39 protein-coding genes and 1 tRNA gene are annotated in these 51,020 nt (G+C 52.6%); 25 read left to right on the forward strand and 15 right to left on the reverse strand.

Features of this window, described 5'->3' with window-relative positions:
• Nucleotides 1-180: 180 nt before the first annotated feature.
• Nucleotides 181-1,164 (forward strand): diaminopimelate dehydrogenase, encoded by a 984-nt coding sequence (locus B3M32_RS01405; protein WP_163453222.1) that lies wholly within the window; start codon nt 181-183, stop codon nt 1,162-1,164.
• Nucleotides 1,165-1,396: 232 nt separating this feature from the next.
• Here B3M32_RS01405 and B3M32_RS01410 read toward each other — a convergent pair whose 3' ends face one another.
• From B3M32_RS01410 to dnaA, 6 genes are all read right to left on the reverse strand, one after another.
• Nucleotides 1,397-2,059: an N-formylglutamate amidohydrolase gene (locus tag B3M32_RS01410; RefSeq protein ID WP_290742779.1), complete on the reverse strand. Its 663-nt coding sequence runs from the start codon at nt 2,057-2,059 to the stop codon at nt 1,397-1,399.
• Nucleotides 2,059-3,363, reverse strand: a complete 1,305-nt coding sequence (locus B3M32_RS01415) for a tyrosine-protein phosphatase (protein WP_290742781.1) — start codon at nt 3,361-3,363, stop codon at nt 2,059-2,061. The genes B3M32_RS01410 and B3M32_RS01415 overlap by 1 nt, the downstream gene beginning before the upstream one ends.
• Nucleotides 3,364-3,382: 19 nt before the next feature.
• Nucleotides 3,383-4,609 (reverse strand): glutamate-cysteine ligase family protein, encoded by a 1,227-nt coding sequence (locus B3M32_RS01420; protein WP_290742784.1) that lies wholly within the window; start codon nt 4,607-4,609, stop codon nt 3,383-3,385.
• An 86-nt stretch (nt 4,610-4,695) separates the two neighbouring features.
• Entirely contained in the window at nt 4,696-6,201 is a 1,506-nt protein-coding gene (locus B3M32_RS01425) for a RimK family protein (RefSeq protein WP_290742787.1), read from the reverse strand.
• A 3-nt stretch (nt 6,202-6,204) separates the two neighbouring features.
• Nucleotides 6,205-6,903 (reverse strand): peptidase-C39 like family protein, encoded by a 699-nt coding sequence (locus B3M32_RS01430; protein ID WP_290742790.1) that lies wholly within the window; start codon nt 6,901-6,903, stop codon nt 6,205-6,207.
• A gap of 105 nt (nt 6,904-7,008) precedes the next feature.
• Nucleotides 7,009-8,337, reverse strand: a complete 1,329-nt coding sequence (gene dnaA / locus B3M32_RS01435; protein WP_290742794.1) for a chromosomal replication initiator protein DnaA — start codon at nt 8,335-8,337, stop codon at nt 7,009-7,011.
• Nucleotides 8,338-8,685: 348 nt separating this feature from the next.
• On the opposite strand from dnaA, the gene B3M32_RS01440 reads away from it, so the two are divergent.
• The 5 genes from B3M32_RS01440 to B3M32_RS01460 all read left to right on the forward strand — a co-directional run bounded on the left by B3M32_RS01440 (nt 8,686) and on the right by B3M32_RS01460 (nt 13,674).
• Nucleotides 8,686-9,126, forward strand: a complete 441-nt coding sequence (locus B3M32_RS01440) for a hypothetical protein (protein WP_290742797.1) — start codon at nt 8,686-8,688, stop codon at nt 9,124-9,126.
• Nucleotides 9,127-10,236 (forward strand): squalene/phytoene synthase family protein, encoded by a 1,110-nt coding sequence (locus B3M32_RS01445; protein ID WP_290742800.1) that lies wholly within the window; start codon nt 9,127-9,129, stop codon nt 10,234-10,236. It abuts the gene before it with no gap.
• A gap of 16 nt (nt 10,237-10,252) precedes the next feature.
• Entirely contained in the window at nt 10,253-10,891 is a 639-nt protein-coding gene (lspA, locus tag B3M32_RS01450; protein ID WP_290742803.1) for a signal peptidase II, read from the forward strand.
• 2 nt (nt 10,892-10,893) lie between these two features.
• On the forward strand, nt 10,894-12,177 hold the full coding sequence (locus B3M32_RS01455; protein WP_290742806.1) for an RluA family pseudouridine synthase: 1,284 nt from the start codon (nt 10,894-10,896) through the stop codon (nt 12,175-12,177).
• 72 nt (nt 12,178-12,249) lie between these two features.
• The gene (locus B3M32_RS01460) at nt 12,250-13,674 is read left to right on the forward strand and encodes a UDP-N-acetylmuramate--L-alanine ligase (RefSeq protein ID WP_290742809.1); all 1,425 of its coding nucleotides are present in this window, start codon (nt 12,250-12,252) and stop codon (nt 13,672-13,674) included.
• A 171-nt stretch (nt 13,675-13,845) separates the two neighbouring features.
• On the opposite strand, the gene B3M32_RS01465 is transcribed toward B3M32_RS01460, so the two are convergent.
• Entirely contained in the window at nt 13,846-14,844 is a 999-nt protein-coding gene (locus B3M32_RS01465) for a GGDEF domain-containing protein (RefSeq protein ID WP_290742812.1), read from the reverse strand.
• Nucleotides 14,845-14,906: 62 nt separating this feature from the next.
• On the opposite strand from B3M32_RS01465, the gene B3M32_RS01470 reads away from it, so the two are divergent.
• Entirely contained in the window at nt 14,907-16,172 is a 1,266-nt protein-coding gene (locus B3M32_RS01470; RefSeq protein WP_290742815.1) for an amidohydrolase, read from the forward strand.
• 17 nt (nt 16,173-16,189) lie between these two features.
• Here the strand turns inward: B3M32_RS01470 and B3M32_RS01475 are convergent, their stop codons facing one another.
• From B3M32_RS01475 to nadB, 3 genes are read right to left on the reverse strand one after another with little or no spacing between them, the layout of a single operon-like run.
• The gene (locus tag B3M32_RS01475) at nt 16,190-16,933 is read right to left on the reverse strand and encodes a CvpA family protein (protein WP_290742818.1); all 744 of its coding nucleotides are present in this window, start codon (nt 16,931-16,933) and stop codon (nt 16,190-16,192) included.
• 20 nt (nt 16,934-16,953) lie between these two features.
• Nucleotides 16,954-17,952, reverse strand: coding sequence for a serine/threonine protein kinase (locus B3M32_RS01480; protein ID WP_290742819.1), 999 nt, complete (start codon nt 17,950-17,952; stop codon nt 16,954-16,956).
• A gap of 31 nt (nt 17,953-17,983) precedes the next feature.
• Entirely contained in the window at nt 17,984-19,567 is a 1,584-nt protein-coding gene (gene nadB / locus B3M32_RS01485; RefSeq protein ID WP_290742822.1) for an L-aspartate oxidase, read from the reverse strand.
• A gap of 155 nt (nt 19,568-19,722) precedes the next feature.
• Between nadB and B3M32_RS01490 the strand changes: the two genes are divergently transcribed.
• From B3M32_RS01490 to B3M32_RS01500, 3 genes are all read left to right on the forward strand, one after another.
• The gene (locus B3M32_RS01490; RefSeq protein ID WP_290742824.1) at nt 19,723-21,669 is read left to right on the forward strand and encodes a peptidylprolyl isomerase; all 1,947 of its coding nucleotides are present in this window, start codon (nt 19,723-19,725) and stop codon (nt 21,667-21,669) included.
• Between the two features lie 44 nt (nt 21,670-21,713).
• A tRNA-Glu gene (locus B3M32_RS01495) sits at nt 21,714-21,786 on the forward strand.
• A gap of 74 nt (nt 21,787-21,860) precedes the next feature.
• Complete coding sequence (locus tag B3M32_RS01500) at nt 21,861-23,834, forward strand: FISUMP domain-containing protein (protein ID WP_290742827.1); 1,974 nt, start codon at nt 21,861-21,863, stop codon at nt 23,832-23,834.
• 3 nt (nt 23,835-23,837) lie between these two features.
• On the opposite strand, the gene ligA is transcribed toward B3M32_RS01500, so the two are convergent.
• The gene (gene ligA, locus B3M32_RS01505) at nt 23,838-25,967 is read right to left on the reverse strand and encodes an NAD-dependent DNA ligase LigA (RefSeq protein WP_290742830.1); all 2,130 of its coding nucleotides are present in this window, start codon (nt 25,965-25,967) and stop codon (nt 23,838-23,840) included.
• Nucleotides 25,968-26,205: 238 nt separating this feature from the next.
• Here ligA and gltB point away from each other — a divergent pair, with 238 nt between their 5' ends.
• The 4 genes from gltB (at nt 26,206) to purF (ending at nt 35,595) form a co-directional block, all read left to right on the forward strand.
• A complete protein-coding gene (gene gltB, locus B3M32_RS01510; protein WP_290742833.1) occupies nt 26,206-30,627 on the forward strand; it encodes a glutamate synthase large subunit in 4,422 nt (1,473 codons plus the stop codon).
• A gap of 89 nt (nt 30,628-30,716) precedes the next feature.
• Entirely contained in the window at nt 30,717-32,081 is a 1,365-nt protein-coding gene (locus B3M32_RS01515) for a glutamate synthase subunit beta (protein ID WP_290742836.1), read from the forward strand.
• Between the two features lie 29 nt (nt 32,082-32,110).
• Nucleotides 32,111-34,150 carry an NAD(+) synthase gene (locus tag B3M32_RS01520; protein ID WP_290742838.1) on the forward strand — a complete coding sequence of 680 codons (2,040 nt, stop codon included), beginning with the start codon at nt 32,111-32,113 and terminating at the stop codon, nt 34,148-34,150.
• 59 nt (nt 34,151-34,209) lie between these two features.
• Entirely contained in the window at nt 34,210-35,595 is a 1,386-nt protein-coding gene (gene purF / locus B3M32_RS01525) for an amidophosphoribosyltransferase (protein ID WP_290742841.1), read from the forward strand.
• A 2-nt stretch (nt 35,596-35,597) separates the two neighbouring features.
• Here purF and B3M32_RS01530 read toward each other — a convergent pair whose 3' ends face one another.
• The 3 genes from B3M32_RS01530 to B3M32_RS01540 all read right to left on the reverse strand — a co-directional run bounded on the left by B3M32_RS01530 (nt 35,598) and on the right by B3M32_RS01540 (nt 38,277).
• On the reverse strand, nt 35,598-36,353 hold the full coding sequence (locus B3M32_RS01530) for a fibrobacter succinogenes major paralogous domain-containing protein (protein WP_290742844.1): 756 nt from the start codon (nt 36,351-36,353) through the stop codon (nt 35,598-35,600).
• Nucleotides 36,354-36,543: 190 nt separating this feature from the next.
• On the reverse strand, nt 36,544-37,809 hold the full coding sequence (locus tag B3M32_RS01535; RefSeq protein WP_290742847.1) for an ammonium transporter: 1,266 nt from the start codon (nt 37,807-37,809) through the stop codon (nt 36,544-36,546).
• 126 nt (nt 37,810-37,935) lie between these two features.
• Nucleotides 37,936-38,277: a P-II family nitrogen regulator gene (locus B3M32_RS01540; RefSeq protein ID WP_290742850.1), complete on the reverse strand. Its 342-nt coding sequence runs from the start codon at nt 38,275-38,277 to the stop codon at nt 37,936-37,938.
• Between the two features lie 423 nt (nt 38,278-38,700).
• On the opposite strand from B3M32_RS01540, the gene B3M32_RS01545 reads away from it, so the two are divergent.
• Together B3M32_RS01545 and B3M32_RS01550 are read left to right on the forward strand one after the other, a co-directional pair.
• A complete protein-coding gene (locus tag B3M32_RS01545) occupies nt 38,701-39,819 on the forward strand; it encodes a cation diffusion facilitator family transporter (RefSeq protein ID WP_290742853.1) in 1,119 nt (372 codons plus the stop codon).
• The gene (locus tag B3M32_RS01550; RefSeq protein WP_349679848.1) at nt 39,816-40,919 is read left to right on the forward strand and encodes an MBL fold metallo-hydrolase; all 1,104 of its coding nucleotides are present in this window, start codon (nt 39,816-39,818) and stop codon (nt 40,917-40,919) included. Before B3M32_RS01545 ends, B3M32_RS01550 begins: the two co-directional genes overlap by 4 nt.
• 32 nt (nt 40,920-40,951) lie before the next feature.
• Here the strand turns inward: B3M32_RS01550 and B3M32_RS01555 are convergent, their stop codons facing one another.
• Nucleotides 40,952-41,833, reverse strand: a complete 882-nt coding sequence (locus B3M32_RS01555) for a LysR family transcriptional regulator (protein ID WP_290742859.1) — start codon at nt 41,831-41,833, stop codon at nt 40,952-40,954.
• Between the two features lie 605 nt (nt 41,834-42,438).
• Here B3M32_RS01555 and B3M32_RS01560 point away from each other — a divergent pair.
• The 9 genes from B3M32_RS01560 to B3M32_RS01595 form a co-directional block, all read left to right on the forward strand.
• Nucleotides 42,439-45,144 (forward strand): class I SAM-dependent DNA methyltransferase, encoded by a 2,706-nt coding sequence (locus tag B3M32_RS01560; protein ID WP_290742862.1) that lies wholly within the window; start codon nt 42,439-42,441, stop codon nt 45,142-45,144.
• Nucleotides 45,145-45,147: 3 nt separating this feature from the next.
• A complete protein-coding gene (locus B3M32_RS01565; RefSeq protein ID WP_290742865.1) occupies nt 45,148-47,091 on the forward strand; it encodes a DEAD/DEAH box helicase in 1,944 nt (647 codons plus the stop codon).
• Nucleotides 47,081-48,292, forward strand: a complete 1,212-nt coding sequence (locus B3M32_RS01570; RefSeq protein WP_290742868.1) for a GIY-YIG nuclease family protein — start codon at nt 47,081-47,083, stop codon at nt 48,290-48,292. Before B3M32_RS01565 ends, B3M32_RS01570 begins: the two co-directional genes overlap by 11 nt.
• Nucleotides 48,293-48,523: 231 nt before the next feature.
• Nucleotides 48,524-48,796, forward strand: a complete 273-nt coding sequence (locus B3M32_RS01575; protein ID WP_073055544.1) for a hypothetical protein — start codon at nt 48,524-48,526, stop codon at nt 48,794-48,796.
• A complete protein-coding gene (locus tag B3M32_RS12345) occupies nt 48,780-49,058 on the forward strand; it encodes a DUF4160 domain-containing protein (RefSeq protein ID WP_349679849.1) in 279 nt (92 codons plus the stop codon). Before B3M32_RS01575 ends, B3M32_RS12345 begins: the two co-directional genes overlap by 17 nt.
• A 117-nt stretch (nt 49,059-49,175) precedes the next feature.
• Nucleotides 49,176-49,733, forward strand: a complete 558-nt coding sequence (locus B3M32_RS01580; protein ID WP_290742875.1) for a hypothetical protein — start codon at nt 49,176-49,178, stop codon at nt 49,731-49,733.
• On the forward strand, nt 49,720-49,911 hold the full coding sequence (locus tag B3M32_RS01585; protein WP_290742878.1) for a hypothetical protein: 192 nt from the start codon (nt 49,720-49,722) through the stop codon (nt 49,909-49,911). The genes B3M32_RS01580 and B3M32_RS01585 overlap by 14 nt, the downstream gene beginning before the upstream one ends.
• Nucleotides 49,912-50,062: 151 nt before the next feature.
• Nucleotides 50,063-50,602 carry a flavodoxin family protein gene (locus B3M32_RS01590; protein ID WP_290742881.1) on the forward strand — a complete coding sequence of 180 codons (540 nt, stop codon included), beginning with the start codon at nt 50,063-50,065 and terminating at the stop codon, nt 50,600-50,602.
• Nucleotides 50,603-50,673: 71 nt separating this feature from the next.
• Nucleotides 50,674-51,020, forward strand: a 347-nt coding sequence (locus B3M32_RS01595) for an alpha/beta hydrolase (RefSeq protein WP_414655163.1), incomplete at its 3' end; no start/stop codon positions are given.

Consider the following 51,020-nt stretch of genomic DNA (forward strand, 5'->3'; position numbering starts at 1 on the left):
TGTCCAACTTTTGGGGTTCACATCAGGCGAGGGGGTAGGTGGCAACGCAGTGCCGCCGAGGGGGAGCCTTCCCCCTACCAATTTGATATGAATTTCTCTCTCATCCCTAACCACCAACCACTGTTTACTGACCACTTTTTTTATATTTTCTACGCAAAAATTTTTAACAAGGATATTGTTATGGCAAAGATTGCTATTCTCGGTTACGGTAACCTGGGTCGCGGAGTGGAATGCGCCGTGAAGCAGGCTCCGGATATGGAACTCGTCGCTGTTTTCACTCGTCGTGACCCTGCTACGGTCAAGATTCAGACGGCTGGCGTTCCGGTGCTGAACGTTTCTGAAATGGAAGCCTGGAAGGACAAGGTGGACCTGCTCATCATCTGTGGCGGTTCCGCTACGGACCTGCCGGTGCTTACTCCGAAGTATGCCGCCATGTTCAACGTGATCGACTCCTTCGACACCCACGCCAAGATTCCGCAGCACTTCGCTGCCGTCGACGCTGCCGCCAAGTCTGCCGGCAACATCGCGATGATTTCTGTGGGTTGGGACCCGGGCATGTTCAGCCTGAACCGCGTGTACGCCCAGTCTATCCTCCCGGAAGGCAAGGACTACACGTTCTGGGGCAAGGGCGTTAGCCAGGGCCACAGCGACGCTGTCCGCCGCATCAAGGGCGTGAAGAACGCGAAGCAGTACACTTGCCCGGTGGAAGCGGCTCTCGAAGCCGTGCGTAGCGGTTCCATGCCGGAACTCACCACGCGCCAGAAGCACACGCGCCTGGTTTACGTGGTTGCCGAAGAAGGTGCCGACAAGGCCTACATCGAGAACGCCATTAAGACGATGCCGAATTACTTCGATGAATACGACACTACGGTCAACTTCATCAGCGAAGAAGAATTCAACAAGAACCACAGCGGCCTCGCTCACGGCGGTTTCGTGATCCGTACTGGCAAGACCGGCATGAACAAGGAACACACCCACGTGATTGAATACAGCCTGAAGCTCGATTCCAACCCGGAATTCACGACCAGCGTCCTCGTGGCATACGCCCGCGCGGCTCTCCGTATGAAGGCTAACGGCGTGACCGGTTGCAAGACTGTTCTCGACGTGCCGCCTGCATACCTCAGCACTCTGAGCGACGAAGACCTCCGCGCTCACTGCCTGTAATGTAGTAGACGGTAGGAAGAATATGTCATTGCGAGGGGCGAATAGCTAGAGCCTGCCGCGAGCCACACCTGCTCCGAGCGTAGCGTGGGAGGAAGCGTGGCGGAAGCAATCTATTCTGTTCGACGTCTATGCAAAAAGAAAATCGCCTCGGGTAAATCCCGAGGCTTTTCTGTTTTTATGAGCTTGCCGCTCATCGCTCATGGCTCATAGCTCGTTGCTCGCTCCTCGAGCCTCACCGCTGAAAAAACTTCTGGTTGATCTCGATTTCGATTCCCACGTATCGCGGGCCGAATTTTTTGCGGAGCGTTGTGGTGAGACCGTCGGAAGTGCCTTTGTACGGGTAGTTGAAACGGACTTTCATGGCGGGGTAGAGACGCTTGATTTCGGCCTTGATGACTTGGGCATAGGCGCGTTCCTGCGGGCGTGCAGGGTCGTAGAGGATTCCGATGTCGGCGTTGCGGACCTTGCCGTTCAATTCGGGCGTGAAACTGTGGATGCCCAGGTGAACGACGCTTGGCTCGGATTTTGCAGTTCGCGTTTTTGGCTTAAGCGCGGAATCAACGAATTTCTCGATGGTATCGCGGTATTCCATCCAGTAGGCGGTGGCTTGGGCTTTTGCCTTCTCTGCAGCGGCTTTGTCGCAGACGTCAAGCGCTTCGTGGTATTCGCTGAATGCGCTCTTGTTCGTGATGGTGCGGTTCAGGTCCACGAATAGACGCGAAAACTTTCCTTCGCAGTGGAACTCGGGCTTTGCAAATCGAATGAGCTTGCGGAAAACAGCGCATGCTCCGATGTCGTAGGCGCGGTGTGTTTTCAAGACGTCTGCCGGAATAGCTTTCTTGAATGATGCGGGTAGGCGGTTGCTCGCATGCTCGCAGGTGAGCATCAGTTTCATTATTTCAGCCTGTCCTTTAAATCGGAAATTTCCTGCGGGGTTAATCCGATTTTTTTCAGGTATTTTTCGGTCGCCGTAGCCCAGTCTGCATTGCGGGTGTCAGGAACTTCGATTCCGTCGGCATGATAGACGGCCTGTAGATTCCTTAGGACTACATCTTTAAAGAAGTTCGCCTGCTTTTCGTTCAAGGCCTCGTGCTTGCCGTTGACAACATTGAAATAGTTGGTGAAGGTCTTCGCATAGTCCGCTCCGAGGTCTTCGGAGGTGGCTCCCATGAGTGCTTCCAGAACGGCAAGTGTAAAGCCGGTGCGGTCCATGCCGAAGGTGCAGTGTGCTAGATAGGGTCCTTCGTGCTCAATCATAAAACGGAACCCTTTTGCAAGCCCTTCCTTGAAGGGCGTAGAAAAGAATTCTACGGGCAGAGCCAAGAAAATGGCGTCTTGCGTCGAGTAATAGGAAGTTTCAAAGTTCCTGAAGGATTTTGCAGATTTTTCCGAATCGGCCAGGTTGATAAATGTGGCGATGCCGGCTTTTTTCGCGAGGGAGTCGGCGTAGAGATTGCGACCGAGGCAAGGATCGATAGGGCTGGAAGAACGGTAGAGTTTCTTTTTCCCCATGCCTGTGGTGCGGACTTCCCTGAAATTGGCGAATTCTTCGATTGAAAGGTCCGGGTAAACGTCTACGTAGTAATCCATGTACTGGACGTAACGCATTTCGAGGCCGAAAAGAAAGCCTCCCTTTTCCTTCATGGATATGGTGACGTTGATCGGTGCATTTTCTGCGGCTATTCCAAAGATTTCTCCGAAGTATCCGTTATGCATGGTCAAAGTCAGGTAATCATACCCTTTTATTGCCGAAAGCAGGAACCCCGCAATGGGAACGTCATTGGAATATTCGGCAACAGGCATTTCGAGGGTGTCGTAGCCGTCTATCGCTACGGTTATGATGTCGCCGAGTTCGAATCTGGTCAAGAAGGAATCTGCCGGATAGAAAAGATACAGGTTGCCGGATGTTATCCCGTTTGCGAAAAGGGGAATCTGAAGCTCGGAAGTCTGCTCTGTAGAATCGGCTCCTGTTGTATCTTCCTGTGAAGATGTGTCGACGCTAGCAGTGTCTTCGAGTGCGGTTGTATCTGCCTGGGTTGATTCTTCAGGAACGGTAGTGTCGCTTTTGACGACTTCTTCTAGCGCAGTTTGAGGTTCTGCACTTCCGTCTGTGATTGTGTATGATTCGGAATTGCTGCAGGCGAGAAACGCCTGCGCGCAAAAAAGGAATGCTGCAAGAATTGACCCAATCTTTCTCATTAGGGATAAATATATTCTTTTAAATTCCGTATAGCTTATTTTCTGCTAGACATTTAGCCAATTTCCCGTATTCGTAGACAAAATCGTCGCGAATCGGGTCTGCCCCGACTGCCTTGACGAGCGCGCTGGCGAGCGTCCCGCGCTTGATTTGGCTTGCAAGCAGTTCTTGCGAATACGAAGATATTTTGCCTTTTACCCTGTCAGTGATTTTCCGGATAAGTTCACTGGCGGTGATTTCGCTGGCGTCGATTCCCCATATTTTCAGGTAGTCTTGGTCGTTAATCACCGTCTTTTCGGCGGAATGCGTGGTGGAAAGGAGTATTTTGGCGAGGGCGTCCGTATCGAGTGCACGGATTTCGGCTTCGCTCGCGAAGGCTCCTTCTACAAGTCCCTTGAGTACTGCGACTTCCCATTCGGCAATCGCGATGTCTGCATCCGGGCATTCCTGGATATCGACAAGGCGGATTTCGACGGCTCCGCGGTCAAAGCGCGCGATGGCACCGCGACTGTTCAAGAAGAAGTGGTTCAGCAGATGGTCGGGATCGTACGGCGCGATGTCTGCCTTCACCCGATTGAAAATCTGTTCTTCGTAATCCTTGTAGGTGAACACGGCTTCGGGAATGACCTTGCCCGTGATGCTTGGAATTTTTTCCTGGTTGTGGCGGTAGGTTTCGATGCGCCCGTCGAGGAATCCGCAGTACTTGCTGTCCAGGAACGGGCTCGATGCCGCTATGGCGGGAATCAGCGGGAGCAATGCGCGGATTGCCCCGTGCAATTTGCCGAATTCCTTGTCGCCGTTAAACGAGAGGTTGATGTGCGTGGATTGCAGGTTTGCCCAGCCGTGCCCCTTGCAGTTGAAAATGCGGTCGTAGGTTTCGTAAATGTCAAGGCAGTCGTAGGGCCAGAGCTTCATCTGTGCCGGGTCCATGAAGGGGTGCGCGGCTGTAGGCAAGAGCATCGCGTTAATGCTCTTGAGTGATTCGTTCGCTTTCAGGATTTCTTTGTGGAATGTCTTTCCCAAGTGGTGAAGGCTTTCGACGGGCTCGGCGCACTTGAATTCCAGTACGTGGCTCACGAGTTCGTTCGAAAGCCCGATGGGACCGTGTTCCACGTCGGAAAGCTGCTCTCCGTTCTCGTCCTTTCCAAGGGGCACGTCGGCGCGGGGAAGCACGTCGAGCGTGTTCCTATCCACGATCATGTACTCCATCTCGATGCCGTAACGTTGCCAGAGTTTGTAATTAGTCATAAAAAATAGTGGTTAGTGGTTGGTGGTTAGTGATTAGGGGCGTTTATCATCCTGCTTACTAACCACTGCATACTGTTTACTGCTCTCTAAAACCATTCCCTCTCGTGTTGCTGCAGTTTATGTTGTGCTGCGTTCATGCGTTCCTCGATGCGGTGGCGCAGCGACCTCATGACGGCGAGATACACCTTGCTCTTGCCAACGCCATCTTCGATGCCCGCGTCGATACTCGGGTTGTCGTTCACCTCGATTACGATGGGGTGGCCGTGCCATTCCTTCAGGTCGACACCATAGAGCCCGTTGCCGATGAGGCTGCAAATTTTGAGCGCCGTCTTCACGATTCCATGCGGCACCATCTCTATAGGGATGCTTTCGCACTTGCCCGAAAACTCTTCGCTCTGCTTGTCGTTGCTTTCCCAGTTGTAGATTTGCCAGTGGCCTTTTGCCATGTGGTACTTGCAGGCGTAAAGCGGCTTGCCGTCGAGCACGCCCACGCGCCAGTCGAATTCCGTCGGCGTGAATTCCTGCGCAATAAGCAGGTCGCTATGCTCGAACATCTCGTCGAGAATCTGTTCCAGTTCTTCCTTGTTGTTTGCCTTCTTCACGCCCATCGAGAAGCTTGAATCCGGCGACTTGATGACCATCGGGAACCCGATTTCCTTGGCGAGCGTGTGGCGGTTTTCGGCATGCGCGATAATCGTCTTGGGCGAATGGATTTTTGCCGCCTGCATGAGTTCCTGCAGGTACACCTTGTTTGAACAGCGCAATATGCTGTCGGGGTCGTCGATGACGGCAATTCCGAGCGACTGCGCACGGCGTGCAAAACTGTACGTGTAATGGTTTACGTTCGTCGTCTCGCGAATGAATATGGCGTCGAATTCGCCTACGCGCGGGTAGTCCTTCTTGGTTATCATCTCCACGCGGAATCCCGTTTCTTCGGCGGCCTTCACGAAGTTCTGGATGGCCTGCGTGTTGCTCGGGGGCTCCACCTCGTCGGGGTTCGTGAGGATTCCCAGGTCGTACAGGTAGTCTTCTTCCTTGCTGGAGGCGTAGCGCGTCTTCTCGAAGTACTCCTGCGCGAACTTGTCGACGAATTCCATGTGGGATTCGGGAATTTCGTCGACGCAGATGGGGCGGATGCTCTGGATGAACCATTTTTGCTTGAACACGAATTTTGCGCGCAGCAGCGGGGCCTGGAATAGGCGGTAAAGTTCCTGCGAAAGTTCCAAATATTGCGGGCTCACGTTCTGCCCGAAGTAAATCGAGAGCACGAATTCCGTACCTGTCAGCTTGTGGAAACTCTTCTGGATCAGGTTGTCGATTTCGTCGGATATGTGCTTGATGACCGCCGGAGCCTTGAAGTCACGCATGTTCTTGACGCCCGGAATTACCTTGTGCCCTCGCGCTTCCGCCAGGAGCGACACGTAGTAGCCCTTGCTCTGGTAACTGTAATCACGGCAAAGGTTGAATACGCGCATGTTGCGTTCGTTCGTGTACTTGCTCGAAATCAGGTAGTCCTGCGCCGAAATGATGTCTATGCCAGGAACGTGTAATTTCCAGTGCTTGGGGTTGTTTACTACTATAAGTTTCTTCATGATTTATTTTTTGTTTTCAATGACCAGCACGTTGCCGTCGTAGGTCATTACGCCGAGCAATATGCTGTGGATTAATCTAAACTTGTCGACCTTGTAATAGGGCGTCTTGTGGAGCGGATTTGTACCGTCGGGGTCCGCCACCATGAACTGCTTGTTTTCGTCGATGCCGTACACGACCACGAAATGCCCCATGGGCTCGCCGTGGATGTCGTCGAATACAGACTTGTCATCGGCTCCGGTGAACTCGCGCATGCTGCGGTACAGGTAGGTGGCCGAAAGCCCGCAGAGAACGGGGACGCCCTTCTTGAAGTACTTCTCGAACATGGCCACGCGCAAATCCTCGAATGCAACCTTACCGCCCAGGTCAATGAAGCGGATGTACGCCTCGATGGCCTTGCGGAGCTTGGGTGCGTGCTTTGCCTTGTGCAGCAGTTCAAGCTTCGCCTTCAGTTCCGGCATGCTGAGCGTGCTCCACGTGGGGTCCAAGAGCGTCAGGTTGTAGGAGTGTAGCGTGACCTTGAACCCGCGCTTGAGTGCGTCGATGCCGAGGAACACGCCGAGCGTTCCGCCGTCTTCCAGGAACTCAATTTCAGAAATAAGCTGCTTTAAAGAAATCTTGTAGCCGAGGTGGTTGTACACCGCCTGAAGGCTGGTCGGCCCGCATGTCACATCGTCGGGCTGCTGCAGAATCTTGATGTCCATCGTATTGCCTTTTTATGCCTTTTAAGCTGGAGGTTTATCCGTTCTCGTCTGGCGGCTGTCGGGATGTTTTCCCGGGTCGTCGATGGCGTGCCGAAAATATAGTAATTAGTCGTGGATGGAGTTCTTCAGCCCTTCGATAAGGCGGGCGAAGCTGGAGTCCGTCTCCATCTCTTTCTTGACGCTCTTGATGGCGTGCACGACGGTGGAGTGGTCCTTGCCACCGAAGCGTGAACCGATACTCTGCAAGCTGATAGAAGAGCATTCGCGCATGAGGTACATGGCGACCTGGCGCGCCTTGGAAATTTCCTTGGTGCCGCGGCCCGGTTCCGTGAGCTTGGCTTCGGGAACTTCGTAATGCTGCGATACGGCGTGCAACACTGCATCCAAACTAACGCGACGACGGAGCGTGGGCGCAATTTCGGCGACTACCTTCTGGGCGATGCCCATGTCGATGTCGTGGTTCATCAGGCTCGACTGCAATGTGAGCTTGATGATGGCGCTCTCGAGGCAGCGGACATTGCTTGCAATCTTCTCGGCGAGGTAGTGCAGCACTTCGTCGCTGATTTCCAGGTGGCGTTCTTCGGCCTTCTTGTGCAGGATGGCTTCGCGGGTTTCCACGTCGGGCGGCTGGATGTCTACGGTAAGACCCCAGGCGAAGCGGCTTACCAGACGGTCGGAAAGGTTCTTGACTTCGACTGCAGGTGCATCGGACGTAAGCACGATCTGCTTGCCGGCCTGGTGCAGGGCGTTGAAGATAAGGAAGAATTCGTTCTGTGTCTCGTACTTGCCGGTCCAGTTCTGGATGTCGTCGATGAGCAGGATGTCCACCTCGTTGCGGTAGAAGTCGCTCATTTCGGTGACACGACTTTCGCGCAGGCACTTGAGGTACTGCTGCGAGAAGTCCTCGCTGGTCAGGTAGCAGACGCGCTTGTTCGGGTCTTCTTCGAGGATGTAGTTGCCGATGGCCTGCAGCAGGTGTGTCTTGCCGAGGCCCGAAGATCCGTAGATGAACAGCGGGTTGTACTGCGTGCCGTCGGGATTGCGGGCGACTGCCAGCGCTGCATTGAATGCAAGCTGAGCCTTGTCACCGGGCACGAAATTCTCGAAACGGAAGCTGCTGGAAAGCGGTACGCTCGGCTTCGCAAAATCCTTGAACGAGTTCTCGGAAGTGGTCGTAACTTGTTGAGCAACAGACTCTTGCAGCTGGAACTCGAATTCCATGGGGGCGTCGCTGTGCGTGGTTTCGCGCCACGCCATGCGGATAAGTTCCTTGTAGGCGGCGTAGACGGTCAGGTCAAGTCCAGGGGGAACGGAGATGACGGCGCGGCCGATGGTCTGACTGCTGAGCTTGGTTCCGGCAAAATAGGTCTTATAGACGGAATCGGACAGCATCCCGCGCAAATAGTTCAAGCATCTTTCCCATTCGACTTGCATAGGTTCCCCGAAGAAATACAATTACAATAAATCTATTAACAATAGCAGGATAAATTTAATAAATCACGGCCTGGATGTTGATAAGTTTGATGAAATAAAGTGTAAATTAAACCGTTGTAAACAAAAGGTTACACCGTGCGGCCCGCTTTGGCGGTGCTCCAGGCCCCCGTTTTTTTTATAAATGCAGATTTTTGCTAAATTTGGGGTATTATGGAATCCCTGAATTGGTATGGATATGTTGTATGGATGCCGGTCCTGTCTTGGATTGCGCTCTTCCTTTGGTTTTATCGTTACGCAACACCCCTTTATTTGAAAAAAATGGTGAGAAAAGGAAATAAATGGGCTGTTTTGCCTGATTTCGCTCAGAAAAACAAGTCTTTTTTCCCGAGAACGCGCCTGAAATGTTTTGTCTTCTCCCTGCTGGTGGCAATCCATACGGCATGCAGTGTCGCCTGGACGATGGATGCCTTGCAGTATGGGGACCCGCTTTACGGGTTTGCTTCCGCCCTTGTTTTCCTGGTGTTCGCCCTGGTCCTGTACCGTGCCGCCGTGAAGAAAGGGACCGCCATTTATCAGTCCGCCTATTTCTATGAATATCGTCGCGTGCGCTACGAGACCGAAAGGAAAGGTGCGTTCCAGAACGAGGTGGATGTCCACAACAGGACTGTCTGGAGCTTTACCAGGAAATTGCGCAATGCGGAAACTCACCGCAGGCTTTGGAAATACGTGAATGCGATGGCGAAAACGAAAAAGGTTCCGCCGGACATTTACGCGGAGACCATGTACTAGATGGCGAATATCCTTGATTCCATAGGTATTGGTGAAAACGTCCTGGATGGGCGTGCGGCGTGGAAGTACGCCGAAGATATTCTATTGCAGGTTTCCAGGACTTTTGCGCTGAACATCAACGTACTCAAGGGGAAGCTCCACAGGAGTATCCTTCTTGCCTATCTGTACCTGCGTATCGCCGATACGGTCGAGGATGATCCGGACATGAAGGCTTCGGAAAAGGAAACCGTGCTGGGACTTTTTGCCGAGATCTTCAAGACGGCGGAACTCCGGGAAGATGCCGTGATGGCTTTCGAAGCGGCGCTCCCAGAAAGCTGGCGCAAATCGGACCATCCCTACATGAACTTGTGCCTGCATACGCACGTGGTGGTCCCCCTGTTGAAGGAACTTCCCGAAAAGTATGCAGCCCCGGTCCGTGCGGTGACTATCGAGATGTGCCATGGCATGGCGAAGTTTGCGCTTCGGCAGGAAGCCGCCCTCAGTTCGGGATGGTTTACCCTAGAAAGCGTTGCCGACCTGGACGAATACTGCTACTACGTGGCGGGAATCGTGGGCAAGCTTTTGACGAACCTCTTTGCCGCCGATACGTGCCTGATCGGAGACGCCCGCAAGGCGGAAATGCAGAAACTCGACGTGAGTTTCGGCTTGGCTCTCCAGGTGGCGAACATCGTGAAGGACTGCGTGGAGGATTCCTCGCGCCGGGTATGCTTTGTGCCCGAGGAGATTTGCCGCCGGCACGGTTTTGCCCATTCGTACGAGATGTTCAATGTCCCGATGGGCGTTGCCGACGAAGTGCGCGCGGATTTCAATTCCCGCCGAGCCGCGGTGATGGGGGAACTGGTCGCGAAGGCGTGGAAGCATTTGGATGACGCCATCGCCTATACGAAACTGATTCCGGGAATCAAGATGCGCACGAGGCTGTTCTGCCTGTGGCCCCTGTTCATGGCTGCCGAGAACATGAAACTGATTGGCGACGGTTCAAGCCTGTTCGCTTCGGAAAAGAAAGTGAAGATTACGCGTGATACCGTGAAGAAGATTATCAAGAGCACCACGGCGCATTTCTATTCGGACCGGTGGATTGAAAAGAATTATTCGAAACTAAGAAAGTGATTGAGGCTTCCTGAACGTGAAAAAGTTTGATTTTATAAACAAGTGGCCGTTCCATGTTTTCGTGATTGTTTTCAGCATTGTCGCTGACCAGTTGACGAAGCTTTGGGCAGTTGCCCGTTTTACCAATGAATCGGGAGCTCCGAATCACGAATACATCGATATTGTCGGTAGCCTGGTCCGCTTTGACCTGGTGTTCAACAAGGGGGCCGCGTTCAGCAGCCGCCCACAGGACTTGGCTCCGTTCCTGCCTCCGTGGCTTTTCTTCTTGTTGATTTCGATTGTTGCGACAGTTGTCCTCTTGTGGTTCTACAAGTCCATTGACAAGCGCGACTGGATGAGTCGCCTTGGTGTAGTGATGATTCTCGGTGGTGCCGTGGGCAATTTCATCGACCGCATGCGCCTCCAGATGGTGGTGGACTTTATCGACTGCGATTTCCCGGACTTCATCATGACCCGCTTCCCGACGTTCAACGTGGCCGATTCCTTTGTGACGGTGGGTGTGGCGGTGGTCATCTTGTCGCCCGTGATACTGAAGAAAGTTCATAAGCAGATCAAGGAAGAGAAGGAAATAGAGAAGCAGAAACTTGCCGATTCCAGGACGCCCGAAGCAAAACCGGAATCGAATGAGTCTGAAGCAACCGAGCCGAAGGATTAGGCATGAATTACATTGTTAAAGAACAGCATAACGGCGAGCGCATCGACAAGTTCCTTGTCGGCGTGATGGAAAACGTGTCGCGAACCGATGTGCAGAAATTGATTGCCGCAGGTGAGGTGAAGGTGGGCGGCGCTGCCGCCGCCAAGAATTTCCGTGTAGAGACCGGCATGGTCGTCGTCGTGGACAAACTTATCGAAAAGGAATCGAGTACGCTTGAACCCGAGGATATCCCGCTCGACATCGTGTACGAGGACGACGATATCGTGGTCATCAACAAACCGCGCAACTTGGTGGTGCATCCGGGTAATGGCGTGAGCAAGGGTACGCTTGCCGCTGGCCTTCTGCACCATTTCAAGGACAACCTGTCGCAGGTGAACGGACCGCTTCGTCCGGGCATTGTCCACCGCCTGGACAAGGATACGCCGGGCCTCATGGTGGTGGCCAAGAACGATGCCGCCCATAGGCACTTGGCGCACCAGCTCGAAACGCGTACGCTGCACCGCACCTACAACGCGCTTGTGTGGGGATGCCCGCGCGACTTGGAGGGCTGTATCGACGCGCCGATTGCGCGCAACCCGAAAAATCGTTTGAAGATGGCCGTGGTGAAGGGTGGCAAGGAAAGCCGTACGCACTATGTGGCAAAGCAGTTCTTCGCGATAGCTACATTGCTCGAACTTCAACTGGAATCGGGCCGTACGCACCAGATTCGCGTGCATAGCCGTTATACCGGCCATCCGGTGGTGGGCGATCCGCTTTACGATGGCCGCGAAGAAAGTTTGAACCGCGTTCCTCCCTTGATGAAGGATATTGCCGCGAAGGTGCTGGAGATGGCTCCCGCCCAGCTGTTGCAGGCGGTGAAGATTGAACTCGTGCACCCGACTACGGGAAAGAAGATGAAGTTCAAGGTCCCGATGGAAGAACCTTTTGCGAACGTGTTGAAGTTCTTGAAGAAGGAATGTCCGGCCTCGGCGCCCGTGTTCGACGAAGAGGAAGGCTTCCGCGATTTCGATGCGGATATCCGTTTCGACGAAGGCTTCGATGATGAGGATGTCGATAGCGAAATGCTCGATGAATTCCAAGAAGGCGTATTCCCGGAACTGAAGGTCCGTAAGACCCGTGCCCAGCGCCATGCAGAAAAGGCGGCGACGGCCGCGCAGCGCAAGGCGAAGGCTGCCGAACGCAAGCTCATCAAGCAGATGAAGGCTGCCCGCAAGAGGGGAATTGCGACCGAGGACTTCGTGGAGCCCGGTTACGAACCGACGATAGACCCGGATTTGCTTGGATAGATGAAAGAGGTGTCATTCTGAGCGAAGCGCAGCGGAGTCGAAGAATCTAAATCATTTAAAAGAATTGAAAATATGGAATCTTACTTCTTTATCGGTGTTGCGGGTGTGGGCATGAGTGCCATCGCGCAGTATTTGGCGGGCAAGGGCGTCGCGGTGAGCGGGTCCGACCGTCAGTTCGGTGAATTCCTCTCGGGCAAGTGCGAAAAGCCGCTCGTGATGAGTCAGCTCGAGGATTGCGGAATCAAGTGCTTTGCGCAGGACGGCTCGGGCGTTGTCGCGGGCCTCTCTGCCGTGGTGGTGAGTACCGCCATCGAGGATACGAATCCCGACTTGAAGCGTGCGAAGGAACTCGGCGTTCCGGTGATGCACCGAAGCGAGATGCTCGCGAAGATTTCTAAGGAAGCGAAGACGATTGCCGTGAGCGGTACGAGCGGTAAGTCCACCGTGACCGCGATGATTTACCACATCCTGGAATACGCCGGGTTGCAGCCCTCCGTGATGACGGGTGCCGGTCTCGTGAACTTGCAGAAGGAAGGCAAGATTGGCAACGCGGTGAGTGGCAAGGGCGAGTGGCTCGTGGTCGAAGCCGACGAGAGCGACGGAACGCTCGTGCGCTATGAACCGGAAATCGGCCTGATTCTGAATGTCGACAAGGACCACAAGGAAATGAGCGAACTGCAGGAAATCTTCCTCAAGTTCAGCCACAACATCCTTGACAATGGCAAGATTCTCATCGTGAACGACGCGCACCCGCTGGCAAAGAAGTTCAGCGCGGGCCGCGAATTCGATTTCGGGTTCGAGAATTACGTGGGCGTGCAGGGTACGGACTTCAAGACCGCCGGAACGCACATCAAGTTCCGCGTGCGCCACAAGGCCGAACTCGTAAATTTCGAGGTGCCGCTTCCGGGCAAGCACAACATGGAAAACGCCCTCGCGGCGACCGCCGCCGCGCTTCGCGCCGGAGTGTCGCTCCACACCTGTGCCGACGCCCTCGCGACATTCCCGGGCGTTTTCCGCCGCCACCAGATTCTGGGTACGTTCAATGGCGTGACTCTCGTCGACGACTTCGCACATAACCCGGCAAAGATTGCTGCAAGCATCAGGAGTGCGCAGGACTTTACCGAAGGCCGCGTGATTGCCTGGTTCCAGCCGCACGGCTTCGGGCCCACGCGCTTCTTGCGCAAGGACCTCGTGGAATTCATCGCGAAGACGCTCCGCCCGAAGGATTTCGACTTCGACCGCGAAAATGACGTGATGTTCTTCAGCGAGATTTACTATGCGGGCGGTACCGTCACGCGCGACATCAGTGCGGGCGACCTTGCCGACGACCTCTTGCTGAAGGGCTGCGAGGCCATCTACATCGAGAACCGCGACGAGTGCGCGAAGAAGATGGTGGAATACGCGCAGCCCGGCGATACAATCTTGTTGATGGGTGCACGCGACCCGAGCTTGGAAGGCTTTGCACGTCAAGTGAAAAGCCTTCTTGAAACGAAGTAAAGCGCCCGTCACCGTGAGCAATAAGCGCCTCGTATTAACGAGGCGTTTTTGCGAGAGCGAGTGAGTTACCCGGAGGTCCTGTGCCCGATACGTCGAACGAGCGGTCACTTTGGGGCGCGAGGGATCCGAGCTTGCAGGCCTACGCGCAGAGCGTTCAGAAACTTCTCGAGTCTAGATCAGTTTAAAGCCGTCTTCGCCGCAATTCTTGCAGATGCGGTTCCTTCCGCTTTCCTTGGCGTAATAAAGCGCCTTGTCCGCCCTGTCTATCAGGGATTCCACGGTGTCGTTTTCGATACGTTCCGCATAGCCGATGCTGACCGTTACCTGCAAAATAGTCCCGTCGGCAAGGGATATGCTCATGTTTTCCATGTTGCGGTGTATGCGTTCCGCAATGATTTTCGCGTTCTCGTCTGTCGTGCCCGGTAGGAATACAGAAAATTCTTCACCACCGTAGCGGACGGGCATGTCCGAAGGCCTAAGGCTGCGGGTGAGCGTCTGTGCTACAGATATAAGCACCTGGTCGCCGGCGAGATGCCCGTAGGTGTCGTTCACCTGCTTGAAATGGTCTATATCGATCATGAACGCAATAAGCTTGAAATTCCCCATGTTGCTGCGGTGCATTTCGCGTGTGTACATGTCTTCTAGCCATCGACGGTTGTGAAGTCCCGTCATCGGGTCGATCTTTGCATTTTCTTCGATACAGCGGATATGATACTGCTCTTCGCATACAATCATATTGTCCTTGCGGATGCGCTGGCTCAACATGAGTAAAAAGTTCAGGCAAAGCTCGTGCGAGACACGGACCATCGACAGCGCTGTATCTGCCGGGACATAGAGAACCTTGCTCTTTTCCTTGGCGACAATTTTTGCGCAGGGATAGGAATTGTCGAATACGGACATTTCACCGACACAATGGCCGGGCTCGACCATGTGGGTGAATGTGACGTCTTTTTCCGATTCCACGATGACTTCGAGTAATCCGCTGATGAGGATGTACATCGCTTTCTTGCGGGTGGACAGGTCAAGGATAACCTCGTCCTTTTCATAGTTCTTGATTGTGCATTTCAGCAGAAAACCTGCGAGCTTTTCGAACTGTACATTCTTGAACAGTTCTATCTGGGAAAATTCATTCCTGGAAATCGGCAAGGTTTCTGGACAATCGTAGCTCATATTTGTATAATATATTCAAAATCGGCAAAAGACACCAATCCGTTTGCAAAAAGTAGGTAAAAGTGAAAAAAATCATACTGAAATCCGCCCTCTTGCCGGCTAAAGCCTCCGGCGCAGTCCGTGCCGATATCCTGATAGAAGGCTCCCGCTTTGCTCGGATTGGCGACAATTTGCCTGCCGGCGATGACGCCGAAGTCGTGGATTGCAGCCGCTTTGCCGTCTTACCGGCGTTCTACAATGGACACACTCATGCCGCCATGACTCTTCTTCGCGGATACGCCGATGACATGCCTCTCCAGAAATGGCTACAGGAATATATCTGGCCGTTCGAGGCGAAAATGACCGCGATGGATGTCGCCGTTGGGAGCAGGCTTGCGATTCTCGAGATGATCAAGTCGGGAACAGTCTTTTTTGCGGACATGTACTGGCATCGCGAAGAAACGATGAAGGCTGCCGAGGAAATGGGAGTCCGTGCGTCGATCGGCGTGACGTTTGCCGAGACTCTCATGTCGGCAGAAATGATCGAGAAAAACTTTGATTTCCTGGCGGCGCATACGGGCGAGTCGGAACGGGTTCGCCTTGCGGTGATGCCGCATTCCGTCTATACGGTGGGGGAATCCCTTTTCAGGCGCTGTGCCGAGTTTGCCCGTGCAGAAAAATTTTTGTTCCATACGCACCTTTCCGAAACGAAAAGGGAAGTGGAAGATTGCCAGAAACAGTACGGGTGCAGTCCGGTACGCCTCTTGAAACGTGCGGGGGCGCTTGACGGAAACCTGGTCGCGGCGCATTGCGTCCATTTTTCCGATGACGACATGAAAGCCTTCGTGGATTCGGGCGCCACAGCCGTTCTGAATCCGTGCTCCAATCTCAAGCTGTCTAGCGGGATTCCGCCGATCCATGCGATGCTCGCGGGCGGGATGCGTTTGGCTCTGGGGACCGACGGGGCTTCTTCGAACAACAATCTCGACATGCACGAAGAAATGAAATTGGCGGCTCTGCTTGCCAAGGTGGGCGGGACGGCGGAAACCCTGCCGGCGTTCGATGCACTAAGGATGGCTTCGGTGAATGTCGCGCGCGCCTACGGGATTCCCGATGCCGGAGAAATCAAGGAAGGCGCCTTGGCGGACTGCCTCCTGGTTCGCCTGGATAATGAACGCATGGTCCCTGCGCACGATGTCGTGAGCAATTGGGTCTATGCGGCGGATTCGGGCTGCATTGATTCGGTTATCTGTAACGGGCGCTTCTTGATGCGCCATCGCCATGTGGACGGTGAAGAAGATATCTTGAATGAGGCGCAGGCTTGCGCAAAGAGGCTTGCTGGCCGGTAGATAACGAACGCCTACGGCTATTCGTCTATCGGGATTTCGAGCTCGCTGTTGTATTCGATTTCGTCGCCTTCCTCGTCAATGACCTTCTTGGCCTTTTTCTTGGCCTTCTTGGCTTTGCTCTTGGCGGAGTCCGCCGCGGCTGCGGCCGCAGCTTTGGCTGCTTCGGCTATGGAATCCTTGACGGCCTCGGCGGCCTGCGTTGCCGATTCCTTGGCTTTTTCTACGGCCTTGTCGGTGAGTTCCTTGCTGAATTCGGTCGCCTTCTTCTCGGCGACTCCGACGAGGTCTATTTCTTCGGAAGAGAATCCCATGGCTTCAAGGTTGAACTTGTAGACGGAATAGGATGCAGATCCGTTGCGGACGTCCTTCAGGCCTCCAGTGACGGGGAGGATATGGAGGATGCTCAGGAAAACGAAGCAGATAATGTAGCCCTTCAAGGCTCCGAGGATTGCTCCGAGAGTGCGGTTGACCTTGCTTACTGCGGTACCCGAGACTGCCTTGTTGGCGATGCGTCCAATAAAGATGAATGCGAGGAACGGAACTAGGAAGCCGATGCAGATGCAGACGAGCTTTACGGTAAAACCGCTCAGTTCCAGGTTCGTCGCGATGGTGTCGGCAAGCAGGTTCTGCGAAATGTAGGCACCGAAAATACCGGCAGCCCAGGCGCAGAGCCTAAAAATGCTCTTGAGAAGCCCCTTCCAGAGACCGAGCAGGGCAAATAGAACGATGCAGACGAGGCATACTATATCAATCCAGGTCATCCTAACACACCTTCAAATTCTTATACATAGTGAATCGCTATGGATACGGCTATCGCAATGATAGCGCCAATAAATACTCCTGCCTTGAAAGATAGCTTTTTTTTGTCGGCGTAAGGAGTGGGGACGATGCTGGATTCGGTTCCGTTCAGTGCGGCGTTGGCCCATTCTACGGTATAGGGGCGCAGGTCCCTCGGATAGCGGAACATCATCTTGGAGAAGAATTCGGCGACGTCGTTTGCCAGGGGGCGCTTGCGAGGGTCCTTGCGCAGGAGTTCCAGGATAAACTTGACCAGTTCCTTGGGAACATCCGGGGCGAATGCCTTGGCGGCAATCTTCTTTTTCTGGATGTTGTTGAACGTTTCGGAGAGGCTTTCGCCACGGAATGGGTTTTCGCCGAGTAGCATTTCGCAGGCGATGATGCCGATGCTGAACACGTCGGATGCCGGCGTGATATTCTTGGAATCGCGTATTTGTTCCGGGCTCATGTACGAAGCCGTCCCGAGCTGGGCGAAATCTTCGGTGAGTTCCTGGTCCCTTTCGTCGTGGGCGACGCCGAAGTCCAGGAGCCTGACGCGGCCGTCCTTGTCGAGCATGATGTTGGCAGGCTTCACGTCGCGGTGGGTCACGCCGTAGCGGTGCGCTTCGGCGAGGCCCGAAGAAATCTGGTAGAGGAACTCCATGACGACCCAGAGCGGAGGTTTCGGGCAGTTGTCCAGGAGGACGCGGAGGCTCTTGCCGTATACGAATTCCATGGCCAGGGAATACTGCCCGTTGGTTTCTTGCCAGAGCGCGTAAGGATGGACAATGACAGGATGGTTCAGCTTCGCGAGGATTTTCGCTTCGCGTTCGAACCTTTCTATGAAGGACCCCTGATCGTAGAGCGAGGGGACCATCTGCTTGACGACGACCATGCGGTTGAGCGATTCGTCGTGGCAGAGGTAGACGTTTCCCATGGCACCGTGGCCAAGGAACTGGGTCGGCTTGTATACGCCAATTTTCTTCGGGAGGGAGTCCTTCATCGTATGTTTTCTCTCGCCTTACGCTTTAGTCCTATTTCTTGCTGTTCAAATATATCGTGTGGTGTTTCGTTTTCGGGTCGAGATTCGGATAGTCGAGAATGTAGTGGAGCCCGCGGGATTCCTTGCGGTGCAGGGCTGCAATGAGAATCATCTTGGAAACCTGGAGGGCGTTCTGGAATTCAATGAAGTGGATGTTCTCGGTTTCCTTGTTTTTGATGGCTGCGGCGATATCGGCCTCGAATTCCTCAATGACCTTGAGCCCTTGGTTCAGTCCGGCCGTGGTGCGCACGATGCCGCAGTGCGTCCACATCATGTCCTGGAGCGCCTTCTTGCGCTTTTTCCAGTAGGCGGCCTTCGTGAAGCTTACGACTTCTTTTTTCTTGGACTTGGTCGCTGTGATTTTGCTCTTGAGAATTCCGGATTGGACGATGTTGTCGACAGCGCGGATGGCGAATACGACGCTTTCGAGAAGAGAGTTGCTGGCCAGGCGGTTTGCTCCGTGGACGCCCGTCGCGGCGACTTCGCCGCAGGCGTACAGGCCGTTGATTTCGGTACGGGACCAGGTGTCGACCAGTACGCCTCCGCACATGTAATGTGCCGCGGGTACCACGGGAATCCATTCCTTCGTGATGTCGATTCCGGCATCCATGCACTTGGCGTAGATGTTCGGGAAATGACTCTTGATATCCTTGGCGGATCGACCGCTCAGGTCGATGAACATGTTCGGCTTGCCTAGGCGCTGCATCTCGCTGTGGATGGCGCGTGCCACGATGTCGCGGGGCGCGAGAGAGTGAAGCGGGTGCACCTGGTTCATGAATTCTTCGCCCTTGTAGTTCTTGAGAATGCCGCCAAAACCGCGGACCGCTTCAGAAATCAGGAACGGCTTCTTGAATTGCGGTGCATACAAACTAGTCGGATGGAACTGCATGAATTCGATATCCTGCAGAGCGGCGCCTGCGCGGGCCGCGATGGCCATACCATCTCCGCAGCTGTCGGGAGGGCATACCGTATACTGCCAGATTCTACCGGCGCCACCCGTAGAGAGAACGGTCGCCTTGGCGTAGAGTTCTTCGACGACGCCGTTTTTCTGGTGGATAATCTTGGCGCCCACGCAACGCTTGGCCTTGCCTTCGCCGTTGCAGATGAGGTCCTTGATGTAGCAGTTCTCGATATAGTGGATGTTCTTGTGCTTGTGGAGTTCGCAGAGGAGCGCCCGCATGATTTCCTTGCCGGTCAAGTCTGCCGCGTGCAGGATGCGGTGGTGGCTGTGGCCGCCTTCGAGGTGCAAGTCGAACTGGGTCTTGTCGGCGGGCGAGGGGGTGAACTGAACGCCCCACTTTACGAGCTGCCGAATAGTATCGGGACCGCTCTTAGTGAGAATGTTTACGGGTTCCTTTTTGCAGAGACCGGCTCCCGCTTCCAGGGTGTCGTCTATATGGAACTTGAACTTGTCTGTTTTTTCGGTGACGGTGGCGATTCCGCCCTGAGCATAGTTCGATGATCCGTCGGGCTTGGCTCCCTTAGTCAAGATGACTACGGAAAGTCCTTTTTCTGCTGCATGCAGGGCCGCGCTCAATCCGGAAATTCCTGCACCGAGAATCAAAATATCGTACATTATGCTGCTCCGTTTGTTTTGTCGCACCGTTTTTCTTGAAACGATGCACAATAAATAGAAAAAATAGGGCTCTACGGCTATATTTTGTGGAATTTTAATTCGGGGTGGTGTTTTTTTACTAACTTTGACCCGACTATTTTAATGGAGCTATCTCTATGTTAACGTGGATTAATGAAAAAGCCAAGTGGGTCATTGTTATTTTCGCGGCAGGTATTGTCGTTGGCCTTTTGGCAATGGACCGTGTGCCGAAAACCGCTCAGAGCTATCCCGTGGGTGTCGTGAACGACCGTAAGATCTCTTATGCCGAGTTCGATTCCCGCATCAAGAGGGTTGTTCAGAGCCAGTTCCAGGGACAGCATCTCGAAGACGAACAGTACACGCAGCTGCGTTCGGACATTTTCCGTAGCTTCGTTCGCCAGATTGTCATGAACGAACAGTTCGAAAAGGCCGGACTGGCAACCTCGGTCGCCGAACTCAAGAGCGAATTCAGGCGCAATCCCGATGCCGTCCGCGGCCGTCTTGTGCAAGAAGCCCAGGCCCGCCTCTATGCCATCCAGCAGCAGGCGACCAGCCAGGAAGACTTGATGCAACGCAGCCAGGCCTACATCGCTAGCCTCCCGAAGTTCCTCGTGGACACGACTTTCAACAAGGCCGAATATGACGCCTGGATCGAAACTCCGGAAGCCTTCCGCTGGAACATGATGCTCAATTACGAAGAAGAACTCAAGGCCGACGTGATTCCGAGCCGTCAGCTCCAGGCTCTTGTCGGTGCCTCCGTCCATCCGACTTCCCTCGAAGCCAAGTGGAGCGTGGACCGCCGTCTGACCGATTACGATATCGAAGTCGCCTATGCTTCTTCTGCCGATTTCAGCGTTGCCGACGATGCTATCGACGACGCCATGGTGAAGGGCTACTTCAATGCCCACCAGGACAGCTTCTTTGTCGAACAGGACATGGCCAAGTTCCAGTACGTCGTTCTCCCGGTCGAAGCGACCGCTGGTGACGACGCCCGTATCCGCGAATACGCCATGACGCTTTACTACCAGCTTTCTGACACCTCTTCTACCGCCAACTTCGAAGACATGGCTCGCATTTCTTCCGAAGATCCGGGTAGCGCCGAAAACGGTGGCGTCCTTGAACAGCCTGCCGGTAAGGGCGTCTTTGTCGCCGAATTCGAAAAGGCCGCGCTGGCCCTGGATTCCGGTGCTATTTCTGAACCGGTGAAGACCCAGTTCGGTTACCACATCATCAAGAGCTACGGCAAGGAAACCGATTCTACCGGTGCTGTCACCGCCAAGGTCGGCCATATCCTTCTGGTTGTGAACGCTTCTTCCGAAACGGTGGATAGCCTCGAAGCCATTCTCAACGGCATCCGTACCGATGTCGATGCCGGCAAGGCTTTCGATGTCGCTGCCAAGGAACGCAATCTCGACGTCAAGGAATCCGAATGGATTACCCGCAATGGCAATATTGCTTCTCTCGGCTACCTCAAGGGTCTTGCTTCTTTCGCCTGGCCGAATGAAAACCTCGCCGAAGAATACGGCAAGGCTAGCCCGGTTCTCAAGAACAACAAGTGGGTGTTTGTCGGCACCAAGTCTGGTGACGTGAAGGCCGGCGACCGTGAAATCAGCCTTTTCTACGATTCCATCAAGAAGAACCTTGCTGCCAAGAAGGCTGCCGGCGCTGCCGCCGCCTACCTGGCTTCTGTCGCCGAAAAGGTCAAGGCCTACGTGCCTGCCAATCCGGATGATTCCGCAGCCGTAGCCGCTGCCGCCATCGAAAAGGTTTCTATCGAAAGCAAGAATGCCTCTGTTGAAGGCTTTATTCCTGGTTTCGGCTATGCTAACCCGAACCTCGCCAAGGTTCTCAACGGTCAGAAGGCCGGTGAATGGGGTCCGGTTATCGAAACGGACCAGGGCGCAGTGATGATCAAGATCAATGCGAAGAAGGCTCCGGAAGAAGATGCCGTCGCCTCTGCTGTCAAGGATGAAATCGCCAGCACGGCCCGCTTTGCTGCGATGACGGTGTTCAACGATTTCGTCGGCAACATTGAAAAGGGCACCCCTGTAGAAAATAACCTGGACCTCTTCTACAAGGACTAACTTTTTACTATATTTGCGCTGTCTCGAAAGAGACGGCCGCATTTGCCCCTATCGTCTAGTGGCCCAGGACTCGGGATTCTCATTCCCGCAACAGCGGTTCGAGTCCGCTTGGGGGTACTAAAAGAACTCACTTTTGTGGGTTCTTTTATTTTTTTTATCCGTTTGTCCTTTTTTATGTTATTTTAAATAACATGAGAAAAATGGTACTTTTAGCTTTGTTGCTGGCCGTAAGTGCTATGGCTATCGATGAAATGCCCGATTTCGTAGATCCGCGAGATAATCAGGTCTATAAGACGGTGCAGATTGGACATCAGCGCTGGTTTGCCGAAAATTTGCGCTTCAAGCTGAAGGGTACTTACTGCTACGATAAGAATGATGCTAACTGCTGGAAATACGGCCGTTTGTATACGTGGGCAGCAGCCATGCGCCTGGTCGATTTCTACAACACCAGGGTTGCCAAGGAAGCGGTAAAGAAGGTTCATGACGTTTGCCCGAACGGCTGGCGAGTCCCGACGAACAAGGACTGGAAAAACTTGATGTTCTATGCCGGCAAGATGGGCCGTAGCGACGGTGTGGGCATAAGCCTGAAATCGAAGGAAGGATGGGACCGCGAACTCAGAATCCCTTACGGCAGTGACGAATTCGGCTTCAACGCGCTCCCTGCGGGTGAACGCCACTATGTCGGCATGTTCATGGATGCGGGCGCTTCTACACAGTTCTGGGCATCGAACGAATACGATGCCTACGGGGCGTATTTCTGGCGCCTGACTTACGATTCACGCTCCCTGGAGATGGTTTATGAAGCCAAGGAAAACGCCATCTCGGTCCGCTGCATCGAGGAGAAAAAATATGAGCTCAGGGAACAGCCGCCTCCGCCTGTCGTTGTCGTTCCGGAAGTGGTGAAGGTCAAGAACCAGGAAATTTCGACGATTCACATTGGTGACCAGGTGTGGATGGCCAGGAATCTGGATACGGAAGTGCCCGGCAGTTTCTGCTACATGGATGACAAGGGCCTGTGCGAAAAATATGGCCGGCTGTATACGTGGGCTGCCGCGATGAACTTGCCGGATGAATACTTGAACAAGTCTTCGCGCGATACGGTGAAACGCATCCATAGGGGAGTGTGCCCCGTGGGGTGGCATATTCCGAGCATCTACGACTTTGAACGCCTCGATGCCTACCTGAAGGATATTGACGATGCCGTTGGTGTCGGCGCGAATTTGAAGGCGCGCGATGTGTGGCCCGAAACGGAAAATTCCATGCCCGGACAGAACGGGTGGGGCTTCTCGGCTCTCCCTGGTGGTTACAGACTTGACTTGATGAGCTTTGTGGGATTGGATTCCATTACGGGATTCTGGAGCTCGAGCGAAAAAGATTCTATTTCCGGCTTGCTCTGGGGCCTGTATGCGGATAGGGATGAGTTTGTCCGTGACAGCTCGAACAAGGTTGCCGCGTTCCCGGTACGTTGCGTGATGGATCCGCCCGGAGTCGACGAAATATACGACAGCACGGCTATTTTCGACCGCCGAGACGAAAATCGTTACAAGACTGTCGATATTGGCGGACATCGCTGGATGGCCGAAAATCTCCGTTTCGCGGCTCCTGGAAGCTTCTGCTACGAAGACAAGGAAATCCGCTGCCGTTCTTACGGAAGGCTGTATACGTGGAGCACGGCGATGCGCCTGCCCGAAGACTATATCGAGAATCCCGTAGAAAACCAGCAGTTCCTGGAACATCAGGGAATCTGTCCGGACGGGTGGCACATGCCGACGCATGACGAATGGATGAGTCTCGGCCAGGCTGCGGTGAACCTGAGGAAGGGAAGCGTCGCCGCTGCGCTCAAGATGCGCGATGGCTGGAACCGTGGCGGCGCCGCCATAACGGAGGCGTCCGGATTCAAGGCGATTCCTGCTGGCGCCCGTTACAACGACGGCGAATTTGCGGAACTCGGCACGAGTGCGTATTTCTGGGAAGCGAGCGGTGGCGATGGCGCCGGCGCCGGATACTGGAATCTCCTCAACAGCAAGGATGAATTTGTCCATGCCGAGGATTTCGAAAGGACGGCTTTTTCCGTAAGGTGCGTCATGAATTCCGTACCCGAAGTCAAGAAGGTGCAAAAGGGATCGCCCGCTGCGTCTGCCAAAACTGCGCCGCCGGCAAAGTGATTTCTAGAATAAGCTGAGTTGCCCGTTTGCGTCGGCATTGGTGACGGCGGGAATATCCTTTACTTCCGAACTGCTGCTGGATTCGGCGCTTGCAATCTGTTCCAGAAGCCAGGCCTCGTCGTGCACGGGAATCCCGAGCTCGTTCGCCTTCGTGAGTTTGCTTCCGGCAGCTTCGCCTGCAAGTACCCAGCTCGTCTTCTTGCTCACGGAACCGCTGACCTTGCCGCCGTTCTCTTCGATGAGCTTGCGGGCTTCTTCGCGTTCCATGCTCGGAAGCGTTCCCGTAATCACGGCTGTTTGCCCCTGGAATAGCGTTTTCACGACGCCCTTGAATTCGGTGGGGCAGCCGAGAGCGATGAGTTCCTCGATTTCTTGCGTGTAGCGTTCGGTGTGGAAGAAGTCGTAGACGGACTTTCCGATGCATTCGCCCACGTCGTTTACGTTCTGCAAATCCTCTACGGTTGCCGTGCGGATTTTTTCCAGCGTACGGAAATGCTTGGCGAGGTTCCTGGCGCTGGTGCGGCCCACGAATCGGATGCCGAGGCCGTGCAGCAGGTTCTCGAGGCTACGCTCCTTCGATGCGGCGATAGCGTCGTACACGTTCTTCGCGCTCTTTTTCGCCATGCGTTCCTGTGATTCGAGGTCTTCGAGCGTGAGGCGGTAAAGGTCGGGGATGCGCTTGATTTTGCCCGTGGCAATGAGGCTTGCAATGAGGGCGGGACCGAGGTTCTCGATGTTCATGGCCTCGCGGCTCACGAAATGTTCGAACAGGCATTGCACCTGCGCTGCACAGTGCATGTTTTCGCAGCGGAGGATGACTTCGCCGTCGATGTGGGTAAGCGGTTCTCCGCAGACGGGGCATTTTTCGGGAGCGACAACGGGGGAGGCTCCGGCCGGGCGGAGTTCTTTTTTGACGTCGGTAATTTTCGGGATGATTTCGCCACCCTTCTCGACGCCGACGGTGTCGCCGTAATGCAGGTCCAGGCGCGAGACTTCGTCGAAGTTGTGGAGGGTGGCGCGCTTGACGGTGGTGCCTGCGAGGCGCACGGGTGCAAGGTTAGCCACCGGCGTTACCGCACCGGTGCGGCCTACCTGGAATTCTACGGAAAGGAGTGGCGTGTAGGCGCGTTCCGCCTTGAACTTGTAGGCGATGGCCCAACGCGGGCTCTTGCTCGTGGTGCCGAGCGCGCGCTGCATGGCGAGGTCGTTCAGTTTCACGACCATGCCGTCGATTTCGAAGGGGAGGCTGTCGCGGCTCGCGCCGATTTGCTCCGAAATCTTCATGATTTCATCGACAGTGTCGGCCTTCCAGTATTCGTTCGTGTGGAACCCGAGCTTTTTTAGCTGCAGCAGGTTCTCTTCGTGCGTCTTGTTGCTGCTGTCTGGAATGTGGTATGCGAAGAATCGCATCGGGCGCGTCTTGCATTCGGCGACGCTCTTGAGCTTGAGCGAACCCGAAACGGTATTGCGCGGGTTCTGGAAAATCTTCTTGCCTTCGAGAATGAACTGCTCGTTCAGGCGCTCGAAGGCCTCGCGTTCCATGTAGACTTCGCCGCGCACTTCGAATGTGCCCTGCGGGATTTCGCTCGGGTCGATTTTCAGTTTCTTGGCGTCAAAATATTCGGGAATGTCCGCAATCGTGAGTGCATTCAATGTAACGTCGTCGCCCTGGGCTCCGTCGCCGCGTGTCGCGGCCTGCTTCAAGCGGCCGTTCTCGTACACGATGGAAAGCGAAACGCCGTCGATTTTCCTCTCGCAGATCCATTTCGCCTTCTTGTCATCCTGAGGCGAAGCCGAAGGATCCAGACTAGCAATCCCTTCTTCTGCCGCCCTTACAAACTCCGCCATTTCTTCGGCGCTGTACACGTTCGCGATGCTGAGCATCGGCACGGCATGCGTAACCTTGGCAAAGTCGTTCGTAAGGTCACTGCCTACGCGTTGGGTTAGGGAATCCTTGCCGCGCAGTTCCGGGTATTTTTCTTCGAGCGCTTCCATCTCCTTGAGCCCAAAGTCGAAATCCTGGTCGCTCATGGGGGAGATGCCGTCCTTGTAGTAAAGGCGGCTCGCTTCTTCCAGTTGTTTCTTCAGTTCGAAATAACGGGTGCGGTCGATTTCTTTCTGTTCGATGGCCATATTTTACTCCCGAAAAATAAAAAAATGGAAGGCTTTACGGCCTTCCAAAAGGAGCCTTGCGTCGTCTGGATTCCACTTTTCAAAAAGTGTAAATCCACATAGTCTTATTACATAAAATGTAATAAGTTTTATCGCTTTTCCTGCAAAAATCGTCGATTTTACATTTTTGACCACATTTTTCATTTATTGGCACGTTTTTTGCGAAAGTAAGTCCGCAAAAAGGAAACAAGGATATTTTATGCACGCTCAAGCTCTTTACGATCCGGCCAACGAACATGACGCCTGCGGTGTCGGCCTGGTCGCCAATATTAATAATGTCGCCTCGCACCAGATTGTGTTGCAGGGCATTACTGTTTTGAAGAGGCTCATGCACCGCGGTGCTGCAGGCGGAGACCCGGAAACCGGAGACGGTGCGGGTCTCTTGCTTTCGATGCCGCACAAGTTCTTCCGCAAGGTGAACGCAAACCTGCCGGAACGCTATGGCGTGGCCATGTTCTTCGTCGAAAATACGCTCGAGGCCACCGCCTTCGATGCCGAAATCAAGCGCATCGCCGAATCCGAGGGCGTACCTGTCGTGAACTTCCGCGAGGTCCCCGTCGATTCTTCTTCTATCGGCCACACGGCCCGCGAAACCCTGCCGCATATCCGCCAGGCGTTCTTCGACGGGACGGCTTTTGAAAGCGATTCGGCCTTTGATATTAAACTCTATGTGATCCGTCGCCTGATAGAGAAGGCCTGCAAGGGCGTCTATGTATGTAGCTGTAGCCGCCGTAGCATCGTCTACAAGGGCCTGCTTCTCGCGAGCCAGATTGAAGGCTTCTACAAGGATTTGAACGACCTCGATTTCGAAAGCCCGCTCGCCCTTGTCCACCAGCGTTATTCCACCAACACGTTCCCGACCTGGCAATTGGCGCACCCGTTCCGCTACCTCGCGCACAACGGCGAAATCAACACGCTGCGCGGTAACTTGAACAGCCTCCGCGCCCGTGAACCGTACCTGAAGAGCGAGATTATCGGCGAAGACATGCCGAAGCTCCTGCCGCTGATTATGCCGGGCCAGAGCGACTCCGCTAGCCTCGACAACATGTTTGAGCTACTCGTCGCGGCGGGCCGTAGCCTCCCGCATGCGATGATGATGCTCATGCCGCAGGCCTGGGGCAAAAAGCATTACCTGGGCCGCGACGTGCGTGGCTTCTTCGAATACGAATCCATGCTGATGGAACCGTGGGATGGTCCGGCCGCCGTGGCGTTCAGCGATGGCGTGAATGCGGGTGCGATTCTCGACCGCAACGGCCTCCGTCCGGCACGTTACACTTTATGTAAAGACGGTCTTTTTGTGATGGCTTCCGAAACGGGCGTGCTCGACCTCCGCGACGACGAAGTCGAAGAAAAGGGCCGTCTGAAACCCGGCGAGATTATCTACCTCGACCTCGAAAACCACAGGATTCTGAAGAATGCCGAAATGAAGGCGCAGGTGGCCCGTGCCAAGCCTTACCGCCGCTGGGTCGCCGAGAACAAGATGAGCGTCCGCGGGCTCTTCAGCGAAATCAATCCGTCCGACGTTCCCGAAGACATTCTCGTTCAGCAGAAGCGTTTCGGTTACTCTGCCGAAGACCTCAGCGTTATCTTGCAGCCGATGGCCAAGAACGGTGCAGAACCTATCGGTTCCATGGGTAACGACGCCGCGCTGGCCGTGCTTTCGGACAAGCCGCAGCCGCTGTTCAACTACTTCAAGCAGCTGTTCGCGCAGGTGACGAACCCGCCTATCGACCCGATTCGTGAAGAGCTCGTGATGAGCCTGACGACCTACATCGGCAACCACGGCAACATCCTGGAAGAAACTCCGGAACAGGCGCACCTTATCAAGATTCCGCGCCCCATCGTGACGGAAGACGAAATCCGTCGTTTTGAAAATATCGGCGACAAGGCGTTCAAGGCGAAGGTTCTCAAGATGCAGTTCCCGCTCGGCGGAAACGGCGAAGTGCTGGAAGCGGCACTCCAGAACCTTGCGGGCGATGCCGTGCGCGCCGTGCAGGACAAGTACGATATCATCGTGCTTTCGGACAAGAATATCGACTGGGGCTATGTCCCCATACCTTCGCTCCTCGCGACGGCGAGCGTGAACCGCGCCCTCGTGGAAGCGGGTGTGCGTCCCGAAATCGGCCTGATCGTGCAGAGCGGCGAAGTCCGCGAAGTGATGCACTTTGCGCTGCTCCTCGGCTTTGGCGCTACGGTCATCAACCCGTATCTCGCATTCGAGAGCATCACCAACATGTGCCACAACGGCGACCTCGATGTTGACCCGGTGACGGCTGCCGCGAACTACGTGAAGGCCGTGGACAAGGGCCTCCTCAAGATTATGTCGAAGATGGGTATCTCTACGCTCCGCAGCTACCGCAGCGCCCAGATTTTCGAAGCCGTGGGCCTGAATCACGAGCTCATCGAGAAGTTTTTGCCGGGTACCGCAAGCCGCATCGAAGGCATCGGCCTCGAAGAAATCGCCTGCGAAGTGGGCGAGCGCCAGAAGATTGCCTTTGCCGATGCAAGCAAGGTGCTGCAGTCGGGCGGCCAGTATGCATTCCGCAAGGAAGGCGAGAAACACCTGTGGACTCCGCAGTCTCTTGCCGCATTCCGTCAGGCGGTGCAGGGTGGCGACTATGAGAAGTTCAAGGTCTACAGCAAGCTCATCAATGACCAGTCGGAACGTCAGGCGACTCTGCGCGGACTCTTCAAGTTCAAGCAGGTGACCCCGATTGACATTGCCGATGTGGAAAGCCGCGAATCTATCGTGAAGCATTTCGTTGCCGGTGCGATGAGCCTCGGTTCGTTGAGCCCCGAAGCCCACGAGACGATTGCGATTGCCATGAACCGCATCGGAGCGATGAGCAACTGCGGTGAAGGTGGTGAAGACCCCGACCGCGATACTCCTGCCGCTAACGGCGATATCCGCAGTTCTGCCATCCGTCAGGTGGCATCGGGACGCTTTGGTGTCACGATCGACTACCTGCGCCACGCCAAGGATTTGCAGATCAAGATGGCACAAGGTGCAAAGCCCGGTGAAGGCGGCCAGCTTCCGGCGCACAAGGTTAACGAATTCGTGGCGCGTATCCGTCACTCCATCCCGAACGTGTCGCTGATTTCTCCGCCGCCGCATCATGATATTTACTCCATCGAAGACTTGGCGCAGCTCATTTACGACCTGCGCAATTCGAACCCGAAGGCCCGTGTCTCGGTGAAACTCGTGTCCGAAGTGGGCGTGGGAACGATTGCCGCGGGTGTCGCGAAGGCCCATGCCGACGTGGTGCTGATTTCCGGCCATGATGGCGGTACGGGTGCATCTCCGTTGACATCAATTAAGCATGCCGGCCTCCCGTGGGAACTCGGCATTGCCGAAGCGGAACAGACGCTCGTGCTCAACGACTTGCGCGGACGCATCAAGCTCCAGGTTGATGGCCAGCTCAAGACGGGCCGTGACATCGTGGTGGCGGCTCTCCTCGGTGCCGAAGAATTCGGCTTTGCGACGAACCTGCTTGTTAGCCTCGGTTGCGTGATGGACCGCAAGTGCCATACGAACCAGTGCCCCATGGGTATCGCCACGCAGGATCCGGATTACCGTAAGCGCTTTGCGGGCAAGCCCGAATACGTGGAAAACTTCCTCTTCTTCATCGCCGACGAAGTCCGCGAAATCCTTGCAAGCCTCGGCCTCCATTCTCTCGAAGAGGCCTGCGGCCGCAGCGACTTGCTTGAAAAGGATTCCGCTATTGAATTCTACAAGGCGAAGCACCTCGATTTCAGCAAGATTTTCCAGACTGTCGAAGGCGGAATCAAGTCCTTCGACAAGAACTACAAGAAAGAGGCTCTCGAAAACTTCGACCGCCGCGAAATCCTCCCGTTCGTGAGTGACACGCTCAAGAGCGGCACTCCGGTGGAACTCTGCACGGTGGTGCACAACACCGACCGCACCGTGGGTACGGAGCTTTCGGGAGAGGTGGACGAATACTTCGGCGTGAAGGGACTCCCCGAAGATACCATCAAGATTCACCTTCAGGGTGTCGCGGGCCAGAGTTTCGGTGCATTTCTCGCTCCGGGCGTGACGCTCGACCTGGAAGGCGAAGCGAACGACTTCATGGGCAAGGGCCTTTCGGGCGGTAAGATCATTATTCGCCCGCCGCAGAACGCGACATTCAAGGCCGAAGAAAACGTCATCGCGGGTAACGTCATCGGTTACGGCGGAACGAGTGGTAAGATTTTCATCAACGGTCTTGCGGGCGAACGTTTCGGCATCCGTAACTCCGGCATGCTCCTGGTGAGCGAAGGCGTGGGTGACCACGGTTGCGAATACATGACGGGTGGCCGCGTGGTCGTGCTCGGCCGTGTGGGCGTGAACTTCGCTGCCGGTATGACGGGCGGATTTGCCTACGTGTACGACGAGACGGGTCATTTTGACCTGAGCTGCAACGTGGATTCTGCCGACCTCGAGAGCGTGCTCCCCGGTACCGACAGTGAACGCGAACTCATCGATATCATTGAACAGCACGTCCAGGCGACGGGTAGCGAGAAGGGCAAGCGCATTCTAGAGAACTGGAACAGCGAACGCCCGAAGTTCGTGAAGATTTTCCCGGTGGATTACAGGAACGCTCTGCAAGCGAGGAATAAATAAGCCGTACGTCATTCCGGGCTTGACCCGGAATCTAGATGGCGGATCAAGTCCGCCATGACGTGTGAAGGATTTAAATACGGAAGTCTATTATGCAGCAAATTAACCGAATCGCAGACATCTACCGCCCTGTCGAAGAGCGAGTCAAGGACAACAAAGAAGTTGAGCGCAAGCTCACCTCGATTGAGGTCGTCAACCAGGCGGGCCGCTGCCACACATGCGGTATCCCGTTCTGTCATGGGGCGGGTTGCCCGCTGGGGAACCTCGTTCCTGAATTCAACGCGGCCATCGCCGTGGGGAATGCGGACAGGGCCTACGACATCATCAGCAAGACGGCATTCTTCCCGGAGTTTACGGGCCGCGTATGCCCTGCACTTTGCGAGTCCGCCTGTACGGGAAACGTCCACGACAATCCCGTGATGGTTCGCCAGATTGAAAAATACATCATCGAGACTGCATTCGAGGAAGGTCGCGTGGTGCTCCCGACGGCTGAACCCAACGGCAAGTCTGCCGCGGTGATTGGCTCCGGACCTTCGGGCCTCTTTGCTGCCGAGGCGCTGCGCCGCAAGGGATACGCTGTCACCGTTTACGAAAAAAGAGAGAAGGTCGGAGGCCTGCTGCGTTACGGAATCCCGAACTGGAAACTCGACAAGGCCGTTATCGATCGTCGCGTAAAGCTCCTTGAAGCGGCAGGAATCAAGTTCGTCTGCAATACCGAAATAGGGAAGGACATTGCGGCGGAATACATCCACAAGAATTTCGACGAGGTGTTTCTTGCCATCGGAACGCCGAACGCACGCGACCTGAAAATCCCTGGCCGCGAAGCCGAAGGCATCTTCCTCGCGCTTGATTTCTTGCACGGTGCCGAAAAGCCGGGCGAGAAGAATCCCGAAAAGTTCTCTGCGAAGGGGCGCAACGTCCTGATTATCGGCGGCGGTGATACGGGTAACGATTGCGTGGGCAAGTCCATCCGCGAAGGTTGCAAGAGCGTGCTCCAGGTGGAATTCATGCCGAAGCCTCCCGAGGAACGTTCCCCGTCTACGCCGTGGCCCGACTGGCCGTACATGCTGCGCACGAGCTATGCCCAGCACGAAGGCGGCGAACGCCGCTGGAATGTGTCTTCCAAGCGGTTCATCGTCAAGGACGGTCGCGTCGCCGGCGTGGAAGTTGTGCGTGTGGATTGGGAAATGTCCCCGCTCGGCAAGCCGCTCAAGCCCGTGGAAGTCCCGGATACTACCGAAGTCATCGATACCGACCTCGTCGTGCTCGCGATGGGCTTTACTGGCGTCCCCGCCGAAGGGCTCGTGAACGATCTTGGCTTGCAACTCACCCCGAGAACGGCGATTATCCAGGATCCGTCCCGCCACATTTATGCCGTTGGCGACTGCGCGAATGGGGCCTCCCTCGTGGTGCGCGCCATGGCCGATGCGAAGGCGAAAGTCGCGACCCTCAAGTAATGTCTGTCTCGTAAATAGCTCGCAGGAAAATGTTCGGATTTTATCGATTTGTGTGTGTCTCTCCGATTTTGCAAGTGGCCGATACGGCCTACAATACCGAAGAGATTATCAAGTGTGCCGCAGCCGCTGTCTCCAACGGGGCGGCTTTTGTCGTTTTTCCGGAACTCTGCATTACGGGCTATACCTGCGGCGACTTGTTTCACCAGGAGCTGCTGTTGCAGAACAGCACCCGCGCCTTGTCAAAGATTGCGAAGGAATTCGAGAATACGGACTCGGTAATTGCGGTGGGCCTGCCGTTGCGCATTTTTGGCCGGCTGTATAATTGTGCCGCCTTCTTGCAGCGCGGTCGCGTTGTAGCCATCACGCCCAAGATACACCTGCCGAATCAGCGAGAATTCTACGAAAAACGGCATTTTTCCAGCGGGCGCGATTTGCTGCGCGGAGCGTGGAATGATTCGGCCGAGATTCATGCGGGTGCCGTGAGGTGTACGATCGAAGGTGTGGGCGATGTCCCGGTAACGAACTTCATCACGGTGAAAGGCTTTGGTTCCGAAGTCCGCATTGGCGTGGAACTCTGCGAAGACTTGTGGACTCCGGCGCCGCCCAGCGGTGAACTCGCCCTAGCGGGAGCAAACGTCATTGTGAACCTCTCGGCAAGCGATGCGCTTGTAGGCAAGCGGGATTACCGCAGAAATTTGGTTTTGAACCAGTCGGCACGTTGCATGGCGGCCTACGTGTACGCCTCCGCCGGAGTGCACGAATCTACGACGGACATGGTATTTGGCGGTCACCTGATGATTGCGGAAAACGGCAGCATGCTTGCCGAAAGCAAGCCTTTCTCGCGAGAAAGCGAAATCGTCTATGCCGATGTGGATGTGGAACGCCTGAATATGCAGCGCCTGAGCGAAGGAAGCTTCCAGGATTTCGACAGCCGTGCAATCGTTTCCCGCGTAGCATCTTTCGACAAGCTGCTTCCCGCCAACGAACTCAAACACCGTTTCGTCTCTCCGACGCCCTTTGTGCCCGGCAACATCGCAAGCCGCGATGCATCTTGTACCGAGATTTTTAACATTCAGTGCGCTGGGCTTGCCAAGCGCCTGGAGGCGATCCGTAGCAAGCGAGCCGTTATCGGCCTTTCGGGCGGCCTCGATTCAACGCTCGCACTTCTTGTTGTCGCAGAGACATTCCGGCAGTTGAACCGCCCGACATCGGAGATTCTTGCCCTCACGATGCCCGGATTCGGCACCACGAAGCGCACGAAGGACAATGCAGTCGCGCTCGCTGAAATTTTGGGCGTGGAGCTCCGCACCGTCGGTATCCAGAAGGCGTGCCTCCAGCATTTCGCCGATATCGGTCATGACCCGCAAAAGCTCGACGTGACCTACGAGAACGTGCAGGCCCGCGAACGCACACAAATCCTGATGGATATCGCGAACAGCGAGGGCGGAATCGTCATCGGAACAGGTGACCTCTCCGAAATTGCGCTGGGCTGGAGTACCTATAATGCCGATCACATGTCCATGTATGCGGTCAACTGCGATATTCCCAAGACGCTCGTGCGCCATATCGTGCGCTGGTACGCCGACAGGTCCGCGGCAGTCCATAACCCAAATATCGCGTATTTTGAAACCGGCGAGCATCTCGACTCCGGTAACAAGGCTTCTCTCGCTGCTGTCCTCCTCGATATCCTCGATACGCCCGTCTCGCCGGAACTCTTGCCTGCCGATAACAATGGGCTAATCGCGCAAAAGACGGAAAACATCCTGGGCGCTTACGAAATTCACGATTTCTTCCTGTATCATTTCGCAAAATACGGCGCCGCTCCCGAAAAACTCCGCTACCTCGCGAAATATGCCTTCGCTGGCAAGCATCCCGATGAGGAAATCGACAAGGCGCTCGCCGTCTTTATCAAGCGATTCTTTACGCAGCAGTTCAAGCGCAGTTGCATTCCGGACGGCCCGAAAGTCGGTTCGATTTCGCTGTCTCCACGTGCCGATTGGCGCATGCCCAGCGACGCGAGTTTTAGCGATTGGATGCGGCCTGTTCATGTTCCTTTGATAAACAAGTGATGGTGTACAATTGATTTTTAATACTCTTTTCGCGTTTTTTTTATTTCCAAAGAGGCTGTATGCTCGAAGAATTGCATGAGGAATGTGGTGTTATCGGCATTTATAATGGTGATAACGTTGTGCGAAACGTGGCTATGGGGCTTTACGCTCTTCAGCACCGTGGTCAGGAAAGTGCCGGGTTCGCGGTTACGGATGGCGAAAAAGTTCGAGTCCGCAAGTCCATGGGCCTTGTTTCTACGCTTTTACGGGAGCACAATATCGATGAATTGCAAGGCTTTGCGGGCATAGGCCATGTTCGCTACAGCACTACAGGGGCCAGCACGCTAGCCAATGCCCAACCGATTCTCGTGAGCTGCAAGTGGGGGCAGATTGCGGTTGCCCACAACGGCAATATCACCAATGCGAACGAACTCCGTGCAGAGATGGAAGCGGAAGGCCATATTTTCCAGACGACTTCTGATTCCGAAATTCTTCTGCACGAAATTGCGCGCACGCAAGCCGATAGCCTCGGCGAAGCCATAAAGAAGGCCATCACGAAATTTACGGGCAGTTTCTGCCTCGTGTTCATCAGCAAAGACTCCATGTATGTCGCTCGCGACGGATTCGGATTCCGCCCGCTTTCGCTTTCGCGTATGGGTAAAGCCTGGTGCGTGGCCAGCGAAACTTGCGCCTTCGATTTGCTTGGCGCTCATTACATTCGCGACATTCAGGCAGGCGAATTCCTGACCATTACGCAGAACGGTCTGCACTCAGAAAGGTTTACCCATAAAGATCGGCTTGCGCATTGCATTTTCGAATACATTTATTTCAGCCGTCCAGATTCCAAGATTTTCGAACAGAGTTGCGACAAGATTCGCCGTAAAATGGGCAAGCAACTTGCCAAGGAATGCCCCGTAGATGCTGATATCGTCATTTCGGTTCCTGACAGCGCGACAACCGCGGCGCTTGGCTATTCGCAGGCTAGTGGAATACGTTTTGAAATCGGACTGCTCCGCAACCACTATGTTGGCCGTACCTTTATTGACCCGACTCAGAATGTACGCGAGCAGAAGGTAAAACTCAAGTTCAACCCTATCGAGGGCGTGCTCAAGAACAAGCGCGTGTGCGTTGTTGAGGACTCCATTGTGCGCGGTACGACACTCAAAATTCTTTCCAAGATGCTCCGCGATGCGGGCGCTCTTGAGGTGCATATCCGCATCGCGTCTCCTCCGGTGGCACATCCCTGCTTCTTCGGGATGGATTTCCCGAGCCAGGGTGAACTGGCCGCGAGCTCCATGTCTCCCGACGAAATTGCCAAGATGCTCGGCGTCGAGAGCCTCGGTTATTTGAGCGTCGAAGGCATGAAGGAATGTACCGGCGACGGAGAACATTACTGTGCCGCCTGCTTCGATAACAATTATCCGGACTATGTCGGGGTCAATACGAACAAGACCCGCTGCGGTTAGTTTTATGCGTTCTTGACGCAGCGGATAGATATGGCGTCGGACCTGTAGACACCTTCAATATCGACGGATTCGTCCGTCAGGCTCAGGCGGAATGCGTTGGCATAGCCGTATTCGTCCTTACTCCAGAAACGGGTGCGGGCGCCAAAATGGCGGAACGATCCGTTGCCGAAACGGTACCCTGCAGGCAAAGCGAAAAATCCGAGGGAGTCTTCGCCGGCTTTATGCCAAAGGCAGGCGCTACGCAATTCAGAACCGTTGGATTTGGGATCGATATTTCTCAGCAATTCTTCCCATTCCTTGTTGCTCGGGATATGCCAGCCTTCCGGGGCAAGGCCGCGATAATCGTTTTCTTTCATCTGGCGGTACATCTCGATATCTTCGGCGGGGGATTTTTCGTTGAACGCCGTAGGGATATCCAGGGCGGTCGCCCAGGTATAGAGTCTTCCGAACTTTTTCGTATTGGCTTCGTCGTTATCGGGGGCAAAGCTGCCTTCGGCATTGAAACGGAGGTTTTCGGCCATCCAGACCTGATTCCCGATTTTTATGGTGCGGTAGGTTTCTCCGTCACGAGCGTCAGTAAAGGTCCCGTAATTGAATTTGGCTGCGTTTTGGGCTACGCAATCGTCGTAGGGGATGTTGTTCCTGGATGCGGAGGATTCGCGTTTCGCAGACTTGCGGACGGAACGTCCCAGGAAGAATCCGGCGATGGCCACAACGACAACGACAAGAATGATGAAAATGACAAAGGATATATGCATATGTTCCCCTCCTGCAAGGTATAAGCTAAATGTAACATATTCAATTAAAAAAAGGACGGAAACACATCTAAATTATTTGGTATAAAATGTTCTAACATAGAATAATACTCATGTTACAATAAAATGTAAAGAAGAAGGGCCAAGCCGTAAGGGCTTGGTCCTTCTTGTCCCCGGAAAATCCGGACAGCGGTTACATGTTGCTGAAGATTTGGAAGCCGCTGTAGGATTCTTGTCCGTGTTCGCTTTGGTCGAGGCCGCGGAGTTCTTGCCTTTCCGTGACGCGGAGGCCCATAGTCTTCTTGATGACGAAGAAGATCAGGCTGGCGGCACCGAAGCACGGCAGGGCGTAGGCGGCGACACCGATGAGCTGAGTGAGCACGCTGTAGTCGCCCGTCATGTCGAAGATGCCCACGGCAATCGTGCCCCACACGCCGTTCACCAGGTGAACAGAGAGCGCACCGACCGGGTCATCCAAGTGCAGGCGGTCAAACATGAACACCGCACCGACTACGAGTACGCCAGCGATGGCACCGATAATCCAGGAGGAGAGCGGAGTCACTACGTCGGCACCGGCAGTGATTGCCACGAGACCGGCAAGGCATCCGTTGAGGGCCATGGTGGCGTCGGGCTTCTTCGAGACAATCCAGCTCGTGAGAGTCGCGGTAATGATGCCTGCCACAGCAGCGAGGTTCGTGGTCACGAGAATCCAGCTGGTAGCCTTCGGGTCGCCGGAGAGGGCGGAACCGGCGTTGAATCCCCACCAACCGAACCAGAGCATGAACACACCGACGGTTGCGAGCGGAATGTTGTGGGCCGGGATGGCGTGGACCTTGCCGTTCACGTACTTGCCGATACGCGGTCCGAGGATCATCACGCCGGCAAGCGCTGCCCAACCACCCACAGAGTGCACGAGGGTAGAACCGGCGAGGTCATGGAAACCGGCCTTGCCGATGGTGCTAAGCCAGCCGCCGCCCCATGTCCAGCTACCCACGATGGGGTAGACGAGCGCCACGTAGACGAGGGTAAAGACCAGGAAGGAGTTGAGCTTCACGCGTTCGGCCACGGCGCCGGACACGATTGTCGCGGCAGTGGCGGCGAACATGGCCTGGAACAGCCAGTCGGCAAACAGCGTAAAGTGGCCGTTGTAGGCAGAGGTGAAGTTGGCCGGATTGGCCCAGTCGCCAATGCCGAAGCCTGCGAAACCGAGAATCCCGTTGAAGGTGCCCGGGTACATGAGCCCGAAGCCAATCAGGGCGTACATCGTGATGCCTATGGCGGGGACCGCGATGTTCTTGAAGGCTACGTTGGCGGCGCACTTCGCACGCACGAGGCCCGCTTCTACGCAGGCGAAACCAAGACCCATGATGAACACCAGCATGGCGCTGATCATGATCCAGATGTTTTCTGTCATAAAGATTGCATCGCTGACAGGTACGACTTGTGTTACTTCGTTCATTGTTTAAATCCTTAAAAATTTGCGGTTGTAGTTGATGTGTCACCCTGAGTGGAGTGTAGCGGAATCGAAGGGTCTAGATTCTTCGACTTCGTCACTTCGTGACTTCGCTCAGGATGACGCGCTATTTTATCCGATTGCATCCGATCCCGTTTCGCCGGTGCGGATGCGGATGCACTGTTCCAGGCTCGTGACGAAAATCTTTCCGTCGCCGATTTCGCCTGTGCGAGCGCCCGCGATGATGGCATCAATACAAGGCTGTACGAATTCGTCGTTCACTGCAATCTTCAAGCAGATTTTCTTGAGCAAGTTCACTTCGGTAACGACACCACGGAAGCGTTGGTTATAACCCTTCTGCTGGCCGCAACCCAGAACGTTTGTGACGGACATCTTGAAAATGTTTTTCTCGTAAAGGGCTTGCTTTACAAGGTTTAGTCTTTCGGGTTGGATGTAAGCTGTAACGAGCTTCATGTTCCTATCCTTTTGTTGAGGTTGTTTTTGTTTTTATCCCTCTTATGCAAAAGGCGTGCCAATTAGTAAAATGTGCCAAATATCTGCGAAAAACGCCGTTTTTTTGGGAAAAACAGGTGGTTTGACAACGTTTGTTTACGATTTATGTCTTTTCAATTATTGAACAGAAGTAAGAAAATGTAAAACGGGCAAAGTTTTGAGGTTCAGCGTCTTTTATTTAAAGGAATATGTTGAGCGCATCCCGATGCCGAAAATAACACGGGCGAACTTTCCCGCGATTTCAAGTGGGGGATCCCCGATGTTCTATGATGACATCAAAGGGGCTGTCGTGAGTGTCGGGTTCTAGTTAGCCCGAATGTCTCGGACCTCTTGATCAGTAGAATTGCGGTTTGAGAAATTATTATTATTTCAGGAGAGGTTTATATGCAAATCGACGGAACGGAAAACCGCAATCGCGTCATTGTGCGTACGAGTATCGTGGGCATTGTCACTAACATTGTTCTTTCTGCGTTCAAGGCGGCAGTGGGCTTTATTTCGGGTTCCATTGCCGTGACGTTGGATGCCGTGAACAACCTTTCCGATGCGCTTTCCTCCGTGATTACTATCGTGGGCGCGAAGCTTTCTAACAAGTCGCCCGATAAAAAGCACCCGCTGGGTTACGGGCGAATTGAATACTTGAGTGCCATGGTGGTGGCCGCCATCGTGTTGTATGCCGGCGGGACTTCTGCCGTGGAATCCGTCAAGAAAATCATCCATCCCGAGGAGGCGGACTATTCTACGGTTTCGCTCGTGATTATTGCCTCTGCCGTTATCGTAAAGGTGGTCCTGGGCAAGTATGTCAAGAGGCAGGGCGAACGCGTGAATTCCGGTGCGCTTGTCGCCTCGGGGGCGGACGCCCTGTTCGATGCCATCCTTTCGCTGTCGGTACTCGCTTCGGCAATTGTCTTTGTCACTACGGGCGTTTCGCTCGAGGCCTATGTCGGTATTGTTATCTCTATATTTATCATCAAGGCGGGCGTCGGTATGCTGATCGATACTCTCGACGATATTCTCGGCCGTCGTAACGATGTGGATACCGCAAAGCGAATCAAGCAAATCCTGAACGAAGACGAAGCCGTCCGTGGAGCGTACGATTTGCTCTTGCACAATTACGGCCCTGATAAATTTTACGCCTCCGTTCATTTGGAACTGCCTGATACGATGACTGTCGAAGAAGTCGATACGCTTACGCGCAAGCTGCAGAACCGCGTGCATAAAGAAACAGGTGTCATCCTCGCCGGCGTGGGAGTATACTCGTACAATACCAAGAACGACGAAGCCGCAGAAATCCGTAACAAGGTTCTGCAACTGGTGAAGGCCCACCCTTGGGCGTTACAGATGCACGGCTTCTATGTGGATACAGTAGAACATGCGATTCGCTTCGATGTCGTCTTGAACTTCGAGATTGCCGCCGAAGAAGGGCTCGAAATCCTGTACAAGGAAATCGGTGCGGCCTTCCCTGGATACGATTTGCACATTGCTCCCGATGTGGATGCGGGATGAAAAACATAACGAAGAAAAAGAGAATTATGATAACGGCAATCATCCTATCTGTCCTCTTTATTCTAGGAGATGCTGGCGTGTTGTTCTTCAGTCAGGAAAAGTTCGGGCGCATCCCGCAAGGCGAGCGCCTGGAGCGCATAATGAAATCACCGAATTACAACGGCAAGCAATTCGTAAACGAAATCGAATCGCCCACGATGACGAGCGAAAAAAGCAAGTTCGCCATCTGGAAAGATTTCATTTTCGAGGACAAGACACAGACCGTTCCCGACACCGCCCTTAAGGTCATCAAGACAGACTTGAAGTCTCTCCCGATTGAGCGCGATTGGATTGTCTGGTTCGGACATTCTTCTTACCTGATGAATCTGTCGGGGAAGAAGGTGCTCGTGGATCCGGTGTTTTACCAAGGCTCGCCCGTGAGTTTCGTGAACAAGATGTTCAAGGGAACAGACGTTTACAAACCTGCCGACATGCCGGACATTGACTACTTGGTGATTACGCACGACCACTGGGACCACTTGGATTATCAAGTGGTAAAGGAACTGGAGCCGCGCGTGAAAAAGGTGGTGACAGGACTTGGCGTGGGCGAGCACTTTGAGTACTGGGGCTACCCTGCCCAAAAGCTGGTGGAACTTGACTGGTGGGAATCTGCGGACTTGGAAAACGCGGCCGATGGCGCAAAGTTCGCAGTGACGGGCACGCCCGCCAGGCATTTTTCGGGGCGCGACCTAAGGCAGAACAAAACGCTATGGTCTTCGTTTGCATTCAAGTCGCCCAAGCGAACCATCTGGATTGGCGGCGATACCGGCTACGGGCCGCATTTCGCGAAGGTCGGCGAAAAATTCCCGGACATCGATTTGGCAATTCTCGAAAACGGACAGTACAACAAGGACTGGGCCTACGTCCACACATTGCCGGAGTTCTTGGGCAAGGAGATGACAGAGCTTGATGCCAACCGCTATATGACCGTTCATCATTCCAAGTTCTGCCTGAGCAAGCATTCGTATTTCGAACCGCTCGAAAATGCAAAGCATGCGGCACAAGAATCGGGCAAGCCCATGCTTATGCCGCAAATGGGCGAAGTCGTGTATCTAGATTAAATCTAAAAAAGTAGAATATGGGGGCCTTGCTTCTATTCCCCCAGCACGTGCCGGAGCGTGTCGAGAAAAAGTTCGCCCGCCCGCGTGAACTGCTGGCCCCGCCGCCAAATGATGTACATGTTGGTGGTGAGTTCGGGCATGAGCGGCCTGAAGCACAGGCGCGAACTGCGGCTCGTATCCACCAGTCCGTCGAAAGTGAGCAGGTAGCCCGTGCCCTCTTTGGCAAGCACCGAACCGTTGTACGAAAGATCCAGCCCCACGATTACGTTCAGCTTCGAAATATCGTCGCCGAACCACTTCGGCAAATCCGCCACCATCGCCTGGCGCGACGCCAACAGCGGCTTGTCGAGCAAGTCCTTCGGCTCGATGAAATCCCGCCTGGCCAAAGGGTCGTCGCGACGCATCACCACGCCCCAGCGGTCCACCGAACGCACCGCAAGGCAGTTGTACTTTTCCAAATCAACGTTGTCTACAACCACCGCGAAATCGAAAATGCCCTTGTCCAGCTTTTCCAAAGCGCGCTCACTGTCGCCCGAATATAAGTTGTACTTAATCTTCGGATAGTCGTCCCGGAGAATCGCGATGCACTTCGAAAGAAAGTTCACGTTCCGCGATTCCGCGCAGGCAATGGCGATTTCTCCCACCACCTCGTCTTCCTTCAGCGACTTGAAATCCTGCACCGTCCTGTCCGCCATCGAAAGGATATCCTCCGCACGCTCCCGCAAGAGTTCCCCCGCAGGCGTGAGCCGAATCGCGTAGTTCGTGCGCTCGAAAAGCTTCTCGCCCAGTTCCTCCTCCAACTCCTTGAGCTGGCGACTCACCGTCGGCTGCGTCACGCAAAGATTATCCGCCGCGCGCGAGACATTCCCTAACCGCGCCGCTTCCAGAAAATACCGCAAAACTCGAAGTTCCATACCCGAAAACTAATAAAATTCAAGCCCCGCAGGTATGAATTTGCAAAAATAATGCCCGAAAGGAATAACTGATTGATTTGATGGTGGGGGATGTGTCCCCCTGCTTGCAGCCTTGCCCTAGTGTCATCCTGAGCGGAGCCCGTAGGGCGAAGTCGAAGGATCCAGACCGAACTAGGGCAAGTCTTCCAGCACCCCCTCGCCTAAGGGGCTCCGCCCCCTAAAACCCCCGGCTTGACCAGGGATCTTCTTTCCATACGTCATCCCCGCGTAGGCGGGGATCTTCCTCTCGCATATTTACTTATATTATCAGTATAAAGAGTTTTGTCTCTTGTTCTCAACCTGAAATCGCCAAATTTCAATAACCCGAGAACAAGGCGAACGCTCACGCATGCATTGGCGGAAGCTCGTGCATCGCTATGCCCATACCCAGATTCTATCTGGGTCTTTGGTGCATTGTGCCCTTTATGGGGCGTGGGTCGTGCGTTTATCGGGTTAAGGCTTTGGCGAGCCTCAGGTTGGTAAACGTTTCGACTCACGCCTTTTTCTATTGCATTAAAAGCGTGGATTGAACGTCAGGGCAAGAGGCGTAAACAGGAGCCTTGTTTATGCCGAATGTATCAGAGATTGAATCCCAGGTTGCCGCCCTTGTCGAACGTTATCCTGAGGGCGTTGACGAATCTTTTATCTACGATTTGATTCTTGCGTATGGTCTCCCCAAGGCTTCAGTTACACGCCTTCAAAATGGAACGCTGAACTTGGCAACTCGGCCCGGAGAGATTAGTTGGAAGGGCAAACTTCTTTATAAGTCGTTCTTCAAGGGTGAATTAAATATCGGGATAGCTCTTGCAACGGCAAAAAACATCAAGCACAAAGAAAGATTTGTCATACTTACCGATGGCGATTTAATTCTTTGTGTTGACACAAAGAATAGCGATACGTTAGAAACATCTTTCAAGGATTTGCCCAAACATTATGCGTTCTTCTTGCCGTGGGCGGGTATTGAAAAGACGGAATACATCGACGAAAACCCTGCCGATGTTCGTGCCGCCCGCAAGATGGCAAAACTTTTTGATGAAATCAGGAAAGATAACGAGAAAACATCAATTTCTCCTCATGATCTGAATCTATTTCTTTCAAGGTTGCTGTTCTGCTTTTTCGCCGAAGATACGGGGATATTCACTGACAATCTGTTTGTAAATACTCTTTCGAAATCGACTCACGATGATGGTTCGGATTTGGATGAATTTCTGAGACGTCTCTTTGTTGTGCTTGATACTCCGGCTGACAAACGAAATGGTTTGCCTGATTATTTGGAAAAGTTCCCTTATGTGAATGGCGGCCTTTTCCGCACACGCATTGAGATTCCGAAGTTTTCTGCCCATAGCCGCAATAAGATTATTGAATGTGGTGAACTGGATTGGAAGGATATTAATCCCGATATCTTTGGTTCCATGTTCCAAACGGTTATTGACGAAGAACAGCGGAGCAATTTAGGACAGCATTATACCAGCGTTCCTAACATCATGAAGGTGATTGAGCCGTTGTTCTTGAATGAGTTGCGGGAAGAATTTGAAATTGCGGGATCTAATGTTTCGAGACTGAAAAAATTGCTGATGCGCATACGTGGCATTCGCGTTTTTGATCCGGCTTGCGGTTCGGGAAACTTCTTGATTATTGCTTACAAGGAATTGCGTAAGCTGGAGATGGATATTCTTTTAAAATTAGGCGAATTAGGCCTTACAGGAATCCATCTTGATCATTTTTATGGTATTGAAATAGACGATTTTGCTTGTGAAACGGCGAAACTCTCTCTATGGTTGACCGAACACCAGATGAACGTCGAATTTATGAATAAGACTGGAGTCCTTTGCCCGACGCTCCCCTTGAAAGAAGCGGGACATATTGTCAAAGGAAATGCGTGCCGATTGGAATGGGAAGATGTTTGCCCTAAAAATGAAGGTGATGAAATTTTTGTATTGGGGAATCCTCCGTATGATGGATCTCGCAAGCAAACGGAAGAACAAAAGAATGATATGGATTATGTTTTGAGTGATGAACTTAAAACATATAGAGACTTGGACTATATTGCTTGTTGGTTCTATAAAGGTGCAAAGTATATAGAAAAAACTGATTCTAGACTCGGCTTTGTATCTACGAATTCTATTTGTCAAGGTTTACAGGTATCTCTTTTATGGCCGTATATTTTTGATAAATGTGTTGAAATCTCTTTTTGTCATACAAGTTTCAAATGGACTAATAATGCCCAATACAATGCCGGTGTTACTGTTGCGGTAATTGGGTTGGCGAAGAAGAATTCTGAATTGAAATCGATTTATACAGGAACAAGCGTTCATAAAGTAAAGAATATTAATGCTTATTTGATAGATGCTTCAAACGTGATTGTAGAAAGACGTAATAAGCCTTTGTCAAATTTTCCGAAAATGGCGTTTGGAAATATGCCGGCTGATGGAAATCATCTTATTCTAACCCAAGAAGAATCAAAGAAATTAATCAAAGATTATCCCGATGCGAAACAATTTGTAAAGATACTGATGGGGGCAAAAGAATTTATTCGAGGAGAGATTCGGCTTTGTCTTTGGATTCCGTCGTCAAAAAGGATCGAAGCGGAGACGATTCCAGAAATAGCTAATCGAATAGAACAAGTCAGGAAAGTTAGAAAAGAATCAGCACGTCCGATGTTGGCCCAAACACCACATCTTTTTGCACAAATCACGGCTGAACCGTCTAGTAATCAATTTCTTGTTCCAAGGGTTTCTTCGGAACGTCGTGATTATGTACCCATTGGGGTTTTTGGAATAGAAACAGTAATATCTGATTCTGCTCAGGTAATTCGTGATGCCGAGCCTTGGTTGTTCAGCGTTATTAATTCTCGTATGCATATGGTGTGGTTGCGCAATGTGGGTGGTAAAATGAAAACGGATTATCGATATGCAAAGGATTTGGTTTACAATACTTTCCCGTTCCCACACATCAACGAAGACCAAAAGAATATTCTTAAGCGAAAAGCTTTTGAGATTATCGGAGCCCGCGAAAATCATCCCGGAAAGACTCTTGCTGAATTATACAATCCTGAATCAATGCCCGATGATTTAAAAACGGCTCATGAGGCGAATGACCTTGCCATTGAGAAATTGTATCGTGCCAAACCATTTTCAAGTGACGAGGAACGTCTTGAATTCTTGTTCAAACTTTATGAACAGATGATTAAGGAAGAACAGGACAAGGAAACGTTTTTTGAAGCTCAAAAAAAGTCAAGTAAGCGGGCTAAAAAAGGTTTAATCGGAGGCTAAATTATGCCAGATATTGTTCATTTTGAATATGCACAGACAGGTAATTCCTCTAGAACGGATTCTATGGGAATGCGGGAAATGCAGGCGAGGGCCTATGCGGCTCGTGCGGAACAGTATCTTTTGCTTAAGTCGCCTCCGGCATCTGGTAAATCCCGCGCCCTTATGTTTATTGCTCTTGATAAATTGTATCATCAGGGTCTTAAGAAGGTAATTGTTGCTGTGCCGGAACGTTCCATCGGATCGTCTTTTGCTCCTACGGAACTTCGCAAGAACGGATTCTTTGCCGATTGGACTCCTTCTGATGAATATAATTTGTGCACAGCAGGGAGCGATTCTAGCACAGGAAAAGTCGATGCCTTCAAAAATTTTATGAGGAATGACGACGAAAAAATCCTTATTTGCACCCATGCGACGCTCCGTTTTGCGACAGAGGGCATTTCAGAAAAGGATTTTGATGACTGCCTGCTTGCTATAGATGAATTTCATCATGTTTCTGCCGATGAATCTAGCCGCTTGGGCGAGATGCTCCGAGCAGTTATGGCGAAATCTAGTGCGCATATTGTCGCCATGACGGGTTCGTATTTCCGTGGCGATTCTGTACCAGTGCTTACTGCAGAAGATGAAGCGAAATTTGCCAAGATTACCTACAATTATTATGAGCAATTAAATGGCTATAAGTATCTGAAATCGCTAGGCATCGGGTACAATTTCTATCAAGGAAAATATACCAGTGCCATTATGGAAGTTCTCGATACCGACAAGAAGACGATTCTCCATATCCCGAATGTGAATTCTGGTGAATCAACGAAGGACAAGCGTTCCGAGGTTGATTTTATCTTAGATAGCATAGGAACTGTTGAAAAACAGGATTCTGCAACAGGCGTTATTTACGTTCGCCGTAAGGATGGCAAGGTCCTGAAGGTTGCCGACTTGGTTGATGACGAGCCGCGTAACCGCAATAAGATTGTGGATTATCTGCGGAAAATTGAGAAACCGGACGATATGGACCTGATTATCGCTTTGGGTATGGCAAAGGAAGGCTTTGATTGGCCTTATTGCGAACATGCTCTTACTGTAGGTTATCGAGGTTCTTTGACCGAAATTATTCAAATTATCGGGCGATGCACCCGTGATAGCGAAAATAAGACTCACGCCCAGTTTACAAATTTAATTGCGCAGCCCGAGGCGAAGGACGATGAAGTTGTTGTTGCCGTAAATAATATGCTCAAGGCAATAACGGCTTCACTCTTGATGGAACAGGTTCTTGCGCCGCAATGGAATTTTAAGACTAAAGTTTCTGACGATGACGAAGATGAACCGGGAACTATCAAGATAAGGGGCTTTAAGGAACCGACTTCCAAGCGTGTTAAGGCGATTGTTGAAACAGATCTTGATGATTTGAAGGCAACCATATTGCAGGACAAGACGATGCAAACAGCAATGCCGGGTGCATGTGACCCTGAAGTAATCAATAAAGTCATTATCCCCAAAATCATCCGTGCCAAGTATCCAGACTTGAATGATGAAGAAGTTGAAGAACTTCGTGAACAGGTTGTTGTTGACTCGGTAATTCGTAAAGCGACCATTGAAACGGTAAAGGGGGAGGATGGTGTAGATCGTCGCTTTATAAGGATGGCGAATAAGTTCGTGAATATCGATGACCTTCACATTGACCTAATTGATTCTATAAATCCATTCCAGGCGGCCTTTGAGGTCCTCTCTAAATCAGTGACGCCTGCTGTGCTGAAAATGATTCGTGAGACGATTGAATCGACCCGTATTGAAATGACGGATGAAGAGGCTCTTGTTCTTTGGCCGAAAGTTCAGGCTTTTGTTAAACAGAACGGAAAAGAACCGAACATTGATTCCATGGATTTTAACGAAAGCCGCTTGGCTCAGTGCCTAATTTATCTGCGGAAGAAGAAGAGGGAACGAGATGACCAGTGATATCCTTGATACCATCTTCGCAAATGATCCTGACGGGCTTTTGAATGTAAAGCCTAAAAGTGCGGCTCCAACGGATTATGATCGCATGTTGCAGGAATTGCAAGAAATAAACGCGTTCTACGAATCTCACGGCAAAGAACCGTCTCCCGATAGCGGCGATATTGGGGAATATCGATTAGCGAGGCGTTTGGAAACGTTTAGAAATGGGGCGGTAAAGGATAATCAGGCTATATATAATGCCGATGTTTACGGCTTAGTGTCAAAACGTTCTAGCGAGTCAAATAAAGAAATCGTTCCTGCGAGTATTGATGATATCTTGGCTGACGATGATTTAGGCCTGTTGGGCGGAGAGTCGTCTATATTCAATTTGCGACCAGCGGTTAAGAAGGCTATCGATCGTGACGAAGCTGATTTTGTTGCCCAAAGAAAACCTTGTAAAGACTTTGCAAAATATGAACCGCTATTTGTGCGTATACAGCAAGATTTGAAAATTGGGAAAAGAAAACTTGTTGGTTCAAAACTTTCTGATTTGAAAGCCGGAGGTTATTACATTTACAACGGAGTGCTTTTCTTTGTAGAAAGCATTGAAATTACACAACAAGACGGTGTGACGCCCGAAGGCAAGCATATCTATAAAAATGGCCGCACTCGTTGCATCTTCGAAAACGGAACTGAAGCCGCACTTCTCAAACGGTCGGTTGAAAAACTGCTCTACTTGAACGGAAAAACTGTTACGGAAAGCAGTGAAGATGTTGCCAATGAGGTCGAAAATACATTTGGTGGAATAAACGAGAATGACCAGGCGTGCGGATTCATCTATGTTTGTAAATCGTTGAGTCGTGACCCGAAAATTTCTTGCATTGAAAATTTGTATAAAATTGGATTCTGTACGACTTCTGTTCAGGAACGCATCAAAAATGCTGAAATGGAGCCGACATATTTGATGGCGCCCGTTAAGCATGTTACGAGTTGGAAATGCTTCAACATGAATCCTCAAAAATTTGAACAGTTGATTCATAATTTCTTTGGAACCTGCTGTTTGAATGTGGATGTTTTTGATGAGAAGGGGCACCGTCATGTTCCGAAGGAATGGTTTGTCGTTCCGCTCCCAGTTATAGAACGAGCTGTTGAAATGATAATCACGGGGCAGATCGTCAAATACCGCTACGATGCCAAATTGCAGCAGATAGTAGAACGGTAGAAACTCTTCACCGATTTTCAGAAAACGTTGTACGTGGCGTAATTTTTTGTCAAAACCTCTTGACAACCGCCATCTAGTAATTTATATTTAGTGCACAAGTGTGTAGAAAATCACTTTTCGCGCACGGTCTAAAACAATCAAAGCCCCGCCTTTTTACGCATGTAGGCGGAGGGAGGAAAGATGAATACTAGCCAAACAAGGCCTGAAAATGTTATATTGCCATTAAGCAATATGATGTACCCCTTCATGACACTTGACGATAACGCGGAAATTGTCCATTCCGAAATGGGCAAGGATGGCCGCGTTAAGGTGTACATCGAAAAGCCCGACGCAAAAGACGGCTTCCATCGGGCGACATGCTATTTACCCTCCTATACATGGGAAGATATATTCGGTTTTTCAGATGAGGAAATCAATCGCTATAAGAAGGTGATTGAATCTACGGCTCATTTGATAATGGAATTTTCTCAGAAAGGTGGGTTCAGCAATGCCGCAAATCTTTAAGATAGGATCTTTCTGGGTTTATTTCTGGTCCAACGAAGGTGTTCCTCTGGAACCGGTGCATGTTCATGTATCGGAAGGTGTACCTGCTGCCAATGCCACTAAAATCTGGATAACTCGGGCTAGAAAATGTCTCTTGGCAAATAACAATTCGCGTATTAATTCGCATGTTTTGCAAAATATTCTTCGGATTATTGAAGCTCGTCATGAGGACGTTGTTGCGAAATGGATTGCTCATTTCAACGAAATATCGTATTTCTGCTAAGAAAAATTAAAAGGATATGAATCGGAAGTAATCTCAGTATGTAAGGATTCCTTACTAACTAAAAAATGTAAATCCGAATGCCCCGCCTTTTTATGCATGTAGGCGGAGGGAGGAAAGATGAAGAATGGCGTAATCGCTGGTGGTGTCGGCATATGGCTCGACGAAATTGTTCCCTGCCTCAAGGATACCGAAACTGGGGAAATCAAGGAAACAGTGGTGTTCAAAATCGAGAGCCGCTCGTTTCTGAAAAAATTCAAGGAAAAAGATGGATGGGGTATTGACTGGACAGAAATCCCTAGTGATGTTGAGGTGTATGCGCTCGCATTGAAGGAAAATAACGAAATTCAGGGGTTGGTTGGGGTGAAAAATGATACAAATGCACAAGCGGCGTATTTGCATTGGGCTTGTACAGCACCTCAAAACAATAAACACATGTTCGGAAAACAGAAATTTAGTGGGGTTGGCGGTCATCTTTTTGCTATTGCGGCAGACCGTTCTATGTTATGGGGCCATAAAGGATATATTTATGGATTTGCCCTTAACAAAGAACTTCTAAATCACTATATTGAAGTTATTGGAGCGTCTTTTTTAGGGGCTCTGCATCCGTATCATTTTATGCTTGATAAGGGTGCTGCGCAAAAACTTTTGGAGGTCTATACCTATGAATGGAATTAGAAAGCCTGCGGTAATTCTGGCGGACTCCATGGAAGAATACATGGCGACACCGGATCCGTACAAGCCCTCTCCAAAAAGCAAATTGAATATTTTTAAGCTCGGAGAATATGCCGAGCGTGTCGGCAAGAAAATCGAAGAATTGACTGCCGATGAAATCCTGCAGTTCAAGATTCCGTAATCTACAACCTTGATGTCATAGTAGCCCCGCCTTTTTATGCTGTTTAAATCTATGCCTTACAAGCATATCTAGTTATGAAAACAAAGTATTTGCAATATCTGAAAAATGAAGGTATATTTAAGCATGTAAAGACTTCAACCGAGAGGAACCTATGAAAAAAGTATTGGTCTTGTCCAGCAGTTTGCGCAAGGGAAGCAACTCCGAAACCCTGGCGCAGGAGTTCGCGAAGGGCGCCGCCGAGGCGGGCAACAAGGTGGAATTCGAGTCGCTGCGCGGCAAGAAGATCGGTTTTTGCATGGGCTGCCTCGCTTGCCAAAAGAAGGGCAAGTGCGTCATCAAGGACGACGCTCCCGTCATCACCAAAAAGATGGAATCGGCAGACGTCATCGTGTTCGCCACACCCATTTACTATTACGAGATGAGCGGCCAGCTCAAGACCATGCTCGACCGTGCAAATTCCCTCTATTCCAGCGATTACAAGTTCCGCGAAATTTACCTGCTCACATCTGCCGCCGACACCGACGCGAAGGCCATGAACATCGCAAAGCGCGGCATTGGCGGGTGGATTGCCTGTTTCGACGGAGTGAAGCTCAAGGGAGCCCTCTGCGCCACGGGTGCCGAAAGCGCTGGCGACGTCAAGAAGAATTCCGCGCTCCTGAAAAAGGCATTCGCCATGGGAAAGAAAGTTTAACAGCAAGGAGATAAATCATGAAATCCAGATTCTTAAAAGCGGCGCTTGTCGTGGCTTCCGCATGCACCCTGATGGCATGCTCCCCCGAAAAAGAAAACAACGCTGCACAAGGAGCCGCCGCACCGGCAACAGAAACAGCACAACAGACAAAGGAAGAAAATATGAACAAGCTTACGCTCACCGCCGAATGGGACAAGGTATTCCCCAAGAGCGACAAGGTCGAACATTCTAAGGTCACTTTCAAGAATCACTTTGGCATTGAACTCGCCGCCGACATGTTCGTGCCCAAGGACACGAGCCTCAAGGTGAACGGCAAGTTCCCCGCAATTGCAGTCTCAGGCCCGTTCGGAGCCGTCAAGGAACAGTCCAGCGGCCTTTACGCCCAGCAGATGGCGGAACGCGGATTCCTGACCATCGC

It is taken from the genome of Fibrobacter sp. UBA4309 (assembly GCF_002395745.1).
GTDB lineage: Bacteria > Fibrobacterota > Fibrobacteria > Fibrobacterales > Fibrobacteraceae > Fibrobacter.

Excerpts from the sequence above, each read along its gene's own strand:
- B3M32_RS01405 (WP_163453222.1), top strand. The coding sequence starts at position 181 with ATGGCAAAGATTGCTATTCTCGGTTACGGTAACCTGGGTCGCGGAGTG.
- B3M32_RS01410 (WP_290742779.1), bottom strand. The coding sequence starts at position 2,059 with ATGAAACTGATGCTCACCTGCGAGCATGCGAGCAACCGCCTACCCGCA.
- B3M32_RS01415 (WP_290742781.1), bottom strand. The coding sequence starts at position 3,363 with ATGAGAAAGATTGGGTCAATTCTTGCAGCATTCCTTTTTTGCGCGCAG.
- B3M32_RS01420 (WP_290742784.1), bottom strand. The coding sequence starts at position 4,609 with ATGACTAATTACAAACTCTGGCAACGTTACGGCATCGAGATGGAGTAC.
- B3M32_RS01425 (WP_290742787.1), bottom strand. The coding sequence starts at position 6,201 with ATGAAGAAACTTATAGTAGTAAACAACCCCAAGCACTGGAAATTACAC.
- B3M32_RS01430 (WP_290742790.1), bottom strand. The coding sequence starts at position 6,903 with ATGGACATCAAGATTCTGCAGCAGCCCGACGATGTGACATGCGGGCCG.
- dnaA (WP_290742794.1), bottom strand. The coding sequence starts at position 8,337 with ATGCAAGTCGAATGGGAAAGATGCTTGAACTATTTGCGCGGGATGCTG.
- B3M32_RS01445 (WP_290742800.1), top strand. The coding sequence starts at position 9,127 with ATGGCGAATATCCTTGATTCCATAGGTATTGGTGAAAACGTCCTGGAT.
- B3M32_RS01455 (WP_290742806.1), top strand. The coding sequence starts at position 10,894 with ATGAATTACATTGTTAAAGAACAGCATAACGGCGAGCGCATCGACAAG.
- B3M32_RS01460 (WP_290742809.1), top strand. The coding sequence starts at position 12,250 with ATGGAATCTTACTTCTTTATCGGTGTTGCGGGTGTGGGCATGAGTGCC.
- B3M32_RS01465 (WP_290742812.1), bottom strand. The coding sequence starts at position 14,844 with ATGAGCTACGATTGTCCAGAAACCTTGCCGATTTCCAGGAATGAATTT.
- B3M32_RS01475 (WP_290742818.1), bottom strand. The coding sequence starts at position 16,933 with ATGACCTGGATTGATATAGTATGCCTCGTCTGCATCGTTCTATTTGCC.
- B3M32_RS01480 (WP_290742819.1), bottom strand. The coding sequence starts at position 17,952 with ATGAAGGACTCCCTCCCGAAGAAAATTGGCGTATACAAGCCGACCCAG.
- nadB (WP_290742822.1), bottom strand. The coding sequence starts at position 19,567 with ATGTACGATATTTTGATTCTCGGTGCAGGAATTTCCGGATTGAGCGCG.
- B3M32_RS01490 (WP_290742824.1), top strand. The coding sequence starts at position 19,723 with ATGTTAACGTGGATTAATGAAAAAGCCAAGTGGGTCATTGTTATTTTC.
- B3M32_RS01500 (WP_290742827.1), top strand. The coding sequence starts at position 21,861 with ATGAGAAAAATGGTACTTTTAGCTTTGTTGCTGGCCGTAAGTGCTATG.
- ligA (WP_290742830.1), bottom strand. The coding sequence starts at position 25,967 with ATGGCCATCGAACAGAAAGAAATCGACCGCACCCGTTATTTCGAACTG.
- gltB (WP_290742833.1), top strand. The coding sequence starts at position 26,206 with ATGCACGCTCAAGCTCTTTACGATCCGGCCAACGAACATGACGCCTGC.
- B3M32_RS01515 (WP_290742836.1), top strand. The coding sequence starts at position 30,717 with ATGCAGCAAATTAACCGAATCGCAGACATCTACCGCCCTGTCGAAGAG.
- B3M32_RS01520 (WP_290742838.1), top strand. The coding sequence starts at position 32,111 with ATGTTCGGATTTTATCGATTTGTGTGTGTCTCTCCGATTTTGCAAGTG.
- purF (WP_290742841.1), top strand. The coding sequence starts at position 34,210 with ATGCTCGAAGAATTGCATGAGGAATGTGGTGTTATCGGCATTTATAAT.
- B3M32_RS01530 (WP_290742844.1), bottom strand. The coding sequence starts at position 36,353 with ATGCATATATCCTTTGTCATTTTCATCATTCTTGTCGTTGTCGTTGTG.
- B3M32_RS01535 (WP_290742847.1), bottom strand. The coding sequence starts at position 37,809 with ATGAACGAAGTAACACAAGTCGTACCTGTCAGCGATGCAATCTTTATG.
- B3M32_RS01540 (WP_290742850.1), bottom strand. The coding sequence starts at position 38,277 with ATGAAGCTCGTTACAGCTTACATCCAACCCGAAAGACTAAACCTTGTA.
- B3M32_RS01545 (WP_290742853.1), top strand. The coding sequence starts at position 38,701 with ATGCAAATCGACGGAACGGAAAACCGCAATCGCGTCATTGTGCGTACG.
- B3M32_RS01550 (WP_349679848.1), top strand. The coding sequence starts at position 39,816 with ATGAAAAACATAACGAAGAAAAAGAGAATTATGATAACGGCAATCATC.
- B3M32_RS01555 (WP_290742859.1), bottom strand. The coding sequence starts at position 41,833 with ATGGAACTTCGAGTTTTGCGGTATTTTCTGGAAGCGGCGCGGTTAGGG.
- B3M32_RS01560 (WP_290742862.1), top strand. The coding sequence starts at position 42,439 with ATGCCGAATGTATCAGAGATTGAATCCCAGGTTGCCGCCCTTGTCGAA.
- B3M32_RS01565 (WP_290742865.1), top strand. The coding sequence starts at position 45,148 with ATGCCAGATATTGTTCATTTTGAATATGCACAGACAGGTAATTCCTCT.
- B3M32_RS01570 (WP_290742868.1), top strand. The coding sequence starts at position 47,081 with ATGACCAGTGATATCCTTGATACCATCTTCGCAAATGATCCTGACGGG.
- B3M32_RS01575 (WP_073055544.1), top strand. The coding sequence starts at position 48,524 with ATGATGTACCCCTTCATGACACTTGACGATAACGCGGAAATTGTCCAT.
- B3M32_RS12345 (WP_349679849.1), top strand. The coding sequence starts at position 48,780 with ATGCCGCAAATCTTTAAGATAGGATCTTTCTGGGTTTATTTCTGGTCC.
- B3M32_RS01580 (WP_290742875.1), top strand. The coding sequence starts at position 49,176 with ATGAAGAATGGCGTAATCGCTGGTGGTGTCGGCATATGGCTCGACGAA.
- B3M32_RS01585 (WP_290742878.1), top strand. The coding sequence starts at position 49,720 with ATGAATGGAATTAGAAAGCCTGCGGTAATTCTGGCGGACTCCATGGAA.
- B3M32_RS01590 (WP_290742881.1), top strand. The coding sequence starts at position 50,063 with ATGAAAAAAGTATTGGTCTTGTCCAGCAGTTTGCGCAAGGGAAGCAAC.